Here is a 57,265-nt window from a genome sequence, read left to right as displayed (position 1 = left end):
CATCATCGCCAACACCTTCACCATGCTGGTCGCCCAGCGCACCAAGGAGCTCGCGCTGCTGCGGGCGATCGGCGCGAGCCGCAAGCAGGTGACCCGCTCGGTGCTGATCGAGGCGCTGCTGATCGGCACCGTCTCGGCGGCGGCCGGCCTGCTGGCCGGGGTCGGGATCGGCGCCGGGATGCAGTCGCTGATCGGCTCGCTGGACGAGAACATGCCGAGCGGCGCGCTGGTGATCAAGCCGATGACCGTCGTGGTGACCCTCGTGGTGGGCGTCCTGGTGACGGTCCTGTCCGCCCTGCTGCCGGCCGTGCGGGCCGCCCGGATCGCGCCGGTGGCGGCGATGAGCAGCGGCGACCAGCCGACCAGTCAGAAGAGCCTGGTGGTCCGCAACAGCATCGGTTCGGTGCTCGCCGGCGGCGGCCTGGCGCTGATCGCCTACGGCGCCTCCACCGGCAACGACAGCGGCCGGATGCCGGTCGGCGCGGGTGCCTTCCTGGCCCTGATCGGCGTGTTCGTGCTGCTTCCGCTGCTCTCGCGCCCGGTGGTCGCCCTGGTCGGCCCGCTGCTGCGGGGGCTGGGCGGCACTCCCGGCAAGCTCGCCCAGCAGAACGCGGTGCGCAACCCGCGCCGCACCGCGGCCACCGCCGCCGCGCTCACCATCGGACTGACCCTGGTCACCGGTCTGACCGTGATCGGCACCTCGGTCGGGGACACCATCGACCGGGCCGTCACCAAGTCGATGAAGGCCGACTACCTCGTCTCGGCCGCCAACCGGATGGGCCTCTCCGAGCAGGTGCCCGCCCAGATCGCCAAGGCCCCCGGGGTCGCCGCCTCCTCGCCGATGACCTCCACCGACTGGAAGCTCAACGGCACCTACAAGGAGATCACCGGCCTCGACCCGGCCGTCCTGGAGCAGGTCGTCGACATCAAGCTGAGCAGCGGTTCCACCGCCGGCCTCGGCCAGGGCCGGCTGCTGGTGGACCAGGACGTCGCCACCACGTTCAACGTCACCACCGGCTCGACGATGGCGGTCTCCTACCCGGACGGCTCCACCGGTCAGCTCACCGTCGGCGGCGTGTACGAGAAGGGCGGCATGCTCGGCCCGGTCCTGCTGGCCAACAGCGAGATCGCCAAGCACGAGCCGAAGCCGTACGTCCCCCAGGTCCTGGTCAAGGGCAAGGACGGCGCCACCGCCGGGCTCAAGCAGTCGATCAAGGACGCCACGGGCGCCAACCCGGTGATCGAGGTCAAGTCCAAGCAGGACGTCCGGGACCAGTTCAGCCAGGTCATCACCTTCGCGCTGAACCTGATGTACGGCCTGCTGGGCATGGCGGTCCTGATCGCCGTCCTGGGCGTGATCAACACGCTGGCCATGTCGGTCTTCGAGCGCAAGCGCGAGATCGGGATGCTGCGGGCGATCGGCCTGGACCGGAGCGGCATCAAGCGGATGGTCCGGCTGGAGTCGGTGGTGATCTCGCTCTTCGGCGCCGGGATCGGCCTGCTGCTCGGCTGCTTCATCGCCTGGGCGATCAACGGGACGCTCAAGTCCAGCCTGAGCGGGCTGACCACTGTCCTGCCGTACGGCCAGCTGGCGCTCTTCCTGGGCCTGGCCGGGCTGGTCGGCCTGGTGGCCGCGATCTGGCCGGCCCGCCGGGCCGCCAAGCTGGACATCCTGTCGAGCATCAAGACCGACTGACGCCCCGTCGGCCGGCTCCGCCCGCCCCCGGTCGCACCCGCGGCCGGGGGCGGGCGCACGCACCGCGGGGGCACGGCAGGAGCCCCTGCCGGAGGGTTCTCGGCAGGGGCTCCACTACTGCTGTACTCCGCCCGGTCGCACGGCCGGCTGAGCACCACGGAGGTCGTGGTCCGGCGACACTGCCGGGCGGAGGGCCTCCGACTCATACCCCGGCGCTCCCACACCGGGGTCCAGTCGCTTACTTGCTGGCGAGCTCCTTGTCGGCGGCCGGCTTGGCGGCCTCGACGGGCTTGGTGGGCGGCGTGACCTCCTGGATCGGAAGCTGCGGCTTCTCCATCTGGGAGAGGCCGACCGCCTCGCGCTTGAGGAACATCGCGAGGGTCCAGTCGGTGAAGACGCGGACCTTGCGGTTGAAGGTCGGGACCATCGCGCCGTGGTACAGGCGGTGGAACCACCAGGCCGGACGGCCCTTCAACTTGTACTTGCCGAAGAGGATCGCCACGCCCTTGTGCAGGCCGAGACCGGCGACCGCACCCAGGTTCTTGTGCTTGTACTCCTTCTGCGGGAAGCCCCGCATGCCGGAGATCACGTTGTCACCGAGGACGACGGCCTGGCGGCAGGCGTGCTGGGCGTTCGGCGGGCACCAGGCGCCCTCGCCGGCGGCGAGGTCCGGGACCTGGGCGTTGTCGCCGGCGGACCAGACGTAGTCGAAGCCCTGGACCTGGAGGGTCGGCGCGGTGTCGACGTGGCCGCGCGGGCCCAGCGGCAGGCCGAAGTTGGCCAGCACCGGGTTCGGCTTCACGCCGGCCGTCCACACGATGGTGGCGGCGTCCATCTCCATGCCGTTCTTCAGCACGACGTGGCCGTCGACGCAGGAGTCCATCGAGGTCTCGATGTAGACCTCGATGTCGCGCTCCTCGAGCTTCTCCTTGGTCCACAGACCGAGGTCCGGGCCCATCTCGGGGAGGATGCGGTTGGCCGCCTCGACGACGACGAAGCGCATGTCGTCGCGGCTGACGGTCTTGTACAGCTTGGCCGCGTCGCGGGCCATGTCCTCGACCTCGGCGACCGTCTCGATGCCGGCGAAGCCGCCGCCGATGACGACGAAGGTCAGGGCCTTGCGGCGGACCTCCTCGTCCGAGGTGGACTCGGCCTTGTCGAGCTGGGCCATGACGTGGTTGCGGAGGCCGATGGCCTCCTCGACCGTCTTCATGCCGATGCCGTTCTCCGCCAGACCCGGGATCGGGAAGGTGCGGGAGACCGAGCCGGTCGCGACGACCAGGTACTCGAAGGGCAGCTCGTAGCTGTCGCCGGCCGCCGGCTGGATGGTCGCGACCTTGCGGGCGTGGTCGATGCCGGTGACGGACCCGGTCAGCACCTCCGCCTGCTTGAGGGTCTTGCGCAGCGGCGCGACGAGGTTGCGGGGCGCGACGTTGCCGCCGGCCGCCTCGGGGAGGAAGGGCAGGTACGTCATGTACGACCGCGGGTCGACGACCGTGACGGTCGCTTCGCCGTAGCGCATCTTCTTGAGGATGCGCATCGCGGCATACAGGCCGACGTAACCACCGCCGACAATGAGGATGCGAGGACGCTCCGTGGTGCTCATATCCGAAAGTATCCAGCACCGTCCGGAGCAGCCTTCGTGAGCCCGGTCACAAGCTCATGGACACCCCGTGCTACACTGCGCGCCCACAAAATCCGGCCCGACGCACCGGCTCACGGGCCCCGGGAGCCCCTCGCGAGCGTGCGCCGGAGCACGACCCGGCTGAGCAGCAACGATCCGTACAGCGCCCGGGTTCCCGCTCGTGATTTCGATTTTCAAACCCTGAACGAGGCCTGACCTGCGATCCAAGGGGCCGTACGACCGAAGGGCCTTCGGTCTCACAATTCGGGCGTAGCGGGCCACGGGGTGCGACGAAAGACTGGATCGCCATGTGAAGAAATTCACGAAGGTTCTCGCACGCACCCGGGCGCGCCCCGGCCCCGGCACCCCGAAAGGGGCGCCGGGGCCGGTGGGGTAAGGCCTGCGGACGGTCAGGAGGCCGTACTCCAGGCGATGCCGTCCAGGATGTCGTGCTCGCTCACGACCACCTCGGCGGCGCCGGTGCGGTCCATGATCTCCAGCAGTTCCAGCGCGCCCGCCGCGATCACGTCCACCCGGCCCGGGTGCATCGACGGGATGGCCGCGCGCTCGGCGTGGGTGGCGGCCAGCAGCTCGCGGGCGATCTCGGCGACCCGCTCGCGGCTGATCCGGGAGTGGTGGATCCGCTCCGACTGGTAGGCGGGCAGGTCCTGGGCGATCGCGGACACCGTGGTGACCGTCCCGGCCAGGCCCACCAGGGTGGCCGCACCGGTCAGCGGGACGACCTCCTCGGCCTTGTCCAGCTCGGCCCGCACGTGCGCCCGGGCCTGCGCGATCTGCTCCGGCGAGGGCAGCTCGGCGCCGTCGAAGTGCCGCTCGGTCAGCCGCACGCAGCCGATGTCCACCGAGCGCGCCGCCTGGACCTGCGCCCCGCCGAGCACGAACTCGGTGGAGCCGCCGCCCAGGTCGAAGACCAGGTAGGGGGCGGGGAAGGGCCCGCCGGCCAGCTCCTTGGTGGCGCCGACGAAGGACAGGTGCGCCTCCTCCTCGCCGCTCACCACCTCCGGCTCGACGCCCAGGATGTCGCGCACGCCCTTGACGTACTCGTCGCTGTTCTCGGCGTCCCGGGAGGCGCTGGTGGCGACGAAGCGGGTGCGCTCCGGGCCGACGCCGAAGCCCGCGATGACTTCCCGGTACTCGCGGCAGGCGGCGAAGGTGCGCTCCAGCGCGTCCGGGTGCAGCCGGCCGGTGCGGTCCACGCCCTGGCCCAGCCGGTTGATGATCATGCGGCGGTCGAGGTCGGTGATCTCGCCCGTCTCCGGGTCCAGGTCGGCGACCAGCAGCCGGATCGAGTTGGTGCCGCAGTCGATCGCGGCCACGCGGGTCGTGCTCACTCGGACTCCTGCTCCGCCGTCGCGTCCTGCCCCGCCGTGCCGTCCTCGGCTGCGAGCTTCTTCGCGGCCCGCTCGGCGGTCTTCTGCTGCTTGGCCGCGATCACGGCCTCGTGGTCCTGGTCCTTGGCACGGTTGCGCAGCACCCGGTCACCGGCCGCCTCGACCTCCGCCGGGGAGACGCACGGGCCCTTGGCCCACCAGTCCTCCAGCATGCCGATCGCCTCGTCGCCGAGCGGGTTGACGCCCTCTCCGGCCGCCAGCGAGTGGCCGACCAGCACGTGCAGGCACTTCACCCGGTCCGGCATGCCGCCGGCGCTCGGGAAGCCCTCCAGCACCTCGATCGCGTCGCGCCGGGCGATGTAGTCCTCGTGCGCCTTCTGGTAGGCGGCGGCCAGCTCCGGGTCCTCGGCGAGCCGAGCCGTCTGGTCCTTCATCACGCCCTCCGCCTCCAGGGTGCCGATCAGCGAGGCGGCCTTGGGGCAGGTCAGGTAGTACAGCGTCGGGAACGGCGTGCCGTCCGGCAGCCGGGGGGCCGTCTCCACGACGTCGGGGTTGCCGCAGGGGCAGCGGTGCGCCACACCGCGCAGGCCGCGCGGCACCCGGCCGAGCTGGGCGGCGATGGCCGCGACGTCGGCGTCGGAGACGGCGGGGTGGTTCTCAGTGGTCATGGGGGGTGGGGTCTCCAACGGAGGACGGGGGGAGCGGACGGGGTGCGGCGGGGGCCAGCGCGACGGTGTCGGCGGCGTCCACCGAGTCCCAGATGCTGGTGTACCAGGGCTTGTCGGCCTTCGCCGGGCCGGCGGCCGCGTCGGCGGCGGTGGCCGAACCGGCCGGCGCGGAGGGCCGGGCGGCCGGACCGGCCGGGTCCACCGCGATGTACGGGGTCTCCCCCGGCACCGCGTAGTGCAGCCGGGCGCGGGCCTGCGCCTTGACGTACTCCGGGTCCTGCCAGCGCGCCTTGTCCCGGCGCAGCTGGTCGACCTGCTGGCGCGCGTGGTCGGCCTTCGCCCGCTGGGCGGAGATCTCGGCGCGCTGGGAGATGAACTGCCGCGTGGGGTAGGCCAGGATCGCCACCAGCGAGCAGAGCACCAGGACGAGGACGGTCGCCCGGCTCGTGAACCGAGGCCGGGCCGCCAAGCCCGGGATCCTCCAGCCAGCCATCTCCCGTATCCCCTCCTGGTCGCGACGGTGCCCCGCCGTCCACCCTACGGGGTGAGCGGCGGGGCACCGGTCAGGCGTGCGCTACCGGGGGCCTCGGGCCCCCGGGATCAGGGCCGGACGCCGCCCGGCCCGGGCGCGCTCAGCCCTCGTGCTTGAACCGCGGGAAGGCGCCGCGGCCGGCGTACTCGGCGGCGTCGTCGAGGATCTCCTCGATGCGCAGCAGCTGGTTGTACTTGGCGACGCGCTCGGAGCGGGCCGGGGCACCGGTCTTGATCTGGCCGCAGTTGGTGGCGACGGCCAGGTCGGCGATGGTGACGTCCTCGGTCTCGCCGGAGCGGTGCGACATCATGCAGCGGTAGCCGTTGCGCTGGGCCAGCTCGACGGCGTCCAGGGTCTCGGTCAGCGAGCCGATCTGGTTCACCTTCACCAGCAGCGCGTTGGCGGTGCCGGTCTCGATGCCCTTGGCCAGGCGGGCCGGGTTGGTGACGAACAGGTCGTCGCCGACCAGCTGGACCTTGTCGCCCAGCTTGACGGTCATGGCCTTCCAGCCGTCCCAGTCCGACTCGTCCAGCGGGTCCTCGATGGAGACCAGCGGGTAGGAGGCGACCAGCTCGGCGTAGTACTCGATGAGCTCGGCGGCCGACAGGGCCTTGCCCTCGAACTGGTAGGCGCCGTCCTGGAAGAACTCGGAGGCGGCGACGTCCAGGGCCAGCGCGATGTCGCGGCCGGGCACGTAGCCGGCCTTCTGGATGGCCTCGGTGATGAGGTCCAGGGCCTCGCGGTTGCTGTCCAGGTTCGGCGCGAAGCCGCCCTCGTCGCCGAGGCCGGTGGACAGGCCGCGCTCCTTCAGCACGCCCTTGAGGGTGTGGTAGACCTCGACGCCCCAGCGGACGGCCTCGGAGAAGGACTCCGCGCCGATCGGAGCGATCATGAACTCCTGGATGTCGACGTTGGAGTCCGCGTGCGAGCCGCCGTTGAGGATGTTCATCATCGGGACCGGCAGGACGTGGGCGTTCGGGCCGCCCAGGTAGCGGAACAGCGGCAGGTCGCTGGCCTCGGAGGCGGCGTGCGCGACGGCCAGCGAGACGCCCAGGATGGCGTTGGCGCCGAGCGAGGACTTGTCCGGGGTGGCGTCCAGGTCGAGCATGGCCTGGTCGATCAGGCGCTGCTCGGTGGCGTCGTAGCCGACCAGCTCGGGGCCGATCTGCTCGATGACGGCCAGGACGGCCTTCTCCACGCCCTTGCCGAAGTAGCGGTTCTTGTCGCCGTCGCGCAGTTCGAGCGCCTCGAAGGCGCCGGTCGAGGCACCCGACGGAACAGCGGCACGACCCGTGCTGCCGTCGTCGAGGCCGACCTCGACCTCGACCGTGGGGTTGCCGCGGGAGTCGAGGATTTCACGGGCTACGACGACATCGATGGACGGCACGAAGCATCTCCTTGCGGAAGCAGGGTCCGGCTGCGGGTGGTGCTGTCGGCCGGACGATTGCGGAGTCGTTACGACCAGAGCCTAACCGCCCGGGCTCCCGGGGCCACGTCGGCCCGGGCTGCGTCTCACCGTGTGGCCCGGCTACCCACCGGTAGTTCACCTGCTCGTCCCGGTGCGTCCCACCGGTGCGTCCCACCGGGGCGTCCCACCGGGGCGGGCGAACGCGGACGTAGGGGGCCGCCGGGCGCGGCCCCCTACGTGTCCAGCGTGTCGTTCGCCGTGGAACGGTCCGGCTCAGCCCAGGTGCAGGACCTGGCCGGGCACGATCATGTCCGGGTTGCCGCCGACCGTGGTGCGGTTGCCGTCGTAGAGCGCCTGCCAGCCGCCGGACACGCCCTGGGCGGTGGCGATGCCCGACAGGGTGTCACCGTCCCGGACGGTGTAGTCGTGGCCGGTCGTGGCGGCCGGGGCCTGGGCGGCCCGCGGGGCGGCGTGCTTGGGGGCGTACTGCTGCGCCGACGGGGCGGCGGGCTGCTCGGCCTGCTTCGGCGCGGCGTGCTTCGGCGCGTACTGCTGGACCGGCTTCGGCTGGGCGGGCTTGGCGGCGGCCTTGGGGGCCTGCTGCTTGGGCGCCTGCTGCTTCTGGGCCTGCTGCTTCTGCGGCTTGGCGTCCGAGGAGGTGTCCACCTCGGCCGGGGCGCCGCCCTTGCTCAGGCCCGCCTTCTGGGAGCAGACCGGCCAGGCGCCGGGGCCCTGCGAGGCGAGGACCTTCTCGGCGACGGCGATCTGCTGCCCCTTGCTGGCCTGGTTGGCCTGCGCCGCGTACGCGGTGCCGCCGTACGCCTTCCAGGTGCTGGGGGTGAACTGGAGGCCGCCGGAGAAGCCGTTGCCGGTGTTGATGCTCCAGTTGCCGCCGCTCTCGCACTGGGCGACGGAGTCCCAGACGGAGGCCGGGGCGGCGGAGGCGCCGGTGGCGGAGAGGAGCGGCAGTGCGAGTCCGACGCCGGCCACACCGGCGACGGCGATGGCCTTCTCGGCCTGGGTGCGACGGCGATGACGGCCGGTTCCAACGAACAGCATGAAGGTCCCTCTCCGCACGCCTGCGAGGTGAGCTGTCGGGTTCGGACCGGGAGGTGGCCCGGCCGCCGTCTGCGGAATCGACTCCGCGCGGGCGGCTTCACCCCAAGCCGTGGAGGAACGGCAACAAACCTGGTTCCCCCGCCCCTGCCCAGGGTTCTGGTCGGTTTCCCGTGACGCGGCGGGCAGGATTCGGCGTCCGCGCACGAGGTCCGCAGCTGCGAACTCCACGGAGACTAGACAGATCCTCAGACGAATCACAAGCTCATATCACCGACATCACACAAGAATTACGGCCCGTGTTCGATCGCCTACCAACGGCGGGGCTTTGTCCGGTTTGATGGCTGTTCACACCACCCTCGGTGGCCGGTTCCGGATGCTTCGTCAGCGTGTCGTGGCCTCAGGACGACTGTGCGGCGACCGGGGCTCCGGACTGAATTCGACCGGAAGTTCGCGCAATCCACGCATGATCAGGCCACCCCGCCAGCGCAGATTCTCCGGGCTTTCGGCCAGTCGCAGATCCGGCAGCCGGGAAAGCAGCGTGGCCAGCGCGGACCGCCCCTCCAGCCGGGCCAGCGGAGCTCCGATGCAGTAGTGGATGCCGTGCCCGAACCCCAGGTGCGGGTTGTCGCTCCGGGCCAGGTCGAGGGTGTTCTCGTCGGAGAACCTGGCCGGATCGCGGTCCGCCGCCGCCAGCACCACCAGCACCGGATCCCCGACCGGGATCTCCACCCCGCCGATGGTCAGCGCACTGGTCGCGAACCGCCAGGTCGCCAGCTCCACCGGCCCGTCGTAGCGCAGGAGTTCCTCGATCCCGGTCTCCAGCAGCGCGGTCTCGCCGCGGGCCACCGACTCCTGCAGCAGGGCCCGCTGCCCGGGATTGCGCAGCAGCGCGTACGTCCCGTTGCCGATCAGGTTCACCGTCGTCTCGAACCCGGCGAAGAGGAGGATGAAGGCCATCGCGGCGGCCTCGTTCTCGGTCAGGTGCTCGCCGTGGTCGCTCGCCCGGATCAGGCCGGAGATCAGGTCGTCCCCGAGGTCCGCCCGCTTGCGGTGGATCAGCTCCAGCAGGTATGCGCGGATCTGCTTCACCGCCCGCCCCACGCCGCCGCGTTGGCCACCGCCGTGGCCCGGCTTCGTGTGTCGCAGCATCATTCCGGCCCAGTCCCGGAAGTCGTCCTGGTCCTCGGAGGGAACGCCGAGCATGTCGCAGATCGCGTAGATGGGGAGCGGGAACGCGAACTCGTGGATCAGGTCCGCCGAACCGCGCTGCGCGAAGCCGTCGATCAGCCGGTCGGTGAGCTGCTGCACCCGCGGCTCGAACTCCGCCACCCGGCGCGGCGTGAACGCCTTCGACACCAGGCGGCGCAGCCGGGTGTGGTCCGGCGGGTCGATGTTCAGCAGGTGGGTCATCAGGTCCGCCTGCCGCTCCCCCGGGATGCCCACCCGGCCGGTGCGGTGCGCCTGCCCGCTGTGGTGCGCCGGGTTCTTCGAGAGCCGGCCGTCCGCGAGCGCCTGCCGGGCGTCCGCGTAGCGCGTCACCAGCCAGGCCTCCACCCCGCTCGGCAGCGTGGTGCGGTGCACCGGGGCGTGCTCGCGCAGCCAGGCGTAGGCGGGGTACGGGTCGGCGGCGAACTCCCAGGTGAAGAGCTGCGGGTCGGGCTGGGCGGCGGGCTGGGCGCCCTCGGGCTGAGCTGGCATGGGTCGACCGTAACCGCTGGACCGGAGGGGCCCGGACCACCGGCGCACGCGCCCCCGCGGCCGGCCGGAGGCCACCGCCGCGCGAACCGTCCGTGACCGGTGCGCGAGCGGAACGCCGACACTCCGTGGACGGCCCGTGGACGGTGCGTGGACGGGCCTTGGCCAGCTCTTGGCCGGGCGGCAGGCGTGAGCCTGGTCACCTGAGGGGTAATCCCTGTTGCGGAGGGTCAGGACCTGCCTACGATCCTCCGAAGTACGCGCGGGCGCCGGTGCGGTGTCGCCCGCAGGGAGGAGCTGGACCAATGACGGTCAGCGGAGCAGTCGTCGTCATCGCGGTACTCGCGGGCGGTTCGGGGGCCGACCTCGCCCGCCGGTTCACCGCGGCCGGCACCGCCGGGATGCTGATCGCCGACACCCACGTCGGCATCGCCGAGGACCTCGCCTCCGAACTCGACCGGCCGGGCTGCCCCGTGGTCGGCGTCTCCGGCGACATCCGCCGGCCCAGCGACGTCGCCGCGCTGGTCGACACCGCCGAGAAGCACTTCGGTCCGATCGACCTCTTCTGCGTGGCGGGGCCGAGGGGCGAGCGGATCGTCTCCCTCGCCGACCTGCCCGCCCACCTCGACCTGGAGCGCCTCGCCGAACTGGTCGTCCTGATCGGCGAGGCGATCGGCGAGCTCGTCCCGCCGCAGCGGTGCGCCACCGAGCGCACGGCGACGGCGGCCTGAGCCGCCCCGCCACCGGGGTCTACTCCGGCCGGAGCCCCTCGGCCGCGCGCACCGCGTCCCGGTAGCCGCGCGCGGCCGAGCGCAGCGCCGCGTCCACGTCCACCCCGGCGTCGTGCGCCCGCTGCGCCACCGCCAGCAGCAGCCGGCCCGCCGCCTCGGCGGTCAGCTCCCGCGGCAGCTCGTACGGCTCGTCCGGCACCCCCGCGAAGCCCGCCCGGCGCACCCGGGACACCAGCTTCGCCGCGTACGCCAGCGCCGGCAGCCCGGCCGGCACACCGTCCAGGACGGACTCCCGGTCCGCCTTCTCGGCCGCCTTCAACTGCTCCCAGTTCGCCTCCGCCTCGTCGGCGCCCGCCACCTCGACGTCCCCGAACACGTGCGGGTGCCGGTACAGCAGCTTCTCGACCATGTCCCCGGCCACGTCGTCGATCGTGAACGGATCGGTCGGGTGCTCCTGCGCGACCCGGGCGTGGAAGAACACCTGGAACAGCACGTCGCCCAGCTCCTCGCGCAGCGCGTCCCGGTCCCCCTCCTCGATCGCCTCGACCAGCTCGTAGGCCTCCTCGACCAGGTACTTCACCAGGCTCTCGTGGGTCTGCTCGGCGTCCCACGGGCAGCCGCCCGGCGAGCGCAGCCGGTCCATCACCGAGGCGAGGTCCAGCAGCCGCGCCCCCGGCAGGTCGTACGAGCCGGGCAGCACCTCGATCTCCGGCACCTCCCCGGCGTGCTCCACCGCGAGCCGGGCCAGCGCGTCCGTCAGCCCCGGGTCCCCGTCCGGGCCGCCCAGCCACACCGTCGCCCCCGCCCCGGCCGGCTGCCCGGTCAGCAGCCGCGCCAGCGCCGGCGCCGACCCGGCCGGCGCCACCTCCACCGCCACCCCGGCCTGCCGCACGGCCGGCACCTGCGGGTGCCCCTCGTCCCCCACCAGCACCCGCCCGGCCGACCGCAGCGCCTCCCAGGCCGGCCACGCCAGCAGGCCGGGGGCCACCCGGTGGGTGGTGGTCAGCAGGATCAACTTCGCGCCCGGAGCGTCCGTCGGCACAGCATTCGTCGTCACCCCTCGAACCTACCCGCCGCGGGCACCCCGGGCCCGGCCGGTGGCCGACAGCCGAACGGCGGCCCCGGGCCGGGCCCGGAACCGCCGTGAACCGCTGTGAACCGCCGTGGCCGGCCGCCGACCTGAACGCCGCCGGCCGCCGGGGGCTACTTCTTCGTCCCCGCCAGGTCGTCGAACATGGCCGACAGGAACTCGGTGCACCAGCCGAGCAGTTCGCGCCCGACCAGCGGCTTGCCGCCGATCCGGCCGGTGCTCGGCCGGGGCACCAGGAGCTGCTGGGCCGCCGCCTTGACCTGGCTGCGCGGGTAGAGCCGGTTCAGCCGCAGCTGCTGGGACTCCCGCAGCTCCACCGGGCCGAAGCGGACGTTGGAGCCCTGGAGGGTGATGTCCGAGATCCCGCAGCGGCGGGCGTACAGCCGCAGGCCGGCGACCATCAGCAGGTTCTCGACCGGCTCGGGCAGCTTCCCGTAGCGGTCCGCCAGCTCGTCCCGGACCTGCTGGATGTCCGCCTCCGAGTTGACCGCCGCGATCGAGCGGTAGGCCTGCAGCCGCAGCCGCTCACCGGGGGCGTAGTCGTGCGGCACGTGGGCGTCGACCGGCAGCTCGATCTTCACCTCCAGCGGCTCCTCCTCCGGCTCGCCGCCGTTCGCCAGCGACTCGCGGAACTCGGCCACCGCCTCGCCGACCATCCGCATGTAGAGGTCGAAACCGACGCCCGCGATGTGCCCGGACTGCTCGCCGCCGAGCAGGTTGCCGGCGCCGCGGATCTCCAGGTCCTTCATGGCGACGTACATGCCGGCGCCCATCTCGGTGTGCTGGGCGATGGTGGCCAGCCGCTCGTGGGCCGTCTCGGTGAGCGGCTTCTCCGGCGGGTACAGCATGTACGCGTAGCCGCGCTCGCGCCCGCGCCCGACCCGGCCGCGCAGCTGGTGCAGCTGCGACAGGCCGAAGGTGTCGCCGCGCTCGACGATCAGGGTGTTGGCGTTGGAGATGTCGATGCCGGACTCCACGATCGTGGTCGACACCAGGACGTCGAACTCCTTCTCCCAGAAGTCGACGACGACCTTCTCCAGCTGGTTCTCCCCCATCTGCCCGTGCGCGGTGGCGATCCGCGCCTCGGGGACGAGGTCCTTGAGCCGGGCGGCCGCCTTGTCGATCGACTCGACCCGGTTGTGGATGTAGAACACCTGGCCCTCGCGCAGGAGTTCACGCCGGATCGCGGCCGAGATCTGCTTCTCGTCGTACGGCCCGACGAAGGTCAGCACCGGGTGCCGCTCCTCCGGCGGGGTGGTGATGGTGGACATCTCGCGGATGCCGGTGACGGCCATCTCCAGGGTGCGCGGGATCGGCGTCGCGGACATGGTGAGCACGTCCACGTTGGCGCGCAGCTTCTTCAACTGCTCCTTGTGCTCGACGCCGAAGCGCTGCTCCTCGTCGACGATGACCAGACCGAGGTCCTTGAACCTGGTCTCCGAGGAGAACAGCCGGTGGGTGCCGATGACGACGTCCACCGAGCCCTCGAACAGCCCCTCCAGGACGGCCTTGGCCTCGCTGTCGGTCTGGAAGCGGGACAGCGCCTTCACGGTGACCGGGAAGTTGGCGTACCGCTCGGCGAAGGTGGAGAAGTGCTGCTGCACCAGCAGGGTGGTCGGGACCAGCACGGCGACCTGCTTGCCGTCCTGCACCGCCTTGAACGCGGCCCGCACCGCGATCTCGGTCTTGCCGTAGCCGACGTCGCCGCAGATCAGCCGGTCCATCGGGACGGACTTCTCCATGTCCGACTTGACCTCGGCGATGGTGGTCAGCTGGTCCGGCGTCTCCGCGTACGGGAAGGCGTCCTCCAGCTCGCGCTGCCACGGGGTGTCCGGGCCGAAGGTGTGGCCGGGGGCGGCCATCCGGGCCGAGTACAGCTTGATCAGGTCGGCGGCGATCTCCTTGACCGCCTTCTTGGCCCGCTGCTTGGTCTTGGCCCAGTCCGCGCCGCCGAGCCGGTGCAGCGTCGGGGCCTCGCCGCCGACGTACTTGGTGACCTGGTCGAGCTGGTCGGTCGGCACGAACAGCCGGTCGCCGGGGTGGCCGCGCTTGGCGGGGGCGTACTCCAGCACCAGGTACTCGCGGGTGGCGCCCTGGACGGTGCGCTGCACCATCTCGACGTACCGGCCGACGCCGTGCGCCTCGTGCACCACGTAGTCGCCGGCCGCCAGGGCCAGCGGGTCGATCGCGTTGCGGCGCCGGGACGGCATCCGGCGCATGTCCTTGGTGGAGGACTTCTGGCCGGACAGGTCGGTCTCGGTGATGACGGTGAGCTTGAGCCGCTCGTCCACGAAGCCGTGCTCGATGGAGCCGCAGGAGACGTACACGACGTCCCGGGTGGGCGCCTCGGCGAGGTCGGCGACCAGCCGGGCCGGGATGCCCTCGTTGCCGAGCACCTCGGCCAGCCGGGAGGCCGGGCCGTGGCCCTCGGTCACCATGACGACCCGCCAGTCGGCGGCCAGCCGCTCCTTGGCGTCGGCGATCGCCCGGGCGGTGTCGCCCCGGTAGGCCTCGACAGCGTGCATGCCGAGGGTCAGGGTGTTGACGTCGAACTCCAGGATGCCGTCGACCGTCGACTCGCTGGTCGCGAACGGGCTGACGGACCACCAGGGCAGGCCGATCTCGTCGGCGTGCTCGCGCACCTCGGCGAGCGAGCGCAGCGAGGCCGCGGAGACGTCGATGGCCTCCAGGTCGATCGGCCGGTCGCCGCCGGCGGCCGCCGCGACCCAGGAGGCCTGGAGGAACTCCTGGCTGGTGGCCACCAGGTCGGCCGCCCTGGTCCGGACCCGCTCCGGGTCGCAGACCACCGTGACCGAGCCGAGCGGCAGCACGTCGAGCAGCAGCTCCATGTCGTCCACCAGCACGGGTGCCAGCGACTCCATGCCCTCGACCGCGATGCCCTCCGCGATCCTGTCCAGGATCTCCGCCAACCCGGGCTGCTGGGCCGACAGTTCGGCGGCCCGGGCACGCACCTGGTCGGTCAGCAGCAGCTCCCGGCAGGGCGGCGCCCACAGGCCGTGCTCGGCGATCTCCAGCGAGCGCTGGTCGGCGACCTTGAAGTAGCGGATCTCCTCGACCTCGTCGCCCCAGAACTCCACCCGCAGCGGGTGCTCCTCGGTCGGCGGGAAGACGTCCAGGATGCCGCCGCGGACGGCGAACTCGCCGCGCTTCTCGACCAGTTCGACCCGCGCGTAGGCGGCCGCGGCGAGCCCGCGGGCGATCTCCTCCAGGTCGTGCGTCTCCCCGCGCCGGACGGCCACCGGCTCCAGCTCGGCCAGCCCCTTCACCTGCGGCTGGAGCACCGAGCGGACCGGGGCGACGATCACCTGCACCGGACCGGCCGCCGGGTCGTCCGCCCGCGGGTGCACGATCCGGCGCAGCACGGCCAGCCGGCGGCCGACGGTGTCCGAGCGGGGCGACAGCCGCTCGTGCGGCAGGGTCTCCCAGGCGGGGTACTCGGCGACCGCGTCGGCGGGCAGCAGCGAGCGCAGCGAGGCGGCCAGGTCCTCGGCCTCCCGCCCGGTCGCGGTGACGGCCAGCACCGGACGGCCCCGCTCGCCGGCCGCCCGGCCGGCCAGCGCGCGGGCCAGCGCGGCGACGGCGAACGGCCGGGCCGCGGGCGGTCCGACCAGGTCCAGGTGCCGGCGGCCGCCGGCCGCGGCTCCGATGGCGGTGGCCGCCTCGATCGCCTCGGCGAGCGCCGCGTCCCGCGCGACGACATCGAGCAGTCCGGTCAGACTCATCTGGGGTCTCTTCTTCGTGCCGTGGCTGGTGCTGCCTCCGGGCGGCGAACGGCCCACCGGGGCAACGCGAACGGCCCGGCACGCCGAGCGGCCGGGGGTCTCCAGCCTACGCCGCGGCACGGACGGGCACGCGGCGTACGAGCCCGGCGGGGCCGCGCCGCCCGGGCGACCGGCCGCGCGGGGGTGATCCGGCGGCTGCGAGGGCCCGCCTTCCAGCTCCTGTCAGGGACACGACCGCAGGCGAACCACTGGACGGAACACCGGGCCGACCGGTGGACGAACCGCTCGGGCGCCGGCCCCGACCGGGCTCCGCCATCCGCCACGAACTGGACATACTCCTGTCACTGGCCGTCCATGGAGATCGCGCACCATGGTGAATGTGCCCGCCGCACCCAACCGTGGGGGATGGCTGTGGCGGCACTGTCGCACCCCCGATGGGGGTCGGAGGTGCGAGGCCGGGCGACCCTGGGTGGGGGCGCCCGCCCAAGCGCCGGGAACCGTGGCGCCCTTTCCTGGAGGGCGCCACGGGTCTCGGCCTCTTCGCGTTCCGCCCGCCGGCTCCGGCCGCTCCGGCCCTACCAGCGGGACAGGTTGATGTCGTACATCATCACCTGGCGGCCCTGGTTGGCGTTGAAGTCGTAGCGCTCCCAGGTGAAGACGGTCCAGGAGCCGAGTCCGCCGCCCAGATAGGTGATGACCTTGTTGTTGCCCGCGTCGATCCGGTCGACGTTGTAGACCCGCAGGGACATCCAGCCGTCGTTCGCGAAGCAGAGCTGCCCGCTGTAGCCGTAGTTCCAGACCTTCGCGAAATCGTCCCGGTTCCCGCAGTCGACCCGTTCCACGGCCCGCGCCGCGGTCGTCGGCAGCAGGGTCGCGGCGGCGGCCGTGAGAACCACCAGAACGCCGACGCGACGGGCCTTGCCAATTCCGTTCCGAACGGTAGAGCGGGGATCGGTGCGGCGAATCATGTAACCCCTCCCTCGACAACGGCTCCGTCGACAACGGCCGGGTTCCCGAGATTTGCACGGCGGGCCCGCAGCGCACAGGTGTTTTCCAGCCAAGCCGGGCTCCGCCCGGCGACCGGGGAACGTACCCGGACGAAATGAGCTATGGTCCCAACACGCCTGCCGCGCTTGAGGATCGGAGCAGAAGCTTGGCACCTCCCGCCCGATTCGGACGATTCACCGCCGTCACCCTCACGGCCACCCTTTCGGTATTGTCCGCGGGCTGTTCGAGCGACTCCGGAAAGGCCTCCGACGATTTCGCGCCGACCCCGCCGGTACTCGGTTCCACAGCCGCTCCGGAATCCGGCCGGGGCGGATTGACCGGACTTCCGCTTTCCGCTTATCAGGCCGACGACCGGTCCGCGGTCAAGGAGATCCAGGCCCGGAACGCGCTGATCGTCTCGTGCATGCACCGGGCCGGCTTCGCCGCGTTCACCGGGGACGGGCTGCAGGCCGCACAGCCACCGGACAACGCGACCGCGCTGCCGGCCGGCGCCTGGGGCTACCTCGGCGCGGAGGCCGCCGCCACCCTGGGCTTCCACCCGCCCCGGCGGACGGCCCCCCGGCCGGACCCCGCCCCGGCCGGTTCCGGCGAGGCCTACGACGGCGCCCGGGTGGACTGCGACCGGCAGGCCGCCGAACGGATCGGCTCGCCGCCGGCGGCGGGCAGCCGACTGGTCGACCGGCTGTTCCAGGAGTCGACGACGGCCACCGCCCGGGACGCCCGGGTGGTGGCGGCCACCGGGCAGTGGACCGCCTGCATGACGGCCGCCGGATTCCGGACCACCACCCCCGAGGAGCTGGCGCACGGGTACTCGACCTCGCCGGAGCCCACCGCGGCCGAGCTGGCCGCCGCCCGCGCCGACGCGGACTGCACCGCCCGCTCCGGCCTGGCCGGCCTCTGGTTCGCCGTGCTGGCCGGCTACCAGCGGCAGCTGATCGACCACAACGCACAGGCCCTGACCGCCCAGCAGGAGGCGGTCAGGGCCCAGGACGCGAAGCTCGCCCGGCTGATCGCGGGCGAGGGCGGCTGAGGACTACTTGCGGCGGTAGGACACCGTGTTGGGGGGTGCGTAACCGGCGCCGTCGTCCACAATGATGATCTTCGGAATGACCCGGGTCTCCTCGGCGCCCGCGGCACCCGCCACACCGTTCACGCCCTCCGCCGCGTCCACGTCGGCCACGGGCCCGGGCGGCGTGGCGGGCTTCGGCGGCACCGCGGCCGGGACGACCGGACCGGTCACCACCGGGTCGACGGCGCCCCCGGCCTCGGCAGGCTTGGCCTCGGCGGGCTTGGCTTCGACGGTCCTGGCATCGGCGGTCCTGGCCGCCACGGCGCCGCCGACCACCGGCTGCCGCAGCAGCGCCGTCGCACCGGGCCGGGCACCGCTGGGCCGGGAACCGCCGGGAGCGTCGGCGGGGGCAGCCGGTGGGGCACCGGCGGGAGCGCCGGCCGGCCCGTCGGCCGGGGTCGCGGCGCTGCGCAGGTCCGGCAGCGGGATCTCCCCGGTGTCCGCCTCCGAGTCGACCGGAGCCGTGTCCGCCACCTTGTCCGCCACCGCGTCCACGACCGCGGCCACCGGTTCGGCCGCGGCAGCCGCGGCGGCCCCGGCGGCGGCCGCGGCCAGCCGCTCGGGCTCGATCTGCCCGACCGCCGCGCCGGTGAGCGAGGCCAGCGTCGCCTTGATGTGGTCCAGGTGCTGCTGCACCGTCTCCAGCCGGGCGTCGAAGGCCTGCTGCTCGCGCTCGCTCTCCGCGTTGATCTTCTCGGCCTCCCGGCGGGCCTTCTCGACCAGCTGGTCGGCCTTGGCCTGGGCGTCGGTCTCCAGCTGCTTGATCCGGTTCAGCACCGTCTCCCGGTGCTGCTCGGCCTCCTTGACCCGGCGCTCGGCCGTCGCGGAGACCTCGGCGTCCTCGGCGTCGGCCTTGGCCTGGGCCTCGGCGAACGTCTCGTCGGCCTTGCGGCGCCTGGTGGCCAGCTCGGCCTCGGCGTGCTCGCTGGCCTCGGCGGCGGCCACCCGGACCTTGGCGGCGTAGGCGGTGGCGCCGTCCCGGGCGGCGCGGCTCTCCCGGTCGGCGTCGGCGCGGATGCCCTCGGCCTCGGCGCGGGTGCGCTCGTCGGTGCGGCGGGCGGCGGCGTCGGCCTCGGAGCGGGTGGTGGTGGCGTACTCCTTGGCGGCCTTGTCGGCCTCCTGGCCGGCCTCGTAGACCTCGTCCCGCAGGTCCTCGGCGAAGCGCTCGGCCTTCTCCTTGACGGCGCGGGCCTCGTTCCGGGCCATCTCGGCCAGGCCGGCGGCCTGCTCGCTGAGCACTTCGTAGTCCGGCTCCGGGGCCTCCTCGGCGGCCTGGCAGATGTCGTCGAGCCTGGTCTCCATCTGCCGGATCCCGGCTCCCAGGACGCTCAGCCGCTCCCAGGCCTCGTCACGTTGTGCGGTCAGGGCGACCAGCGCCCGGTCGACCTGCTCGGGCGCGTAGCCGCGCCGGGCCTGGGTGAAGCCGTACTGGGGGACGGCGTCGCTCATGGGCTCTTCCCCTCGTTTCGCGGGCTGCGGAGCCCATGATCGGACGGACTGGACGGATCCGGAACCGGTTGGGACACCGGGGCCGAATCCGGTCGTCGTGCGGACCGGAATGTGTCGAGGACGGGACGATAAGACCCATCCTCTTGACCTATTTTGCGCAGATCCGGACGAAACCCCAACGAGGCACAGCTGCCGGGGCATGCCGAAGGGGTCGTTCCGGACACCGGAACGACCCCTCCCACCTGCGAGGATCCGCGACGGTCCGCTACAGCAGGCCGTCCCAGAACTGCTCCAGCAGTACGGCCCACCAAGTGTCCGCGGTCTGCAGGGCCGCCGGGTCGATCGCGGCGAGCTGGGCCTGGAAGTCGGTCGTCCAGCGACCGGCCTGCTCCGGCGTCAGCCCGTACCGCAGCCGCCACATCCGGCCCAGCAGGGCCAGCGCGCGGACGAACTCCGGTACACCGGTGTTGACGAAGCGCGGTGGCTGGCCGGTTCCGTCGACGTCCACGGCGACCACGTTCGCGGTGCCGTACTGGACGCACAGCTGACGGCCGTAGTCGTTGCCGAGCACCAGGTAGCCGCCGAAGTCCGGGCCCTGCTGCAGGCCGCGCTCGGCGGCCAGCTCGGCCAGCGTCGGGATCGGCCGGCCCTCCTGCGCCTGGGCCCAGAAGAACGGCCCGAAGTCGCGCGGTAGCCCGGCCCACGTCAGCGTCTGCGACACCGGCTCCGGCACGCCCTGGCGGGAGACGGCGCGCTGCTCGTAGCGGAACAGGTTCTGGCCGAAGGCCGTCCCCAGCTCCTGGGCGAGCTGCTGGGGCGGCGCCGGCGGCAGCGCCTGGACCGTCCCCGGCGCGGGCAGCGGAACCCGGAACGGGCGGACCCGCTGGGCACCGGAGGCCAGCTGGTGCAGCTCGTCCAGGTGGTCCAGCAGCTCGGCCATCCCGGCCTGCCGGGAGGCGTGGTCGCGGCCGTACGGGGCGGTGTGGGTCAGCCGCACGTTCGGCCAGGAGGCCGCGATCATGCGGTTGCAGTAGCCGCCGGGCAGATCACACGATTCCAGCTCGGTGTAGAGCTCCAGCACCTGCTCCGGCGGCACGTTCAGCCGCCGCAGGTCCTGGAGGATCTTCCACTCCGGGTGCGGGGTGCCCGGCTCGCTGCGGTGCAGCAGCTTCTGCTCCGAGCCGTCCGGGCCCCGGTAGCTGAGCGCCGCGAAGTAGCCCGGGCCCACCGCGGGCACCCCGGGCGGCACCGGCGCGCCCGGCGGCGGGCCGGTGACCGGGGTCGGCGGGACGACGCCGGGCGCGGCACCCGCGTTCGGGTAGCCGTACCCCGCCGCGGGCGCGGCCGGAGCCGCCGGGCCGCCGGGCGGCGGCGGGACGGCCGGGCCGCCGGACGGCGGGGTGCCCGGGTCCGCCGGGCCGCCGAGCAGCGCGGGGTCGATCGCGCTCGCCAGCTGGGTCGCCTCGTACGCCACACCGGCGGCGACCGGGGCGGGCCCGCCCTGCGGCGCGGGAGCCGGGGCGTCACCGGAGCGCAGGCCCGCCGGCGGCGGGGGCGGCGGGACCGAACCGCCCGACCGGCCGCCCGCAGCGGCGGCGGGCGTGCCCGACCCCGGGGTCTGCCGCAGCCCGGCGGGCGGGGGCGGCGGCGGGGCGGAGCCGGGGTTGCGGCCCAGCCCGCCCGAGCCGGAGGCACCGGACGGTCCGCCCGGAGCGCCGCGCAGCGCGGCCGGCGGGGGCGGCGGCGGGGCCGAACCCGGGCCGCGGCCGAGACCGCCGCCCTGGGCCGGCGGGGCCGCGGGCGGGGCGGCCGGGCCGGGGGCGCCGGGCAGGCCGGCCAGCCCGCCGGGCGAGGCCAGCATGGTGGGCGCCTGCTCCACCGGGGCGGCGGGCGGGGTCGCCGGGGCGCCGGGCAGGCCCATCAGGCCCGGCAGGGCGTCCGGCGGCGCGAGCAGCGTCGGCGCCGGCTCGGCGGCCGGGGCGGGCACCGGGGCCGGAACCGGAGCGGGCGGGGCGACGGGCGGCGCGGCCGGGGCCTGGGCCGGGGCGACCGGCGCCTGGGCACCGACTGGCGGCAGGCCGTGGCCGCCGCCCGGGGGCATCAGCATCGTCGCGGCCTCGGCCCCGGCCGGGGCGGGCGCCTCGGGCAGGTCCGAACCGGAGGTGCGCAGACCCTCCGGCATCAGCACGGTCGCCGCCTCGGCCGCGACCGGCGCGACCGGCGCGGGCGGCGGCGTCGAGGCGCTCGGCGGCAGCGGGGCGGCGAACGGGTCCTCGCCGGGCGGCGGCGCGAGCATGGTCGGCGCGTCCCCGGCGGGCCGCGCGGAGACCGGCGGCTCGGTCAGCACGGCGGGCGCGGGCGGTACGGGCGTGACCGGTACGGGCGTGACCGGTACGGGCGTGACCGGTACGGGCGCGGGCGGCAGCGATGCGGGCGGCACGTCGGCAGGCGCGGGCGCGACAGCCGGGGCCGGAGCCGGAGCCGCGGCACCCCCCAGCTTCTCGGCCTCCGCCGCGATCGCCGCCGCCCCCGCCTCCTGCAGCCACTGCGGCGGGCTGAGCAGGAAGGAGGTCGCCTCCACCGGCCCCGGTGCGGGCTTCGCCGCCCCGGCCGGGTTGGCCGCGACCGGCCGCCCGTACACCTCCTCGAACTGCCGGACCACCTCGTTGACGGGCAGCGCGGGCCACAGCGTGCTGGCGCCCGAGTCGCGGGCGATCACCAGCCGCGCCCCGCCCGCACCCGCCCCGCCGTCGGCACCGGCGGCGGGCCCGCCCGCCGTGTCCGCGGGCGAGACCGCCCAGCAGACGAAGCCGAGGTCGAACTCCCGGACCCGCACCTCGCGCTGCTGCCCGTGCGGCACCCCGCCGTTGACCCACTCCTCGGCGAGCTCCTGCGCCTGCGCGTACGTCACCACGCCCGGTTCACCCCTGTCCCCGTCGTCCCCACTCGTTCCCTCAACGCCGTTCCCGCGCTCACGTCAGTCCACCGGGACGGCCCGGGCGAACCCGCCGTCCACCATCAGCTCCGCGACCGTCTCCAGCTCCGGCGGGCTGCCGGCCAGCCGCAGCAGGAAGGCGTCGAAGTCGTCCCCGCAGGGCAGCAGCAGTCGGGCGCAGCGCTCCTCGGGGGCCTCCGGCCCACCAGAGTCCCGGGCGTCGTCGTACAGGTGGAACCAGACCGAGCCGATCCGGTCGCCGCGCACCTTGAGCGCGATCAGGCCGCCCTGCGCGTAGGCGATGCCCAGGTAGTCCTTGGTGAGGTGGTCGCGCAGGCACTTGTTGGCGTAGACGACGTCCTCGGTGCCGTACTCCTCGGTGAGGGTGAGGAACGGCTGGTCGAGCAGCATGCCGAGCTCGGTGTCCAGCGCGACGCCGACCGGGCCGCGGCCGCCGCCGAGCTTGAGGAAGGTGCGGTAGGCGCCGGGCAACTGGTAGCCGAGGCGCTCCTCGGCGCGCTGCACCAGGTCCTCGGGGACGCCGATCGGGTCGCCGCCGTCCTTGGCCAGCGAGAAGTGGACGGGCCGGCGCTCCTGCAGCGGGCGGGTGCCCCGGCGGGTGTGGTCGGCGGGCGAGGTGGCCAGGCCGCCGTGGTGCCGCAGCAGGGACTTGACCTCGACCGGGACGAGCTCCATCCGGCGCCAGCCGGGCGCGGCCCGGCCGACCGCGTGGTGCCAGGTCCAGCCGGGCGGGGTGGCCACCGCGGTCTCCAGGTCGGCCCAGAGCGGGTGGCCCTGGGTGAACAGGGCGGCGTTGGCCGAGACGTAGTCGGTCAGCCGCAGTTCGTCCACGCCGAAGCCCTGCGGCGGGTCGGCGACCTCGGCCGCCGCGGCGGCGTACGGACCGAAGTCCGGGTAGCCGGCCTCGTCCACCCGGACCCCGGCCGGGTGCCGCTCGGCACGGACCGGGTCCGGGAACTGCACCACCTGACCTGCGTACGCCGCGTTCGGTGCGGCGGTGACGCCGGGCCGACCTGTCGTCATCTGGGAGCCCCCACTGGCTGCTGCAAAATGCTCGGTGCGCTTGCTGGCCCCCAGCCTATTGGGTCACCCGCCCGGCCGACCCCTCGCACCCAGGGCCCGCCGCAACACCTCCACGTCCCCTACCTGCTGTGCCTGTGTGACTTGTCGCGGGCGCCGTGGTCGCCGATCAGCCGTGCGGCGGCGGCGAGTTCGTCGTCGTCGGTGAGCACCGCCCCGGCGTCACCGTTGCCACCGGGGCCCTCCCGGGGCTCGCCGCCGGAACCGTACCGGGCAGGGTCCTGACCGAGGGGCGGTTTCGGTAAATCAGCGGACAAGTCATGACGACGGTGTGCGGGTACGGCCGGTGGGCGGTCAGGATGCGGGTGGGACGGGTGCCCGACCGGCCGGTGGCCGTACGGGTGTTCGGTCCGCCCCGCACCCCGGTTGTGCGGTTGTCGGTGCCGAATGACAGGCTTGCCCAGGGACCGACCGGAACCAACGGGAACCGGACCGCCAGGAACGAGGAGGAGGACACCGCATGACCACCGGTGAGCCGGCGGGCCCGCCCGTGCTGCGCCACCACCGCGACAGCCTGCTGCCCGCCGTCGCCGCCGCGCTGTCGCCCAAGGGCGGCGAGGTGCACACCCTGGCGGGCGACAAGGACGACCGGCGCCCGGTCCTGCACCCGCTGGTCGGCGAGTTCCTGGACACCCTGCCGGTCGAGGCCCGCGAACGGTTCACCGGCCGCTGCCCGGAGGCCGTCCTGCTCTCCCAGTACCTGACCACGGTCGACGGGAAGCGCTCCAAGCGCGCCGCCCGCAAGCCGATGAGCCTGCACGAAGCCCGCAAGGCACTCAAGGGCTCCCGGATGACGACGCTCCGGATCCGCGAGGAGGGCGACCCGGCACACGGCACCCACGCCCCGCCGTGCCGCTCCTGCGCACCGATGCTGGAGCACTTCACGGTGCAGAGCGTCGCCGTCGGGCCGCCGGCGCGCTGAGCGTCCGCACGCCGGACGCCCACGCCCGCCCGCCTCCCGTACGCCTCTCGTACGCCCCCTGTCCCCGAGCCCCGGAGCACGCCCTGAACCCGCCCAGCCCGCCCCCGCCCCCGCCGGCCACCCTCGCCCCGGGCACCCCGCCCCCGGCCGGACCCACCGGGCGGACCCGCCCGCGCTTCCCCGCCGACGTCGCCGCCGAACTCAAGGCGGCCGGCTGGCACCCCGGTCGCTGGCAGATCCAGCAGGCCGAGGAGTGGGCCGACGCCCTGGTCGGGCACGGCGGTCCCGGCGGCGTCCCGCACGCGGTGTTCCCGGCGGCCGTCGAGGCCTGGGCCGAGTTCGGCGGCCTCGCCTTCGACCTCTCCGGCCCCGGCCGCCAGTTGGCCCGCACCCCGTTCCTGATCGACCCGATGTGCGGACTGCACCAGCCGCGCACCCTGTTCGACCTCGGCCGGGCCCTGGGCAGCCGGCTCGCCCCGCTCGGCGAGGAGGCCTACGGGCAGGCGCTGCTGGCCGTCGACGAGGAGGCCCGGGTCTACAGCCTGGACCACACCGGCGAGTGGTTCCTCGGCCACGGCATCGACCAGGCGATCAGCACCCTGGTCCTGGGCACCGCCCCGGAACGGCTGCGCACCGCCGAGGAGTACGGCCACGCGTACGGCCAGGGCCCGTCCACACCGGGCTGAGGCGTGCCCCGTGGATCAGGCCGGACCCGCGGCGCCCGGCCGGCCGAGCCGGTCCCCGCGGACGGCCAGCCGGGACGGCAGCACCGCCTCGACCCGGAAGCCGCCGTCCGCCTCCGGCCCGGAGGAGAAGGTGCCGCCCAGCGCGATCACCCGCTCCCGCATCCCGACCAGCCCGTTGCCCCCGCTGGGCAGCTGCGCCGCCCCCCGCTCCCCGCCCGGGCAGGCGTTCACCACGCTCACCCGCACCCCGTTCGGCGCGTACGCCAGCAGCACCGACACCTGCGCCCCGCCCGCGTGCTTGTGGGCGTTGGTCAGCCCCTCCTGGACGACCCGGTAGGCGGTCTGCTCGGCCTCGCCGGTGAACTCCTGCCGGCTGCCGCTGACGGTCAGCGTCACGGCCATCCCGGCCGCCCGGGACTGGTCGACCAGCCGGGGCAGCACGGCCAACGAGTCCGGCTCCTGGGGCCGTTCGTCGTCCATCCGCAGCACGCCGAGGATCTCGCGCAGCTCGTTCAGCGCCTGCCGGCCCACCTCGCCCATCAGCCTGGCGCTCTGCGCGGCCTTCTCCGGGTCCTTGACGGCTATTCGCTCCAGCGCCCCGGAATGCACCACCATCAGCGAGACCCGGTGGGCGACCACGTCGTGCATCTCCCGGGCGATCCGGGTGCGCTCCTCCAACCGGGCCCGGCGGGCGCGCTCCTGGGCCTGCTCGGCGAGCAGGTCCAGTTCGGTCTCCAGGCCGTGCGCACGGTCCTTGAGCGACTCGATCAGCCGCCGCCGCGCCCCCACGTACAGTCCGGTCACCACCGGGGCGACGGTCAGTCCGACCGCGACCAGCAGCGACAGCACGACCAGGCCCCACAGCGGCGTCCGCTCCGCCGCCACCGAGTCGTCCGGGGTCATCAACTGGAGCGCCATCACGGCGCCGGCCTCGGCGAAGGCCAGCCCGGACAGCGCCACCACCCGGCGGCGCCGGGAGGGCCACTCCCAGGTCTCCGCCAGCGTGTACAGCGACACCACCAGCAGCAGCACGCCCAGCATCCCGGGCAGCACCAGCAGGGTCGCCACCACCGGCACGGCCGGCCACCGCCGGCGCACCACCAGCGAACCGCCGGCCAGCGTGCCGAGCAGGGCGATCCCGACCATGCCGAGGACGCTCACGTGCATCCGGGCGGAGAGGAAGGCGATCGTGCTGGCCGAGCACTCGACCGCGGCGAGCAGCGCCAGCCCGACGTCGAGGAGGGCGCTGCGCCGCCGCTTCCACCACCAGAACGACCGGACCGGCACGCGCTCCCCAGGCGACTTGCTCATGCGTGACAGGTTAAGCGGCAACCCCCGCCCTTCCCCACCCGGATTGCCCGGCACACCCCCGACCCCCCTCAAGTGGTCCAGACCACAGGTGGTTTTCGGCAGCCCTGTCCGCCATCCGGCCACCTCGCGGACAGCGACCGCCCCGACACCTATGCTGGTCGCGTCGGACAGCGCGGTCCGCACGCGTCACACCCGCCACACTGCGCGTGAACCTGTGACGATGAGCCGTTGCCGAACCCCACCACCAGAGGGAGCCAGCCGTGACCGCTCCGGTCCCCACCCCGGCGGACAGCCCCACCGTCCTCGCCGCCGGCGCAGCCGAGGACAACTCGGCCCTGCGCGCGGACATCCGCCGCCTCGGCGACCTGCTCGGCGAGACGCTGGTCCGCCAGGAGGGCCCCCAGCTGCTGGGCCTGGTCGAACAGGTCCGTCTGCTCAGCCGCACCGACGGCGAGGCCACCGCCGAACTCCTCTCCGACATCGACCTGGACACGGCCGCCAAGCTGGTCCGGGCCTTCTCCACCTACTTCCACCTCGCCAACGTCACCGAGCAGGTGCACCGCGGCCGGGAGTTCGCCACCCGCCGCGCCCGCGAGGGCTCACTGCTGGCCCAGACCGCCGACCAGCTCGCCGAGGCCGACCCCAAGCACCTCCAGGACACCCTGGCCCACCTCGCGGTCCGCCCGGTCTTCACCGCCCACCCCACCGAGGCCGCCCGCCGCAGCGTGCTCAACAAGCTGCGCCGGATCGGCGAACTCCTCGACCGGATCCACCGCGAGGAGCTCAGCAACGGCCTGGCCGCCGCCGACCCGGCGCGCACCAGCAGCGCCAAGCGCTCCGCCGACCGCCGCCTCGCCGAGGTCATCGACCTGCTCTGGCAGACCGACGAACTGCGCATCGCCCGCCCCGAGCCCACCGACGAGGCCCGCAACGCCGTCTACTACCTGGACGAGCTCTACCGCGAGGCCGTCCCCGAGGTGCTGGAGGAACTGCACGAGGAGCTCGCCCGGGTCGGCCTCAACCTGCCCGACGGCGTACGCCCGCTGACCTTCGGCACCTGGATCGGCGGCGACCGCGACGGCAACCCCAACGTCACCCCGCAGGTCACCTGGGACGTCCTCAACCTCCAGCACGAGTACGGCATCCAGGACGCCCTCGCCGCGATCGACGACCTGCGCAACACCCTCTCCACCTCCGAGCGGCTGGCCGGCGCCTCGGTCGAACTGCTCGCCTCGCTCAACACCGACCTGCACCGGCTCCCCGAACTCAGCCCCCGCTACAAGCGGATGAACGCCGAGGAGCCCTACCGCCTCAAGGCCACCTGCATCCGGCTCAAGCTGGAGAACACCCGCGAGCGGCTGGCCGGCGGCACCCCGCACGTCGAGGGCCGCGACTACGTCGGCACCCGCGAACTCGTCGCCGACCTGCGGCTGATCCAGGAATCGCTGCGCGCCCACCGCGGCGAGCTGATCGCCGACGGCCGGCTGGCCCGCGCCATCCGCACCGTCGAGGCCTTCGGCCTCCAGCTCGCCACCATGGACGTCCGCGAGCACGCCGAGGCCCACCACCACGCCCTCGGCCAGCTCTTCGACCGGCTCGGCGAGGAGGCCTGGCGCTACGCCGACATGCCCCGCGAGTACCGGCAGAAGCTGCTCGCCAAGGAGCTCCGCTCGCGCCGCCCGCTGGCCCCCACCCCGGCCCCGCTGGACGAGGCCGGCACCAAGACCCTCGGCGTCTTCAACACCATCCGCCAGGGCTTCGAGCGCTTCGGCGACGAGATCGTCGAGAGCTACATCATCTCGATGTGCCAGGGCGCCGACGACGTCTTCGCCGCCACCGTGCTGGCCCGCGAGGCCGGCCTGATCGACCTGCACGCCGGGATCGCCAAGATCGGCATCGTGCCGCTGCTGGAGACCACCGACGAACTCCAGCAGGCCGACCGCATCCTCGACGAGATGCTCTCCGACCCCTCCTACCGGCTGCTCGTCTCGCTGCGCGGCGACATCCAGGAGGTCATGCTCGGCTACTCCGACTCCTCCAAGTTCGGCGGCATCACCACCTCCCAGTGGGAGATCCACCGCGCCCAGCGCCGACTGCGCGACGTCGCCCACCGCTACGGCATCCGGCTGCGCCTCTTCCACGGCCGCGGCGGCACCGTCGGCCGCGGCGGCGGCCCCTCCCACGAGGCCATCCTGGCCCAGCCCTGGGGCACCCTGGAGGGCGAGATCAAGGTCACCGAGCAGGGCGAGGTCATCTCCGACAAGTACCTGCTCCCCTCCCTCGCCCGGGAGAACCTGGAGCTGACCATCTCCGCCACCCTCGCCGCCTCCGCGCTGCACACCGCCCCGCGCCAGGCCCCCGAGGAACTGGCCCGCTGGGACGCCGCGATGGACCGGGTCTCCGAGGCCGCCCACACCTCCTACCGCGCCCTGGTCGACCAGGAGGACCTGCCGAAGTACTTCTTCGCCTCCACCCCGGTCGACCAGCTCGCCTCGCTGCACCTGGGCTCCCGCCCGTCCCGCCGCCCCGACTCCGGCGCCGGCCTGGACGGCCTGCGGGCCATCCCGTGGGTGTTCGGCTGGACCCAGTCCCGCCAGGTCGTCCCCGGCTGGTACGGCGTCGGCTCCGGCCTCGCCGCCGCCCGCGCGGCCGGCCTCGGCGACGTGCTGGACGAGATGCACGGCCAGTGGCACTTCTTCCGCAACTTCCTGTCCAACGTCGCCATGACGCTGGCCAAGACCGACCTGCGGATCGCCCGCCACTACGTCGAGCAGCTGGTGCCCGGCGATCTGCGGCACGTCTTCGACCAGATCGTCGCCGAGCACGACCTCACCCTGCGCGAGGTGCTGCGGCTCACCGGCGAGAACGAACTGCTCGAGCACAACCCGGTGTTGAAGCAGACCTTCACCGTCCGGGACGCCTACCTCGACCCGATCTCCTACCTCCAGGTCGCGCTGCTGCGCCGCCAGCGCGAGGAGGTCGCGACCGGCCGCCCGGAGGACCCGCTGCGCGCCCGCGCGCTGCTGCTCACCGTGAACGGCATCGCGGCCGGCCTGCGCAACACCGGCTGACGACCGGCCCAACGACGCGGGGCCGGTGTCCACTTCCCGTGGACACCGGCCCCGACAGAACCTTCCGTACGCCTACTCCGCGGGCTCGCCCGCGCGCCGGCGCTTGAGCCACAGGGCCGCCCCGCCCGCCACGACCACCAGGCCGCCGCCGACCGCCAGCAGCCCCGCGTCGGGGCCGACCGACTCGCCCAGCAGCGGAGCGAACTGCGCCGCCGCGGGCTCAGGCGTGATCGCCGGATCGGGCTCGGCCACCGGATCGGCGTGCGCCACCGCGCCGCTGGACAGCAGCATCCCGGCCGCCCCCAGGGCACCGGCGGTGCCGACCCGTCGTCCGAACTGCTTGAGCCGGACCACCCGGAGCCGCCGGAGTCGGCGGACCGGACGCAATCTGCGCATCGAGAACTCCCCAGGACCCGTTCGCGTACCGGGCCGACGCTATCCGATCCCGCACAGGGTTCTCACACGGATTCAGGTTTGCCGGGCAAGCGTTGTACGACTGTTGTGTACCCGGCACACCGTGCGCATGACGTCACGTCAGACGCCGCCCGTTTCAGGAGTTGTACGTGCCCTGCGCCCGCTCCAGCCCCTCGGACAGCAGCGCCTCCACCGCGTCGGCCGAGCGGTCCACGAACCACTCCAGCTCCTTGCGCTCGGTCGAGGAGAAGTCCTTCAGCACGAAGTCGGCGACCTCCATCCGGCCCGGCGGCCGGCCGATCCCGCAGCGCACCCGGTGGTAGTCCGGGCCCAGCGACTTGGTGATCGACTTCAGCCCGTTGTGGCCGTTGTCCCCGCCGCCCAGCTTGAGCCGCAGCGCCGCGTAGTCGATGTCCAGCTCGTCGTGGACGGCGATCAGCGCCGAGGCGGGCACCTTGTAGAAGTCCCGCAGCGCCGTCACCGGCCCGCCGGAGAGGTTCATGAAGGACATCGGCTTGGCGAGCACCACCCGCTTGCCCGCCAATCGCCCCTCGGCCACCTGGGCCCGGCTCTTGTGCGCCTTGAACCTGGCGCCCATCCGCTGCGCCAGCAGGTCGACCACCATGAAACCGATGTTGTGCCGGTTCCGGGCGTACTGCTCGCCCGGGTTGCCCAGCCCCACCACGAGCCAGGGCCCGTCGTACTCCTCCGCCATGTTTCCCTTCTCCCTCGCGCTCGACTCCGCGCTCGACTCCACGCCCGACGCCGCGCTCGACGCCGTCATCCCGATCATCCCGGACGCACCGCTGCCCCGGCCGCTCCAGGGGAGCGACCGGGGCAGCGGTCGAAAGCTACGGGGTACCGGAGGCTCAGGCCTCGGTGCCCTCGGCCTCGGCGGCCTCAGCGTCGGCGTCGGCCTGCGAGGCCTGGGCGCCGATGACCTGCAGCACGACGGCGTCGGCGTCGACGGCCAGGGTGACGCCGGCCGGCAGGGCGATGTCCTTGGCGTGGATGGAGGCGCCGGCCTCCAGGCCCTCGACCGAGACGGTGACGGACTCGGGCAGGTGGGTGGCCTCGGCCTCGACCGGCAGCGCGTTGAGGACGTGCTCCAGCAGGTTGCCGCCCGGGGCCAGCTCGCCCTCGGTGTGGACCGGGATCTCGACGGTGACCTTCTCGCCACGCTTGACCAGCAGCAGGTCGACGTGCTCGATGGTGCGCTTGATGGCCTCGCGCTGGACGGCCTTCGGCAGGACGTACTCGTCCTTGCCCTCGATCGGAACGACCAGCAGGGCGTTCGGGGTCTTGAGGGCCATCATCAGGTCGTGGCCGGGCAGGTTCAGGTGAACCGGGGCGTGGCCGTGGCCGTAGACGACACCGGGGACGAAGCCGGCGCGGCGGGCGCGACGGGCGGCACCCTTGCCGAACTCGGAACGGGTCTCAGCGGCAATGCGGATCTCGGACACGACTGCACTCCTCGTGAAGAATGGCGCGGGGGTGCAGGCAACGCGAAAAACCGCCGGGACCACACCCTCAGTACGTTCGGGGGTCACTCGGCGGCAACGACTTCTGCCGGCGGACGGAATCCGTTACGGCAGCGCGTCGATCACGGAGTCGGTGTCCGTCGAGCGGGCACACGACATCCCTCGCCGAGCAGTTTCACGAGTCTAACCGCACCGGCCCGCTGCGACGAAATCGGGCCCCCGGCCGGCGGCCCCCGCCGAACCGGCGGCGGCCCCGGACCGGGGTGGTCCGGGGCCGCCTGCGCGGGGCTTCGTCAGTGCACGCCCTCGAAGAGGCTGGTGACCGAGCCCTCCTCGAAGACCTCGCGGATCGCGGCGGCGATCGACGGGGCGATGGACAGCGTGGTGATCTTGTCCAGCTGGAGCTCGGCCGGGGTGGGCAGCGTGTTGGTGAACACGAACTCGCTGACCCGGGAGTTCTTGAGCCGGTCCGCGGCCGGGCCGGAGAGCACGCCGTGGGTGGCGGCCACCAGGACGTCCGCGGCGCCGTTCTCGAACAGCGCGTCGGCGGCGGCGCAGATGGTGCCGGCGGTGTCGATCATGTCGTCGACCAGGACGCAGACCCGGCCGTCGACGTCACCGACCACGTCGGCCGACAGGATGGTGTTGGCCTGGGTGATGTCGCGGCGCTTGTGGATGATCGCCAGCGGGGCGTCCAGCCGGTCGCACCACTGGTCGGCCACCTTGACCCGGCCGGCGTCCGGCGAGACGACGGTCAGCTTGGAGCGGTCCACCTTCTCGCCGATGTAGTCGGCCAGCAGCGGCAGCGCGAACAGGTGGTCCACCGGGCCGTCGAAGAAGCCCTGGATCTGCGCGGTGTGCAGGTCGACGGCCATCAGGCGGTCGGCACCGGCCTGGCGGAGCAGGTCGGCGACCAGACGGGCCGAGATGGGCTCGCGGCCGAGGTGCTTCTTGTCCTGGCGGGCGTACCCGTAGAACGGCAGGATCGCGGTGATGCTCTTGGCGGAGGCCCGCTTGAGAGCATCGATCATGATCAGCTGTTCCATGATCCACTGGTTGATGGGAGCCGTGTGGCTCTGCATCACGAAGCAGTCCGCGCCACGCGCCGACTCCAGGAAGCGGACGTAGATCTCGCCGTTGGCGAAGTCCAGGGCCTTGGTCGGGACCAGCTCGGTCCCCAGCGCCTCGGCAACCTCCCTCGCCAGCTCCGGGTGGGCACGGCCGGAGAAGAGCTTGAGCTTCTTCTCACCCGACGTCGTGATCCCGCTCACTGCACCGTCTCCTCGTGTTGCGGACGCTGAACCCCGCTCCCGAGGAGGGCAGGCGCAGCCCGCACTCACGAGGGGATCGGGGAATGTCGGTACGCCTGGACACGGGCGGTAAGCCCAGTGGCGCACGTATGTCCCCCAGGTTACGCGCCCGCGCAGAAACCGTCCGCCCCGGGGACCGGCCGACCGGTCCCCGGTGGGCGCGTCAGACCTCGGCCGCGCCGTCGGTCGCGGCCCGCGCGGCCTGCGCGGACACCGTGCCCGGGCGCTTGCGCTCCACCCAGCCCTCGATGTTGCGCTGCTGCGCGCGGTTCACGCCGAGTGCGCCGGGCGGAACGTCGGTGGTGATCACCGAGCCCGCGCCGGTGTAAGCGCCGTCACCGACGGTCACCGGGGCGATGAACATGTTGTCCGAGCCGGTGCGGCAGTGCGCCCCGATGACGGTGCGGTGCTTCTTCACCCCGTCGTAGTTCACGGTGACCGAGGCCGCGCCGACGTTGGTGCCCTCGCCGATCGTGGCGTCGCCGATGTAGGAGAGGTGCGGCACCTTGGCGCCCTCGCCCAGCTCGGAGTTCTTGACCTCGACGTAGGTGCCGACCTTCGCCTTGCGGGCCAGCTTCGCCCCCGGCCGCAGGTAGGCGTACGGGCCGGTGGAGGCGAGCTCGCCGATCTCGGCACGGTCGGCCGTGGTGTTGCTCACACGGGCGCCGGCGCCGACCAGGGTGTCCCGGAGGGTGGAGTTCGGGCCCACCTCGCAGTCCTCGCCCAGGTGGGTCGCGCCCTGCAGCTGGGTGTTCGGCAGCACCACGGCGTCCGGCTCGTACGTCACCTGGACGTCCATCCAGGTGCTGGCCGGGTCGACCACGGTGACGCCCGCGCGCATCGCCCGCTCCAGCAGGCGGTCGTTCAGCAGCCGGCGGGCCTGCGCGAGCTGGACCCGGTCGTTGATGCCCAGGATGTCCCGGTGGTCCTCGGCGACCACGGCGCCGACCCGGTGCCCGGCCTCGCGCAGGATCTCCAGGGTGTCGGTCAGGTACTCCTCGCCCTGCGAGTTGTCGGTGGTCAGCTCGGCCAGCGCCTCGGTGAGCAGCTTGGCGTCGAAGGCGAACACGCCCGAGTTGATCTCGGCGATGGCGCGCTGGGTGTCGCTGGCGTCCCGCTCCTCGACGATCGCGGCGACGGTGCCGTCCTCGTCGCGCAGGATCCGGCCGTAGCCGAAGGGCTCGGGGACGACGGCGGTCAGCACGGTGACGCCGTTCTGCTGGGCCTCGTGCGAGCGGGCCAGCCGGCGCAGGGTGTCCCCGGTGAGCAGCGGCGAGTCCCCGGCGGTGACGATCACGGTGCCGTCCAGCGTCACGCCGTCGGCGGCCAGCGACTCCAGCGCGGTGCGGACCGCGTGGCCGGTGCCGTTCTGCTCCTCCTGCACGACCGGGCGCACGGTCGGGTAGTGCGTCGCCAGGTGCTCCTCGACCTGCTCGCGCTGGTGGCCGACCACCACGACGAGCTGCCCCGGCGTCAGTTCCCCGGCCGCCGAAACCGCGTGACCCACCAGCGAGCGCCCGCACACCTCGTGCAGCACCTTGGGCACCTTGTTCGACTTCATCCGGGTCCCACCACCGGCGGCGAGCACGACAACGGCGGCAAGCGAATTGGCACCCATGCGGGGAGGCTCCTCATTAGGTTCAAAGAGAGGGCAGAGCAGGCCAGAACGCGGTCCGCACATGTGCTCTGGCAGTTCGAGGATAGTGCGGGGCGGCGAGCCGAAACGCCAGACGCCCGGCCCGCGCATGCCCGCCCGCGGCCGTACTCAGTGCTCCCGGAGGAGGATTCGAACCCCCATAAGCTGGACCAAAACCAGCTGTCCTGCCCTTAGACGATCCGGGACCGGAGCTCCGCCGCCGGAGGCCCGGCGGCGCGCTGGGCCAAGACTACGGGGTAGCGCGCCTCACATCTACCACCAATACCGACCCTCCTGGCCCGTCCGATCCGGGCACGGGAGGGGTTCCGGGTTCATCCATCCAGTCGGGTGAATTCACTCAAGCGCCGCGCGGGGGTGTGTTCCCCTGGACACGGAGCGCAACCTACGATGCCGTAGGTTACGCCAACGTAGGTCCGCTCTGTCCCGTTCCGGGACGCCGCGAAGGGACGCCCATGACCATCCAGGCCGACGAGGCGCACGCGGGGGCCACCGCCCTCCCCGACCCCTCCCCCGATCCCTCCGCCGACGCCGCGACCCGGCTGTCCGCCACCCGCGGCGGCGAGAAGCAGGGGGCCGCCGAGCGGATCGCGCTCGGCCTCTTCATCCTCGTGCCGTTCGCCGCGCTGGTCGCCGCCGTACCGGTGGCCTGGGGCCGGGGGCTCGGCTGGACCGACGTGGCGGTCACCGTCGCCATGTACTTCCTCACCTGTCACGGCATCACCGTCGGCTACCACCGCTACTTCACCCACGGCTCCTTCAAGGCCCCCCGCCCGATGCGGCTGGCCCTCGCCGTCGTCGGCAGCCTCGCCGTCGAGGGACCGCTGGTGCGCTGGGTGGCCGACCACCGCAAGCACCACCGGTTCAGCGACAAGGACGGCGACCCGCACTCGCCGTGGCGCTACGGGGAGAGCGTCCCGGCCCTGGTCAAGGGCCTGTGGTGGGCCCACATGGGCTGGATGTTCGACGAGGAGCAGACCCCGCAGCTCAAGTACGCCCCGGACCTGGTCGGCGACCCGGCGCTGCGGCGGATCTCCCGGCTGTTCTGGCTCTGGACCACCATCTCGCTGCTGCTGCCCGCACTGGTCGGCGGTCTGGTGAGCCTGTCCTGGGAGGGCGCGCTGTCCGCCTTCTTCTGGGGCTCGCTGGTGCGGGTCGCCCTGCTGCACCACGTCACCTGGTCGATCAACTCGATCTGCCACGCCATCGGCCGGCGCCCGTTCCGCTCCCGGGACCGCTCCGGCAACGTCTGGTGGCTCGCGGTGCTCTCCTGCGGGGAGTCCTGGCACAACCTGCACCACGCCGACCCGACCTCGGCCCGGCACGGCGTCCTGCGCGGACAGATCGACTCCTCGGCCCGGCTGATCCGCTGGTTCGAGCTGGCCGGCTGGGTCCGGGACGTCCGCTGGCCGGACGCGGAGCGGATCGCCGCCCGCCGCGCCGCATGAGGCGGCGCTTCCAGCATGATGTAGGGGTGAACGGGAGCAGCGCAGACAGCACAGGCGGTCACCACAGCACGCGGACGGACCCGGCGCCCGGAACGGCGCCGGCCCGTCCGCGGGCCGCTGCGGCGCCGGGCGCGGCCCCCGACGGCGGTGCCGAACGGACCGCGGACGGCGCCGCCGACCGGTCCGCCGCCGCCCCGGCCCCGCGCCGCCGGGGCGGCCGGGTCCGGATGACCGGCAAGCAGCGCCGGGAACAGCTGCTGGAGATCGGCCGGACGGTCTTCGCGGAGCGCGGCTACGACGGCACCTCGGTGGAGGAGATCGCCGAGCGCGCCGGGGTGTCGAAGCCCGTGGTGTACGAGCACTTCGGGGGCAAGGAAGGGCTCTACGCGGTGGTGGTGGACCGCGAGATGCAGCTGCTGCTGGACATGGTGACCGGGGCGCTGACCGGCGGGCACTCGCGCGAGCTGCTGGAACAGGCGGCCTTCGCGCTGATGGACTACATCGACACCTCGACGGACGGCTTCCGGATCCTGGTCCGGGACTCCCCGGTGGCCCAGTCGACCGGCACCTTCGCCTCGCTGATCAGCGACATCGCGACCCAGGTCGAGGACATCCTGGGCCTGGAGTTCAAGTCCCGGGGCTTCGACGCCCGGCTGGCCCCGATGTACTCGCAGATGCTGGTCGGGATGGTCGCGCTGACCGGCCAGTGGTGGCTGGAGGTCCGCAAGCCGGACAAGGCCACGGTGGCGGCGCACCTGGTGAACCTGGCCTGGCACGGGCTGGAGGGCCTGGAGCGGCACCCGAGGCTGGTCGGCGACCGCCTGACCTGACCGTCCGCCCGTCCGTCCGTCCGTACGTCCGTCCTCGTGCCGGGCGACGGGCTACCGCCTGACCCCGACCGCGAAGATCCGCCGGAACGGGAAGACCGTCCCGTGCGGCCCGGCCGGGTAGGCCTCCCGCAGCAGCCGCCCGTACTCGGCGAGGAAGGCGGCCCGGTCGGCCGGGTCGGCGAGTCGGCCGAGGACGGGCCGCAGCGCGGTCCCCTTGACCCACTCCAGCACCGGGTCCGGCCCGGGCAGCAGGGTGCTGTAGGTGGTCTCCCAGACGTCGGCGGCGCAGCCGGCCCCGGCGAGGACGTCCAGGTACCGCCCGGGCGGGTGGACACCGCCCCGGACGGCGTCGCCGCCGAGGGCGTCGCGCCAGCGGGCGCTGCGGCGCAGTTCGGCGAGCAGGGTGTGGCTGGGGGCCTCGAAGTTGCCGGGCACCTGGACGGCGACCACCCCGCCGGGCCCCAGGGCGTCCGCCCAGCGCGCCAGCACCGCCAGGTGGCCGTCCACCCACTGGAGGGTCGCGTTCGAGGCGATCAGGTCGGGCGCGGCCGGGGCCGGGTCGTAGTCGCGGGCGTCGGCGAGCAGGTAGTCGGCCGTGGGCTCGCCGTCGGTGCGGGCGGCCTCCAGCATCGGGGCGGAGCTGTCGAGGCCGGTGAGCCGGGCCTTCGGCCAGCGTTCGCGCAGGACGGCGGTGGAGTTGCCGGGGCCGCAGCCGATGTCGAGGACCGTCGGGGCGGGCTCGTTCGGCAGGGCGGGGACGCGGGCGAGCAGATCGCGCAGCGGGCGGGTGCGTTCGTCGGCGAAGCGCAGGTACTGCGCCGGGTCCCAGACGGGGCTGGTCATGGTTCACCTCGCAGGTATCTCGACATCAAGATATCGCCGAAAGCCTCGCTGGCACATTTCTCGATGTCAAGAGACTTCACATCGACACATCCACCGATACACTGATCGTCATGGAGGACGAGGTCGACAGGCTGGTCGCGGCGTGGCGCCGGGAGCGCCCCGACCTCGACGTGGAGCCGCTGGAGGTGCTCAGCCGGGTCAGCCGGCTCGCCCGCCACCTCGACCGCGCCCGCCGCACCGCCTTCGCCGAGCACGGGCTGGAGCCCTGGGAGTTCGACGTCCTGACCGCCCTGCGGCGGGCCGGCTCCCCGTACCAGCTCTCCCCCGGCCAGCTGCTCACCCAGACCCTGGTCACCTCCGGCACCATGACCAACCGGATCGACCGCCTCACCGGCAAGGGCCTGGTCAAGCGCCTGCCCGACCCCGACGACCGGCGCGGCGTGCTCGTCCGGCTCACCGACGACGGCCGCGACCGCGCCGACCAGGCCCTGGCCGGTCTGCTCGCCCACGAGCGCGAACTGCTGGCCCAGCTCAGCTCCGGCCAGCAGGGCGAACTCGCCGGCCTGCTGCGGCTGCTGGTCGCCCCGTTCGACAACATCCCGGGCTGACGACCACCGCTCCGGCGTACGGCTACGACGCTCCGCTACGGCGTGGAGGCGATCGACGGCGGCGCGGCCGGCTCCGCCGGACTGACCCCGGCCCGGCGGGCCACCGCGACGGCGGCCAGCGTGGAGTGCACCCCCAACTTCCCCAGCACGTTCTGCATGTGGGTGCGGACGGTGTGCGGCGACAGGTACAGCCGCTCCGCCACCGCCTGCCGGCCCAGGCCCGCCACCATGCAGCGCAGGATCTGCTTCTCCCGCGGGGTCAGGGTGTCCACCAGGCGCTCGCTCTCGGTGCGGTCCCGCCGGGCCGTCGTGAGCTCGCGAATCACCCCGGTGAGCAGCGCCGGCGGCAGGTGGGTCTCGTCCCGCAGCACCCCCCGGACCACCGCGAGCAACCGGGCCAGCGAACTCTCCTTCGCCACCCAGCCGGTGGCACCCGCGTGCAGCGCCCGGGCGGCGCGGTGCGGGTCGTCCGCGGTGGCCAGCACCACCCCGCGCAGCCCCGGATGCGCCCGGCGGAGCCGGCCCAGCAGGGTGATGCCGTCCGGCGGCGGGGCCGTGGGCCGCAGCGGCTCGGCGCGGAGCCGGTCCGGGGGGCGGGCGGCGGCGGTCGCCGGGGTGGGCGGGGCGAGCGGGGCGGCACCCGGCCTGCGGGCGGCGGGCACCCCCGGGGCCGGGCGTCGCCGGGCCTCCTCGGCCGCCGCCTCCGGGCCGGGCCGGGCCCGGGCCGCCGGGCCACCCGCTTCCACCCCCAGGTCGGCGTCGATCAGCGCCACGTCGTAGGCCCGCCCCTCGGCCGCGGCCCGCTCCAGCGCCCGCTCGGCGGCGGCCGCGCTACCGGCCGCGCCCACCTCCACGTCGGGCTCGGCGGCGAGCGCCGCGGCCAGTGCCTCGGCGAAGATCCGATGGTCGTCGACCACCAGGACCCGGATCCGCCCCATCGTCACTACCCCCTGCTCAGCGCGCCCGAGCCCGGGGACGGGGGTCGGTCCGGCGTCCGCGTTCCGGACCCGCCGTTCCGCCCGCCCACCGGTGGCCGGTGAAGCCGAAAGGACGCCGGCCCCCACCGGTACCGCACTCAGCGTACGGGCCGGGAAACGCCCCCGTGGCGGTTCGGTGAAGTTTCGTCAGGTGGTGCGCGAGGGGCCGGACTTGACCGGGCGGACGGCCCCCGGGGGCCCGCTCGCGGTGGAGCGCGTCCCGGGAGCCGTCCCGTTCCGGCACGGCCGGCGGGGCCGTGCCGGACTGCTCGCCGGTCTGCTCGCCGACCTACTCGCCGGTCTGCTCCAGGGTGAACTTCCAGGCGTCGGCGACGATGTCGTCCAGGTTGGGGCGGCGCGGCGTCCAGCCCAGCTCCTGGTGGGCCCGCTCGGCCGAGGCCACCAGCACGGCCGGGTCGCCCGCGCGGCGGCCGACGACCTGCACCGGGATCTCCCGGCCGGTGACGCGCTTGACCGACTCGATCACCTCGCGCACCGAGAAGCCGCTGCCGTTGCCCAGGTTGCAGATCAGGTGCTCGCCCGGCTTGGCGGCGTCCAGCGCCAGCAGGTGCGCGTCGGCCAGGTCCGCGACGTGGATGTAGTCGCGGATGCAGGTGCCGTCCGGGGTCGGGTAGTCGTCGCCGAACACCGCGATGTGCGGGCGCCGGCCGAGCGCGGCCTGGAAGACCAGCGGGATCAGGTGCGACTCGGGGTCGTGCCGCTCGCCGTAGGCGCCGTACGCGCCGGCCACGTTGAAGTAGCGCAGCGAGACGGCGGCCAGGCCGTGCGCGACGGCCTCGCTGGTGATCATGTGGTCCATGGCGAGCTTGCTGGCGCCGTAGGTGTTGGTCGGCGAGGTCCGGGCGGTCTCGGCGATCGGCACGACCTCCGGCTCGCCGTACACAGCCGCGGTCGAGGAGAACACCAGCTTGCGCACGCCGGCGGCGCGCATCGCGGTGATCAGCTCCAGCGAGCCCGCCACGTTGTTGCGCCAGTACTTCTCCGGGTCCACGACCGACTCGCCGACCTGCGAGGAGGCGGCGAAGTGCAGCACGCCGTCGAAGGAGCCGTCCAGCACCCGGCCGGCCTCCTGGATCCGGCCCTCGACGAACTCGGCACCGGCCGGGACGCCCTCGCGGAAGCCGGTGGAGAGGTCGTCCAGGACGGTCACCTGGTGACCCGCCTCCAGCAGGTGCGCGGCCACCACGCTGCCGACGTAGCCGGCGCCACCCGTGACCAGGTACTTACTCATGATGAGACCTCCAGCGGGCGATGGTCCGCGCGGTCGGCGGCGCCATCGACGGAATGCGTACGACTGCGCTCAATTGTCCCTGCCCGCCGGGGTGCTCCGGACCACCGGGGCGGTCGCTCCCCGGCATTCTCACCCACTCCTCAGCCGACCTCCACGGCGCTGCCGCGCCGCCGCCCCGCGGGCACCCCGGGGCCCGCTCAGCCGTCGGCGGTCCGCCGGCCGTCGGCCATCCGCTCCAGCAGGCCGGTGCGCGCGGCCACCGCCGCCGCCTCCAGCCGGGTGCGCGCCCCCAGCTTCATCAGCACCCGCTGCACGTGGGTACGGGCGGTGCTCGCGGCGATCCGCATCCCGGCCGCGATCGCCGCGGTGTCCTCGCCGTCCGCGATCCGGGCCAGCACCTGCACCTCACGGCGGGTCAGCAGCCGCAGCAGCCGGACCGCCTCGTCGTCCGGCTCGGCCACCGGGCGCAGCAACTGGTCGAAGGCCCCGCGCAGGACGTCCACCGTCACCGCGGCCTCGCCCGCCCGGGCCCGCCCGATCGCCCGCTCGACCACCTCGATCCGCTCGTCGCTGGGCACGTACCCCGCCGCCCCGGCCGCGAACGCGCAGGCCACACCCCGGAGTTCACCCACCGGCCCGAGCACGATCACGGCCACCTCGGGCCGCTCCCGGCGGATCCGGCGCAGCCCGTCGAAAGCCCCCGGCTCACCCGGCGCGGACACCCCCAGCAGACACACCTCGGGCCGCCGCCCGGCCACCAGATCGGCCGCCACACCGGCCGGCGAGCCGACCGCGAGCACCCGGTGGCCGCGCAGTTGCAGCGCGGTGGCCAGCGCTTCGGCCAGCAGCCGGTGGTCGTCGACCACCACGAGTCGAACACCCATGACGCCCTCCCGGTCGGGGTCCGGCTCGCGCCCGCACCCCGTGGGCGGGCGGCCGATGACGCACCATCACAACGCATTCCGTACCCGACCCGCTAGGCCACCGAGGATCGCGGGACCAGCGGCGCAACGGGGCGGAGCCCGGTGCACAGAACGCGAAAGACCCCCGCCGCGAGGCGAGGGTCTTTCAGTGGAGCCCCCATGCGGAATCGAACCGCAGACCTTCTCCTTACCATGGAGACGCTCTACCGACTGAGCTATAGGGGCTTGGCCTTGCGTTTCCGCCTGGCCGGTCGAACAAGGAAGACATTACACGGCCGTCGGCCCGGAAGGGAAATCGGCTCCACCCCGGGCCCCGTGGGCCGTCAGCCCCCGACGTGCGCCGCGTCGAACTCCTCGCGGGCCGCGAGCATCTGCCCCGCGCGGCGCTCCGTCCACTGCCCGAGCGGGGCGACCAGCGCGGCCAGCTCGCGACCGAGCGGCAGCAGGTCGTAGACCACCCGCGGCGGCGTCTCCGGGAAGACCGTGCGGAGCACCAGCCCGCTGCGCTCCAGACTCCGCAGCGACTGGGTGAGCATCTTGCGGCTGACCCCGCCGACGCCGCGCTGGAGCTCGGAGAAGCGCTGCGGCCCACAGGCGGACAGGCTCATCAGGATCAGCATCGACCACTTGTCGGCGAGCTCGGCGAACAGCTCGCGGCTGGGGCAGAGCTGGGCGAAGACGTCCAGCTCCGGCTCCGGCTCCCGGCCTTCGCCTTCCGGCTGCCGCCCGCCGCCTTCCGTCTTCCGCCCGACCCCGGCGTCCTCCGCCCGTCGCTCGACCTCGACCCGGGCCGCTTCCTCCGTCGTCATAGGCCCAGGGTAGACCTGCGGTCTCCGATCCGCACCTGGTCTCTGATGGAGACCTGGTCTATATTGGAGACCGTTCGACGGAGCGGGCCCGCCCCGCTCCGTCCGCCTTGCCCTCCCCCGCTCACGCCGTCCCGTCCCCAGGAGTGCCCGCATGACCGCCATCCGCCCGACCGTCGCCCTCGCCTACCACTCCGGCTACGGCCACACCGCCGTGATCGCCGAGGCCGTCGCCCGAGGCGCCGCCGCAGCGGGCGCCGAGGTCGTCACGATCGCCGTCGACACCATCACCGAGGAGCAGTGGGCCCAGCTGGACGCCGCCGACGCGATCGTCTTCGGCTCCCCCACCTACATGGGCACCGCCTCCGGCGCCTTCCACGTCTTCGCCGAGGCCAGCAGCAAGCGCTGGTTCACCGACGCCTGGAAGGACAAGCTCGCGGCCGGCTTCACCAACTCCGCCTCCAAGAGCGGCGACAAGGCCGGCACCCTCGGCTTCTTCCAGACCCTCGCCGCCCAGCACGGCATGAACTGGGTCAACCTCGGCCTCAAGCCCGGCTGGAACGCCACCACCGCCTCCGAGGACGACCTCAACCGCCTCGGCTTCTTCACCGGCGCCGCCGCCTCCTCCCCCTCCGACGCCGGCCCCGAGGCCGTCCACAAGGCCGACATCGCCACCGCCGAGCACCTGGGCGAGCGCGTCGCCCGGCACACCGCCGTCGTGCTGGCCGGCCGCGCCGCCCTGGCCGGCTGAGACCCGACCGACTGCCGGGCCCTGGCCGACCGAGGCCGCGCCGCCTCACCGCCGCACGGCTACGCCGCCGGATCCGCCCCCAACACGGGCGCCCGGCGGCGTCCGCCGTCCACCGCCGCCAACTCCGCACCCGTGGTGTCCGGCAGCAACCACAGGCAGCCCAGCGCCACCAGCCCCAGCACCCCCAGGTACCAGCCGACCGGCTGCGCCGTCCCGTACACCCTGGTCAGCCGCGTCGCCACCAACGGCGTCAGCGCCCCGCCGACCACCCCGCCCAGGTTGTACGTCAACGCGGCACCCGTGTAGCGCACCCGGGTCGGGAACAGCTCCGGCAGGAACGCCGCCACCGGGCCCATCAGGCACCCCAGCACCACCATCGCCCCGGCCAACGCCAGGAACATCAACGGCCGGCGCACCGTCTCCAGCAGCGGGAACAGCACCAGCGACCAGCCCGCCGCCAGGCCCGCCGCCCAGCGCAGCGTCCGCCGCCGCCCCCACCGGTCACTGTGCGCCGCACTCAGCCACACCGTCACGGCCCCGCCCACCGCACCGACCAGCAGCATCGCCAGCACCACCGTGCTCGCCACCCCGAGGCCGGACGTCGCGTACGCCAGCGCGTACGTGGTGGTCAGGTAGAACAACGCGTACCCGAGCGTGATCGCCCCACCCCCCGCCAGCACCGGCCGCCAGTGCTCCCGCAGCACCTCCACCACCGGCGGACGGTCCCGCCGCTCGTCCGCCCGGAACAACGGCGTCTCCGCCAGCCGCAGCCGCACGAACAGCCCCACCGCCACCAGCACCAACGAGGCCAGGAACGGCACCCGCCAGCCCCACGCCCGGAACGACCCCTCGTCCAGGGTGAGTTGGAGCACCAGGAACGCCCCGTTCGCCAACACGAACCCGCCCGACGGCCCCAACTGCAGGAACCCGCCGTACCGCCCGCGCCGCCCGGCCGGCGCGTTCTCCGCGATCAGCAGCGCCGCCCCGCCCCACTCCCCGCCCAACCCGACGCCCTGGCACACCCGCAGCACCACCAGCAGCGCCGGCGACCACCACCCCCACACCGCGAACCCCGGCAACAACCCCACCGCCACCGTCGCCAGGCCCATCAGCAACAGCGACACCACCAACGTCGCCTTCCGCCCCACCCGGTCCCCGAAGTGCCCGAACACCACCGCCCCCAACGGCCGGGCCAGGAACGCCACCGCGTACACCGAGAACGCCGCCAACAACGCCCCGGCCCCACCCAACCCGGGAAAGAACACCGGCCCGAACACCAGGGCCGCCGCCGTCCCGTACAGGAAGAAGTCGTAGAACTCGATCGCCGTCCCGATCAACGCCGCAGCCGCGGCCCGCCTCAACTGCCCGGCCCGCCGGGCACCCTCCGCATCCATACCACCACCCTCGCCACCCCCACCCCACCCCCGCCAGCACCCACCCGAGTGACCCCGGCGCACACCCCGCCCCCCAGCGCCCACCAAAAAGCCCGGGCGCCGCCACCGCGACACCCGGGCCCACCTGCCCCAACCCGCCTACTGCGCGTACGGGTTACCCCCCGGAGGCCCCGGCGGCACGGCAGCCCGCCGCCGACGCACCACCGCGAACACCACACCCGCCACCACCAGAAGACCGGCCACCACCCCACCCACGACCGGCAGCGCACCACCCGACCCGGACGACGCCCCAGCCTCCGGCTGCGCAGTCGGCGCACCGGCCGCAGCCCCGGCCGGACTCGGCACCGACGACGCGGACACGGACGCACTCGCCGACGGCGAAGGGGCAGCCGAAGGCGTCACCGCATCAGCCGGAAGCGGCGACACATCCGCCGGTCCGGGGTCGCCCGGGTCCGTCAACGCGATCCGCGGCCGGACCGCACCCCAACCGGCATCGTTCGTCCGGGCGTTCCCGCCATTCGGCCTGCCCGCGGTATTGATGAGCACCCGCAGAATCTGGTTCGGTGACCAATCCGGATGGATCGACCAGATCAGCGCCGCTGAGGCAGACGCCAGAGCGGTCGCATCCGACGTTCCATGCCCGGTGCAATATCCAGATGGAGCCGTGCAGGCTGCGATGGTGTCCGCACCAGGAGCTACCAGAGCCACCTGCGGCCCCGTCTCGGATTCGTCGGTCACATCCCCGTTCCGACCGAAGGCTCCGACGCCCACGACGTTCGGCAGTCCTCCCGGATAGTCAACCGGGTTCCCGGACTTCGCCTCGTTCCCCACCGCAGCGAGGACCAGGGCCCCCTTCGCCCTGGCGGACACGAGGATTCGATTCAGCTTGGCGACATCGTCGCTGGACGTCGTGACCGAGTTCGTCCCTTGAGAAATACTGATGACCTTGGCGCCGTTGGCGACGGCATAGTCGACCGCCTGCCCGATCTGGTCCAGGAAGTCAGCCGAAAGCACCGACCCCTCGGATCCCGTATTGATCTTCAAGGGCAGGATCTTGACTCCGGGTGCCAATCCATAAGCACCCTTCCCGCCATTCGCCTTCCCCGTTCCCGCAATCAGCCCGGCCATCTGCGTGCCGTGCCCATTGGCATCGGCACCAACTCCGCCCTTGCTGCCGCTGAAGTCCTTTCCTGACAAGAACTGCCCGGAAAGGTCAGGGTGATCCAGCTTGAACCCACCGTCGATCACTGCGACCGTGACGCCCTGCCCTGTGGAGACCTTCCACATGTCCGACGCCTTCATGACATCCAGATGCCACTGATCATCACGAACCGCACCATTGACGGCAGCCGATGCTGCAACAGGGGAAACGGCGACACCAGCGGCTACGAGCATCGCCACGAACAGCCGTCCAGGCACCCGCCGGATCATTCGACTCATCACAACTCCTCGTCGACTTCCCCGCCTGCCGAAGCGGGGCCTGAACAAGACTGCCCGGCCACTGGGGAAGCCCAGTGGCCGGGCAGTCGTTGCCGTCCTACTCAATCACGTCCGGATTGCTGTGCGGCGTACCGCTGGTCCACGTCTCTTCGTCCTCGTGGAGGTAGTCCGCGCGGTTGCGGCGGTCGCGGTCCTTCTTGCCGCCGTGGCCGCCCGTACCCGGGGCCATCATGCCGTTCTGCCCGGACCGTGCACCGCCCTCGGCAGCCTCCGCCGCCGCGCGGTTGCGCAGGCCCGTGCCACCAGGGGTGAACTCCCCGCTGGCGGCAGGGCCCTTGCGGCCACCGACCGTGCCGCCCGGGGTCGAGGTCAGGCCCCGGCCGCGCGCACCACCGGCACCGCCGACGACGCCGTGGCCGCCGCCCATGCCCGGGTGCATGCCACCCATTCCGCCACCCATGGCCGAACCGCCGACCCGGCCACCGCCCGGCGCACCCTCACGACCGAAGACCGTTCCGCTCGGGAGTCCCGGGGTACCGGCCTTGCCGGGGACCGAACCGCCGCTGAACGGGCCGGTACGGAGGGGAACCGAGCCGCCGCCCTTGCCGGGGATGCCGCCGATGCCCTTGGTCGGAACGGACCCGCCACCGATGCCCGCCGGGAAGCCGGAGATGGGGCCGCTGCCCGGCGTGCCGGGCAGCCCGCCCCGGCCGTCGGGACCGCCGGGGTAGCCGGGAGTTCCACCCGGACCGCTCGGCAGCACCGGGCCGCCCCCGGGACCGACCGGAGTGGTCTGGTCCGGCAGGGTCGGGATGCTGTCGAGGCCGGTGCCGGGACGGGTGACCGGGTCCGACGGGTGGGACGGCGGGGTCGGGGTGCCCGGGTCCTGCGGCGGGGGCGGCAGCTGCCCGCCGCCGTAGGGCGGAGTCGGGCCGGGGTGGGTCGGGTTGGACGGATCCTGCCAGCTCGTCGCCGGGTCACGGGGCTTCATGGTGGCACCGCCATAGTCGCCGCCAGGCGGGCTGTAGCTCCCGCCGTAGCTGCCGGTGCGGGGGCTTCGGACCGAGCCCCCGTAGCTGCTTCCCGAGCTACCGTTCCCCCCGTACTCCGAAGCGGAGCCCTTGTCCTTCCCCGTGGCAGGCGTTCCCGGCAGCACCACGTTGTCGTCGATCCCGTTCAACGTCGTCGTCGCCGCGGTGTAAGCCTGTGCCAGCTTCTCCATCTGGAGAATGGCTTCCTGCTTCTCCTTCTCGATGGTCGCCGCGGCCTGGGCAGCCCGGTCCTTGCTCACCCAGTTCGGGTTGAGGGAGAACATGAAGTCGTCGACCGACTTGCCGTTCAGGTTCACGTTCGACGGCATGTAGAGCGTCTGCGCCTTGGCCTTGGCCAGCAGGTCGATCTCCGTCTGCGGAGGCTTGGGCACGGCGGACTGGGCGGTGCTGAGCGCCTCTCCGGCCTGGACCATGGCGTTGCCGGCGGTCGTGGAATGCTGGGCGATGATCGCTGCGGACTTGTAGAGGTTCCCCACCCAGGTCTTGAAGCCCTCGGCCGCCGGCCCCTCCCAGCTGACATTGCCGAGGTGCCCCTGCAACGCCTGGCTGAGGTCCGTCAGGACGCGGCCTGCGTCCTGGAGCTGGTTCGCCCGCTTTAGTACGTCGGCGGGCTTCCCGCCGTCGACCATCCCCTTGAGTACGGCGTGGTCGATGTTGCTGAACTCCGTCGGTCCTGACATGGTCTGTTCCCCGTCTCCCCGTAAATCTCTCCAGGCGCCGCTTTCAGGCCGTCACGTTGGACTTCGTCCCTGTAGGCGGCAGGTTGATGCCTGCCCCCGCCGCGATCGCCTTCTGGGCGTCCGTCGTGTGGCCCTCGTTGGTCGTGTACTGGCTGTGCGTGTCCGCGACCGCAGCCTTCATCGCCTCGATCTGCGCCGCGAAGTCCTTGTGGAGCTTGACCAGCTGGTCGTGGACCTTGTCGTAGGCGCCGTGCAGGGCCACGGCCTCGGGGAACTTCGCAGCGTCTGCGGCGTTGACGAAGCTGCCCGCGGAGACCTTCTGCTCCTGGAGCTTGTACGGCGCGGCCGCCGATCCCTCCATCGCCTTGAGCAGCGCATCGACCTTGTTGGCGAAGTTCGTGAGCGTCTGCAGCTCGATCTGGACGTCCTGCTTGCCGAAGGCCGCGACCAGGTCGCCTGCGCTGACGTTGGTCTGCACGGTGCTGACCACGGGGGCAATCTTGATCCCGTGCCCCCACGGCAGCGGGATCGTCGGCCCGTCCAGCATGAACGGCGTCGCGTCCGGTGCCCCAGGTGTCCCCGGTGTCCCCGGTGCCGGCGTCGTTCCCGCGCTCGGCGTGGTCGTCGGCTCTCCCACAGCAATCCACCTCTCCCCCGTACGGCCCGCGCGTCCCGGGCGTGTCCCGGGCCCCGTCGCGCCGCAACGCACCGTCAACTTCCAAGACGTACCGTCCTGGTCGGTTCGGCCGCCCGCCCTGGGGGCGGCCCCCGCCTCTGTCATGGTAGCCACCGCCTCTGTCGGCCCGGCAGGGCCCTTGGTCGGCGCGGGCGCGATCGGTACGAACTTGACACGTACAGCCCGGGGTCGGGCCGCTGGGTAGACTGCCCCGGTACGCCCCATCTGCCGTGCAATGTCGCTCAGCAGCGAGCCGTGGCCGCAGAACGGACGTGTGACGACATGCCTGAGCAGAGGACGCCCTGGTGGGCCCGGGCGGTGCGGCCGGAGCGGCCGCCGCTGCCGGTGGTGTTGATGGTGCGGGCCGCGGTGGGGATGGCGGTGCCGCTGGTGCTGGGGTTGTGGGCGCACCGGCTGGACCTGGGGGTGTTCGCCGGGCTGGGGGCGATGCACGCGACGATGAACGACCGGGTCGAGCCCACGGGGCTGCGGACGGCGCGGATCGGCTCGGCGGTGGCGGCTTCGGCGGCGGGGATGCTGATCGGTACGGCCTTGCAGCACGTCCACGCGGGTGTGGTGGTGCTCGGTGCCGGGCTGACGCTGACGGCGTTCGTGTCGGGTGCGTTGAGTGCGACGGGTCCGCGCGGGTCGGCGGCGGGGATGCTGCTGCTGGTGTCGGCGGCGTTGGGCAGCGGGATGCCGTTGCCGGGGCCGTGGTGGGCGGCGGCGCCGATGATGCTGGCGGGTGCGGCGTTCGTGGTGCTGCTGGGTCTGCCCGGTCGTGCGGCCGACCCGCGCGTCCGGGCGCTGGCGGCGGCGTACGAGGCGCTCGGCCGGACGCTCGGCGATCTGGGGACGGCGCGGGGCGCGGGTTCCCGCCGGGTGTTGACGGCCCGCCTGAACCAGGTGCAGGACCTGTTCCCCGGGCGCGGCCGGACGGCCCTGCGCCCGGTGTACGAGGCGGCGCTGGCGGCGACCGAGGCGGCGACAGGCCTGTTGTGGGCGTGGCGGCCGGTGCCGGCGGAGGTGGCGGCGGTGCCCGGGCAGCTGGCGGCCGCGGTGCGGCGGGGCGGCGGCGAGGTGGTGGTGCCGCGGTGGGGGCCGGACACCCCGGCGCGGCAGGCCCTGGATATGGCGCTGCGGGCCGCGGCGGACGCGGTCGCGGGCCGGCCGGCCCGGATCGACGCGGCTCCCGCGCCGCCGCCCGACCCGTGGCGGCTCCGGGGGCGGCTGTGGTCCGCCGCTTCGGCGCGGTACGGGCTGCGGGTGGCGCTGTGCATCGCGGTGGGTTCGGCAGTGACGGCCAACTACCCGCTGAGCAAGAGCTACTGGGTGCCGATGACGATCGCGTTCGTGGTGAAGCCGGATCTGGGTTCGGTGTTCCTGCGGGCGGTGAGCCGGGCGGTCGGCACGGTGCTGGGTGTGGTGGTGACGGCGGCGCTGCTGGCGTCGACCACCGAGGAGTGGGTGCTGACGGCGGTGGCGGCGCTGTGCGTGGCGCTGCTGCCGTACGCGACGGCGGCGCACTACGGGCTGACCACCGTGGCGATGACGCCGATGGCGCTGGTGCTGCTCCAACTCGGCGGGCAGAGCAGCGCGGCCGAGTTCTGGCCGCGGGTGCTGGACACGGTCCTGGCGAGCGCGATCGTGCTGCTCTTCGGCTACCTGCTGTGGCCGGAGCGCCCGCGGCACCGGATCGAGCCGCGGCTGGTGACCGCGACGACCGCCCTGCGCGCCTACCTGGACGCGGTCACGGAGCACCGGACCGGAGAGGTGTGGCTGCGCCGTACGGCCTACCGGTCGTTGGCGGACGCCCGGCAGGAGGTGCGGCAGGGGCTGGCCGAGCCGCCGCCCACGGGCCGGCTGGCCGAGCAGTGGCTGCCGGCCACGGCGGCGCTGGAGCGGCTGGGCGGGGCGGTGGCGGCGTTCGCCGCGCAGATCCGGTACGGGGGCCGGGTGCCGGATCCGGGGGAGACCGAGCGGGTCCGGCGGGCCCTGGACGAGCTGACGGCCGCCGCCCGGGAGCACCGTCCGCCGGTCGGTCCGGCGGCCCGGCCGGACGCACCGCACGACCCGGCGCTCAGTGCGCTGGGCCGTGCGGCGGACGAGCTGGAGCTCCTGCTCGAGCAGCGGTAGTGACGAGCTGGAGTTCCTGCTCGAGCAGCGGTGGTGACGAGTGGGAACTCCTGCTCGAGCAGCGGTAGTCGAGAAGGCGGGCGGTCAGACCTGCTCGGCCAGCTCCAGCCAGGTCAGCTCCAGCTCCTCCTTCTCCTCCCGGACGGTGCGCAGCTGCCCGTCCAGTTCGGCGACCTTGGAGAAGTCGGCGGCGTGCTCGGCGAGTTGGGCGTGCAGCTTGGACTCCTTCTGGTCCAGCTTGGAGATCTGGCGCTCGATCCTCTGCATCTCCTTCTTGGCCGCCCGGAGGTCCCCGCCGGAGAGCCCGGCGGCGGGGTCGGCGGCCGGGGCCGCGGCGACGGGGGCGGCCTGCGCCGCGGCGGCGGCCATCCGGGCCCGCCGCTCCAGGTACTCGTCGACGCCGCCCGGCAGCATCCGCATCTTCTGGTCGCCGAGCAGCGCGTGGACGACGTCGGTGGTCCGCTCGATGAAGAACCGGTCGTGGCTGATGACGACCATCGAGCCGGGCCAGCCGTCGAGCAGGTCCTCCAGCTGGTTGAGGGTCTCGATGTCCAGGTCGTTGGTCGGCTCGTCGAGGAACAGCACGTTGGGCTCGTCCATCAGCAGCCGCAGCAGCTGGAGCCGGCGGCGCTCGCCGCCGGAGAGGTCGCCGACCGGCGTCCACTGCTTGTCCTTGCCGAAGCCGAACTGCTCGCACAGCTGGCCGGCGCTCATCTCCCGGCCCTTGCCGAGGTCGACCCGGGAGCGGACCTGCTCGACGGCCTGCAGCACCCGGGTCGTCGGCTCCAGTTCGGCGACCTCCTGGGACAGGTAGGCCAGCCGCACGGTCTTGCCGACCTTGATCACGCCGGAGGTGGGCTGGACGTCGCCCTCGCTGGCGTAGGCGTCGCGCATGGCGCGCAGCAGCGAGGTCTTGCCGGCGCCGTTGACGCCGAGCAGGCCGATCCGGTCACCGGGGCCGAGCTGCCAGGTGAGGTTCTCCAGCAGCAGCTTGGGGCCGGCCTTGACGGTGACGCCTTCCAGGTCGAAGACGGTGCGGCCGAGCCGGGCGTTGGCGAACTTCATCAGCTCGCTCTTGTCCCGGGGGTCCGGCACGTCGGCGATCAGGGCGTTGGCCGCCTCGATCCGGTAGCGCGGCTTGGAGGTGCGGGCGGGGGCGCCGCGGCGCAGCCAGGCCAGCTCCTTGCGGGCGAGGTTCTGGCGCTTCTGCTCCTCGACGGCCTCGATCCGGGAGCGCTCGGCGCGGGAGAAGACGTAGTCGGAGTAGCCGCCCTCGTACTCGTGCACCTCGCCGTGCTGGACGTCCCACATCCGGGTGCAGACCTGGTCGAGGAACCAGCGGTCGTGGGTGACGCAGACCAGCGCGGAGCGGCGCTTCTGCAGGTGCTGGGCGAGCCAGTTGATGCCCTCGACGTCGAGGTGGTTGGTGGGCTCGTCGAGGATGATCAGCTCGGGGGAGCCGAGCAGCAGCTTGGCGAGGGCGATCCGGCGGCGCTCGCCGCCGGAGAGCGGGCCGATGACGGTGTCGAGGCCGTCGGCGAAGCCGGGCAGGTCGAGGCCGCCGAAGAGGCCTTCGATGATGTCGCGGATCCGGGCGTCGCCGAGCCACTCGTGGTCGGCGCGGTCGGCGATGACCTCGTGCCGGATGGTGGCCTTCGGGTCGAGCGAGTCGTGCTGGGTGAGGACGGCCGGTTCGAGGTTGCCGTTCCAGGTGATCCGGCCGCCGTCGGGCTCCTCCAGCTTGGCGAGCATCCGGATCAGGGTGGTCTTGCCGTCGCCGTTGCGGCCGACGACGCCGATCCGGTCGCCGTCGCTCACGCCCAGGCTGACCGCGTCCAGCAGGGTGCGGGTGCCGTAGACCTTCGTGACGGACTCGATGGTGGCGAGGTTGACGGCCACGTGTGCTGCGCTCCTGGGTTCGGCGGTCGGGGGCGGGCCCAGCCCGCCCCTCTCTCGGGGACGACCCGATCACCCCAGCCTAATGGGCGGGCCGCGACGCCCTCACCGCGTCGAGCGCCCCCACCACGCCGCCCGAGCGACGCCCCCGGCACGCCGGACACGGCGCCCTCACCACGCCGGACGCGGCACCCCCACCCCGTCAGACGACCGACGCCCCCGGCACCGGCCCGTACGTGGCGTGCGCGGCCCGGCAGGTGCCGGAGGCCAGCAGCGCCCGGGCGACGGTGGCCGCCGCCTCGGCGTCCTTGGCCAGGAAGGCGCAGGTCGGTCCGGAGCCGGAGACCAGGGCGCCGAGCGCACCGGCCTCGGTGCCGGCCCGCAGGGTGGCGGCCAGCGCGGGGCGCAGGGAGAGCGCGGCGGCCTGGAGGTCGTTGGTGAGCGCGCCGGCCAGGGCGACGGCGTCGCCGTCGGCGAGGGCGGCGAGCAGGGCCCGGTCGGCGTCGGGGGTGGGCACCTGGAGGTCGCTGGAGCCGGTGCCGGCCTCCTCGCGGAGCCGGTCGCACTCGCGGAAGACCGCGGGGGTGGACAGGCCGCCGTCGGCGACCGCGAAGACCCAGTGGAAGGTGCCGTCGACCGGCAGCGGTTCCAGGATCTCGCCCCGGCCGCGGCCCAGCGCGACGCCGCCGAGCAGGGCGAAGGGCACGTCGGAGCCCAGTTCGGCGGCGAGGTCCAGCAGCACCGGGAGCGGGGTGTCGAGCTGCCACAGCGCGTCGCAGGCGACCAGCGCGGCGGCGCCGTCGGCGCTGCCGCCGGCCATGCCGCCGGCGACCGGGATGGCCTTGGCGATGTGCAGGTGGACGCCCGGGTCGGCGATCCCGTGGTGGGCGGCGAGCAGCCGGGCGGCGCGGGCGGCGAGGTTGCTGTCGTCGAGCGGGACGGCCTCGGCGTCGGGGCCCGAGCAGGACAGCGTCACGCCGTCCGCCGGGGTGGCCGTGACCTCGTCACCGAGCGAGACCGCGAAGAAGACGTTGGCCAGGTCGTGGAAGCCGTCGGCGCGCAGTCCGCCGACCCCGAGCTGGGCGTTGACCTTGGCCGGTACCCGTACGGTGATCACTCGCCGTCCTCGGCAGACGTGGCAGACGTGCCCGGAGCCACCGGCGCGACGGGCTTGTGCTCGGCGATCGCGGCGAACTGCTCCACCGTCAGCATCTCGCCGCGCAGCTTGTGGTCGATCCCGGCGGCCGCGAGCGCCTGCTCGGCCCCGGCGGCGGAGCCGGCCCAGCCGGCCAGCGCGGCGCGCAGGGTCTTGCGGCGCTGGGCGAACGCGGCGTCGACCACCGCGAACACCTGCTCGCGGGTCGCGGTGGTCCTCGGCGGCTCGCGGCGGATCAGCGAGACCAGCCCGGAGTCGACGTTGGGGGCGGGCCAGAACACGTTCCGCCCGATCGCGCCGGCCCGCTTCACGTCGGCGTACCAGTTGGCCTTGACCGAGGGGACGCCGTAGACCTTGTTGCCGGGCTTGGCGGCGAGCCGGTCGGCGACCTCGCTCTGCACCATCACCAGGGTCCGCTCGATGCTGGGGAAGGTCGCCAGCATGTGCAGCAGGACGGGCACCGCCACGTTGTACGGCAGGTTGGCGACCAGCGCGGTGGGCGCCGGCCCGGGCAGCTCGGTGACCTCCATGGCGTCGCTGAGGACCAGCGCGAAGGCGTCCGCCTTGCGGGGCATCCGGCCCGCGACGGTGTCCGGCAGGTGCCGGGCGAGCACCGGGTCGATCTCGACCGCGGTGACGTGCCGGGCGACGTCCAGCAGCGCCAGCGTGAGGGAGCCGAGCCCTGGCCCGACCTCCACCACCGCGTCCTGCTCCGTCACCTCGGCGGCGCGGACGATCCGCCGCACGGTGTTGCCGTCGATGACGAAGTTCTGCCCGCGCTGCTTGGTCGGCTTCACGCCGAACGCGGCCGCCAGTTCGCGGATGTCGGCGGCGCCCAGCAGGTGGCTGTCAGGGGTGGGGTCGGTGCTGCTCACGCGCCAAGGATACGGGCGCGGGCGGCACTCAGAGTTCGACCACCGCGGCGAGGTCGATCTCCACGGGGTACGGGACCGAGGTACGGAGCACCCCTTCGTGCTGGGCGACGGGCAAGTAGACGCCCTTCTCCTCGTCCCGGTGGAACTCGTGGACGATAGGCAGGTTGTCGATGCCGCGCTCGACCCGCCAGTAGGCGGGGATCCCCTTCTCGGCGAACTGGCCGGGCTTGCCGAAGCGGTCCCTGGCCCGGGTCCCGGGCGACACCACCTCGACGGCCAGAACCACGGACTCGACCGGCAGACAGTCCAGCTCGAAGACGTCGAGACCGGTCTTGTCGAACACCACCACATCGGGCTTGGCCGTGTTGCTCTCGTCCAGCAGCATGCACCGCTCCGGCAGGACCGCACAGGGCTCGACGCGCGCAGCGAACAGCCCTCGCTCCAGCCCCGAACGCACCAGGTCATGCCAGAAGTTCGTCTGCCCCCGGACCACAATGACTCCGTCCACCAGATCCCACTCGAACGGCAGGTCGAAATCCTGAGCCTGCTCGTACGTCCAGCCCTGGGCTGGCGGAAGGAACCATTCGACGCGATCGTCCACGGGTTCGCTGATCGGCTCGGCGGTCATTGCCACCTCCCTCACTGCACTCATGCTAACCAGCCTAGGAAGAAGCCGGGAGTGCCGAATCGTTCCTTCGAAACCCGAGATCCGTTCGACCCGCTCAGTACCCGAAGGCCCGTGCCGTGTTCGCCGCGATCGCCGTCGACAGCTCGTCCTCGTGCAGCCCCAGGGTCGCCGCCATCGACCGCACCGTGACCGGGATGAGGTACGGCGCGTTCGGCCGCCCCCGGTACGGGTGCGGGGTGAGGAAGGGGGCGTCGGTCTCGACCAGGACCCGGTCGAGCGGGGTGGCGAGCAGGGCGTCGCGCAGCGGCTGGTTGGCCTTGAAGGTGACCGGGCCGGCGAAGGAGAGGTACCAGCCGTGCTCGGCGCAGACCTTCGCCATCTCGGCGTCGCCGGAGTAGCAGTGGAAGACGGTCCGCTCCGGGGCGCCCTCGGCCAGCAGGACGGCGATGACGTCCTCGTGGGCGTCGCGGTCGTGGATGACCAGGGCCTTGCCGTGCCGCTTGGCCATCTCGATGTGGCGGCGGAACGACTCCTTCTGGATCTCCACGCCCTCCGGCCCGGTGCGGAAGTAGTCCAGCCCGGTCTCGCCGACGGCGCGGACCTGCGGCAGCGCGGCCAGCGCGTCGATCTCGGCGAGCGCCTCCTCCAGCGCCGCCTGCCCGCCCGCGAGCCGCTGCTGCCCGGACCACCCGTCGGCGTCGCCGAGGAAGATCCGCGGCGCCTCGTTGGGGTGCAGGGCGACGGCCGCGTGCACCTGCTCGTACTGCGCCGCCAGCTCGGCGGCCCAGCGCGAGCCGGGCACGTCGCAGCCCACCTGGACGACCGTGGTGACCCCGACCGAGGCGGCCCGGGCGAGCCCCTCGGCCGGGGTGCCGGCCTGCATGTCGAGGTGGGTGTGCGAGTCGGCCACCGCCACGGCCAGGGGTTGCGGCAGCGGCGGCGGGGTCGACCGGTCGTCGTCCTTCCCGGCCATCAGGAGGCCGGCTTCTCTTCGAGGCGCGGGAACAGGATCTCGCCCTTGGTGACGGTGGCGCCGACAGGCAGCCGGCCCCAGTCACCGGTGGTGGCGATGCGCTGGTCGGCGAGCGCGCCGAGGCCCTCGGCGGCGCCCAGCGAGGCCCACAGCTTCTCGGCGGTGGACGGCATCACCGGGTTGAGCAGCACGGCGGTGCCGCGCAGCGCCTCGGCGGCGGTGTAGAGGATGGTGGCGAGGCGGGCCTGGCCCTCCTCGGACTCGTCCTTGGCGACCTTCCACGGCTCCTGGGTGGTGAGGTAGCCGTTGACCTGCTTGACGAACTCGAAGATCGCCGCGAGGCCGCCGGCGAAGTCCAGCTCCTCGCCGATCTTGGCGTCGGCGGCGGTGACGGCGGCGGCCAGCCCGTCCGCGACGGCCTGCTCGGCCTCGCCCGCGGCGGTGGCGGCCGGCAGCGCCCCGCCGAAGTACTTGCCGACCATCGCGGCGACCCGGGAGGCCAGGTTGCCGAAGTCGTTGGCGAGCTCGGAGGTGTAGCGGGCGGTGAAGTCCTCCCAGGAGAACGAGCCGTCCGTGCCGAACGGGATCGCCCGCAGGAAGTAGTAGCGGTACGCGTCGACGCCGAAGTGCGAGGTGAGGTCGGTGGGCGCGATACCGGTGAGGTTGGACTTGGACATCTTCTCGCCGCCGACCATCAGCCAGCCGTTGGCGACGACCCGCTTGGGCAGCGGCAGGCCCGCGGCCATCAGCATGGCCGGCCAGATCACCGCGTGGAAGCGCAGGATGTCCTTGCCGACCAGGTGGACGGAGGCCGGCCAGAGCTCGGCGAAGCGCTCCGGGTCGCTGCCGTAGCCGGCCGCGGTGATGTAGTTCTGCAGCGCGTCGACCCAGACGTAGAGGACGTGCTTCTCGTCCCAGGGCAGCGGCACGCCCCAGTTGAAGGTGGAGCGGGAGATCGAGAGGTCCTTGAGGTCCTGCTCGACGAAGCGCAGCACCTCGTTGCGGGCCGAGGCCGGCTGGATGAAGCCGGGGTTGGCGGCGTAGAACTCCAGCAGCCGCTCGGCGTAGGCGGAGAGGCGGAAGAAGTAGTTCTCCTCCTCCAGCCACTCGACCGGCTTCTTGTGGACGGAGCAGAGCTTCTCGTCCTCGGTGGCGCCGTCGAGCAGCTCGGCGGGGAGCTTGAACTCCTCGCAGCCGACGCAGTAGGGGCCGGAGTAGCCGCCCTTGTAGATCTCGCCCTTGTCGAACAGGTCCTGGACGAACTCCTGCACCCGGGCGGTGTGCCGCTCCTCGGTGGTGCGGATGAAGTCGTCGTTGGCGATCTCCAGGTGCTGCCAGAGCGGCTTCCAGGCCTCCTCGACCAGCTTGTCGCACCACTCCTGCGGGCTGACGCCGTTGGCCTCGGCGGTCCGCATGATCTTCTGACCGTGCTCGTCGGTGCCGGTCAGGTACCACACCTTCTCGCCGCGCTGGCGGTGCCAGCGGGTGAGGACGTCGCCCGCCACGGTGGTGTACGCGTGGCCCAGGTGGGGACGGTCGTTGACGTAGTAGATCGGAGTGGAAACGTAGTACGCCGGGGCGCTCGTCCCGGTGGTGCTGTGGTCTGCAGTGGCCGCCATGGTCGGAAAGCTTAGTCGGGCCCGAACGCACCCCTCGACCGGATATCGCCCGGGCGTACCGCGGGGCCGCCCGCCGCACTGCTCGCGGCGGGCGGCCCCGGCCGCGCTCCCCCGGACCCGTCGGCCCGGTCGGCCCAGGACCCGTCGGCCCGGTCAGCCCAGGAGCCGCGACCAGAACCGGGCCCAGCGCCCCTGCGGCCGGGCGGGCCCGGAGGCCGGGGCCGGCCGGGCCGGCTCGGCGTGCGCCGGGTAGCCGGGGGCGTGCTGCCAGGCCTGGTCGGCCCCGGCCACCC

The 57,265-nt window shown here is 73.3% G+C and carries 45 protein-coding genes, 2 tRNA genes, 1 pseudogene and 1 riboswitch (2 of these 49 cut by a window edge); of the genes and pseudogenes, 11 read left to right on the top strand and 37 right to left on the bottom strand.

All coding sequences use genetic code 11. The features are described from left to right. Positions 1-1,696 carry the 3' portion of an ABC transporter permease gene (locus ACFV8H_RS08710; RefSeq protein ID WP_380397639.1) on the top strand. 860 nt of this gene lie to the left of the window's left edge, so the window shows 1,696 of its 2,556 coding nt (coding positions 861-2,556); its start codon lies beyond the left edge, outside the window; it ends in the stop codon at positions 1,694-1,696. Positions 1,697-1,934: 238 nt separating this feature from the next. Here ACFV8H_RS08710 and ACFV8H_RS08705 read toward each other — a convergent pair whose 3' ends face one another. The 7 genes and pseudogenes from ACFV8H_RS08705 to ACFV8H_RS08675 form a co-directional block, all read right to left on the bottom strand. After that, positions 1,935-3,302 (bottom strand): NAD(P)/FAD-dependent oxidoreductase, encoded by a 1,368-nt coding sequence (locus tag ACFV8H_RS08705; RefSeq protein ID WP_350509113.1) that lies wholly within the window; start codon positions 3,300-3,302, stop codon positions 1,935-1,937. Positions 3,303-3,730: 428 nt separating this feature from the next. Continuing rightward, a complete protein-coding gene (locus ACFV8H_RS08700) occupies positions 3,731-4,672 on the bottom strand; it encodes an exopolyphosphatase (protein WP_380397637.1) in 942 nt (313 codons plus the stop codon). Positions 4,673-4,821: 149 nt separating this feature from the next. Further along, positions 4,822-5,358 (bottom strand): annotated as a pseudogene (locus tag ACFV8H_RS08695) (DUF501 domain-containing protein); the annotation flags it as partial. Then, positions 5,330-5,809: a septum formation initiator family protein gene (locus ACFV8H_RS08690; RefSeq protein ID WP_380397635.1), complete on the bottom strand. Its 480-nt coding sequence runs from the start codon at positions 5,807-5,809 to the stop codon at positions 5,330-5,332. The pseudogene ACFV8H_RS08695 and the gene ACFV8H_RS08690, both read right to left, overlap by 29 nt. Before the next feature lie 163 nt (positions 5,810-5,972). Then, positions 5,973-7,259 carry a phosphopyruvate hydratase gene (gene eno / locus ACFV8H_RS08685; RefSeq protein ID WP_375884514.1) on the bottom strand — a complete coding sequence of 429 codons (1,287 nt, stop codon included), beginning with the start codon at positions 7,257-7,259 and terminating at the stop codon, positions 5,973-5,975. Between the two features lie 294 nt (positions 7,260-7,553). Beyond that, on the bottom strand, positions 7,554-8,339 hold the full coding sequence (locus ACFV8H_RS08680) for a transglycosylase family protein (RefSeq protein ID WP_380397633.1): 786 nt from the start codon (positions 8,337-8,339) through the stop codon (positions 7,554-7,556). 1 nt (position 8,340) lies between these two features. Then, a riboswitch (cyclic di-AMP (ydaO/yuaA leader) is annotated at positions 8,341-8,511 on the bottom strand. 209 nt (positions 8,512-8,720) lie between these two features. Further along, positions 8,721-10,037: a cytochrome P450 gene (locus ACFV8H_RS08675; protein WP_380397631.1), complete on the bottom strand. Its 1,317-nt coding sequence runs from the start codon at positions 10,035-10,037 to the stop codon at positions 8,721-8,723. A 302-nt stretch (positions 10,038-10,339) separates the two neighbouring features. Between ACFV8H_RS08675 and ACFV8H_RS08670 the strand changes: the two genes are divergently transcribed. Continuing rightward, complete coding sequence (locus ACFV8H_RS08670; RefSeq protein WP_375884505.1) at positions 10,340-10,765, top strand: SDR family NAD(P)-dependent oxidoreductase; 426 nt, start codon at positions 10,340-10,342, stop codon at positions 10,763-10,765. Positions 10,766-10,784: 19 nt separating this feature from the next. On the opposite strand, the gene ACFV8H_RS08665 is transcribed toward ACFV8H_RS08670, so the two are convergent. From ACFV8H_RS08665 to ACFV8H_RS08655, 3 genes are all read right to left on the bottom strand, one after another. After that, entirely contained in the window at positions 10,785-11,822 is a 1,038-nt protein-coding gene (locus ACFV8H_RS08665) for a MazG family protein (RefSeq protein WP_380397629.1), read from the bottom strand. Between the two features lie 146 nt (positions 11,823-11,968). After that, entirely contained in the window at positions 11,969-15,598 is a 3,630-nt protein-coding gene (gene mfd, locus ACFV8H_RS08660) for a transcription-repair coupling factor (protein ID WP_380397627.1), read from the bottom strand. A gap of 575 nt (positions 15,599-16,173) precedes the next feature. Next, a complete protein-coding gene (locus ACFV8H_RS08655; RefSeq protein WP_380397626.1) occupies positions 16,174-16,494 on the bottom strand; it encodes a beta/gamma crystallin domain-containing protein in 321 nt (106 codons plus the stop codon). A 425-nt stretch (positions 16,495-16,919) separates the two neighbouring features. On the opposite strand from ACFV8H_RS08655, the gene ACFV8H_RS08650 reads away from it, so the two are divergent. Continuing rightward, a complete protein-coding gene (locus tag ACFV8H_RS08650; RefSeq protein WP_380397624.1) occupies positions 16,920-17,636 on the top strand; it encodes a hypothetical protein in 717 nt (238 codons plus the stop codon). A gap of 3 nt (positions 17,637-17,639) precedes the next feature. Here ACFV8H_RS08650 and ACFV8H_RS08645 read toward each other — a convergent pair whose 3' ends face one another. From ACFV8H_RS08645 to ACFV8H_RS08635, 3 genes are all read right to left on the bottom strand, one after another. Then, positions 17,640-19,124 (bottom strand): hypothetical protein, encoded by a 1,485-nt coding sequence (locus tag ACFV8H_RS08645; protein ID WP_380397622.1) that lies wholly within the window; start codon positions 19,122-19,124, stop codon positions 17,640-17,642. Positions 19,125-19,389: 265 nt separating this feature from the next. Next, the gene (locus ACFV8H_RS08640; RefSeq protein ID WP_380397620.1) at positions 19,390-22,038 is read right to left on the bottom strand and encodes an SUKH-4 family immunity protein; all 2,649 of its coding nucleotides are present in this window, start codon (positions 22,036-22,038) and stop codon (positions 19,390-19,392) included. A gap of 63 nt (positions 22,039-22,101) precedes the next feature. Then, on the bottom strand, positions 22,102-23,103 hold the full coding sequence (locus ACFV8H_RS08635) for an SMI1/KNR4 family protein (RefSeq protein WP_375892692.1): 1,002 nt from the start codon (positions 23,101-23,103) through the stop codon (positions 22,102-22,104). A 517-nt stretch (positions 23,104-23,620) separates the two neighbouring features. On the opposite strand from ACFV8H_RS08635, the gene ACFV8H_RS08630 reads away from it, so the two are divergent. After that, on the top strand, positions 23,621-24,082 hold the full coding sequence (locus tag ACFV8H_RS08630) for a YwqJ-related putative deaminase (protein ID WP_380397618.1): 462 nt from the start codon (positions 23,621-23,623) through the stop codon (positions 24,080-24,082). An 83-nt stretch (positions 24,083-24,165) separates the two neighbouring features. Continuing rightward, positions 24,166-24,768, top strand: coding sequence for an SUKH-3 domain-containing protein (locus ACFV8H_RS08625; protein ID WP_380397649.1), 603 nt, complete (start codon positions 24,166-24,168; stop codon positions 24,766-24,768). A gap of 15 nt (positions 24,769-24,783) precedes the next feature. Here ACFV8H_RS08625 and ACFV8H_RS08620 read toward each other — a convergent pair whose 3' ends face one another. Further along, positions 24,784-26,079: a sensor histidine kinase gene (locus ACFV8H_RS08620; protein ID WP_380397616.1), complete on the bottom strand. Its 1,296-nt coding sequence runs from the start codon at positions 26,077-26,079 to the stop codon at positions 24,784-24,786. 260 nt (positions 26,080-26,339) lie between these two features. Between ACFV8H_RS08620 and ppc the strand changes: the two genes are divergently transcribed. Continuing rightward, positions 26,340-29,150, top strand: a complete 2,811-nt coding sequence (gene ppc, locus ACFV8H_RS08615) for a phosphoenolpyruvate carboxylase (protein ID WP_380397615.1) — start codon at positions 26,340-26,342, stop codon at positions 29,148-29,150. A 72-nt stretch (positions 29,151-29,222) separates the two neighbouring features. On the opposite strand, the gene ACFV8H_RS08610 is transcribed toward ppc, so the two are convergent. The 6 genes from ACFV8H_RS08610 to ACFV8H_RS08585 all read right to left on the bottom strand — a co-directional run bounded on the left by ACFV8H_RS08610 (position 29,223) and on the right by ACFV8H_RS08585 (position 34,197). Next, entirely contained in the window at positions 29,223-29,546 is a 324-nt protein-coding gene (locus ACFV8H_RS08610; RefSeq protein ID WP_375892699.1) for a hypothetical protein, read from the bottom strand. A gap of 154 nt (positions 29,547-29,700) precedes the next feature. Next, positions 29,701-30,279: an aminoacyl-tRNA hydrolase gene (pth, locus tag ACFV8H_RS08605; protein ID WP_375892700.1), complete on the bottom strand. Its 579-nt coding sequence runs from the start codon at positions 30,277-30,279 to the stop codon at positions 29,701-29,703. Positions 30,280-30,433: 154 nt separating this feature from the next. Then, positions 30,434-31,027, bottom strand: a complete 594-nt coding sequence (locus ACFV8H_RS08600) for a 50S ribosomal protein L25/general stress protein Ctc (RefSeq protein ID WP_375892701.1) — start codon at positions 31,025-31,027, stop codon at positions 30,434-30,436. 311 nt (positions 31,028-31,338) lie between these two features. Continuing rightward, entirely contained in the window at positions 31,339-32,316 is a 978-nt protein-coding gene (locus ACFV8H_RS08595) for a ribose-phosphate diphosphokinase (RefSeq protein ID WP_375892703.1), read from the bottom strand. 202 nt (positions 32,317-32,518) lie between these two features. Then, the gene (gene glmU / locus ACFV8H_RS08590) at positions 32,519-33,973 is read right to left on the bottom strand and encodes a bifunctional UDP-N-acetylglucosamine diphosphorylase/glucosamine-1-phosphate N-acetyltransferase GlmU (protein ID WP_380397612.1); all 1,455 of its coding nucleotides are present in this window, start codon (positions 33,971-33,973) and stop codon (positions 32,519-32,521) included. A gap of 153 nt (positions 33,974-34,126) precedes the next feature. Beyond that, a tRNA-Gln gene (locus tag ACFV8H_RS08585) sits at positions 34,127-34,197 on the bottom strand. A gap of 267 nt (positions 34,198-34,464) precedes the next feature. Here ACFV8H_RS08585 and ACFV8H_RS08580 point away from each other — a divergent pair. Both ACFV8H_RS08580 and ACFV8H_RS08575 read left to right on the top strand, forming a co-directional pair. Then, a complete protein-coding gene (locus tag ACFV8H_RS08580; RefSeq protein WP_375892707.1) occupies positions 34,465-35,457 on the top strand; it encodes an acyl-CoA desaturase in 993 nt (330 codons plus the stop codon). Positions 35,458-35,684: 227 nt separating this feature from the next. Continuing rightward, positions 35,685-36,287 (top strand): TetR/AcrR family transcriptional regulator, encoded by a 603-nt coding sequence (locus ACFV8H_RS08575; RefSeq protein ID WP_375892821.1) that lies wholly within the window; start codon positions 35,685-35,687, stop codon positions 36,285-36,287. Positions 36,288-36,338: 51 nt separating this feature from the next. Here ACFV8H_RS08575 and ACFV8H_RS08570 read toward each other — a convergent pair whose 3' ends face one another. After that, complete coding sequence (locus ACFV8H_RS08570; protein WP_380397609.1) at positions 36,339-37,130, bottom strand: methyltransferase domain-containing protein; 792 nt, start codon at positions 37,128-37,130, stop codon at positions 36,339-36,341. A 110-nt stretch (positions 37,131-37,240) separates the two neighbouring features. Between ACFV8H_RS08570 and ACFV8H_RS08565 the strand changes: the two genes are divergently transcribed. Then, positions 37,241-37,738, top strand: coding sequence for a MarR family transcriptional regulator (locus ACFV8H_RS08565; protein ID WP_360231165.1), 498 nt, complete (start codon positions 37,241-37,243; stop codon positions 37,736-37,738). A gap of 35 nt (positions 37,739-37,773) precedes the next feature. On the opposite strand, the gene ACFV8H_RS08560 is transcribed toward ACFV8H_RS08565, so the two are convergent. The 5 genes from ACFV8H_RS08560 to ACFV8H_RS08540 all read right to left on the bottom strand — a co-directional run bounded on the left by ACFV8H_RS08560 (position 37,774) and on the right by ACFV8H_RS08540 (position 41,699). Then, positions 37,774-38,676: a LuxR C-terminal-related transcriptional regulator gene (locus ACFV8H_RS08560; RefSeq protein ID WP_380397607.1), complete on the bottom strand. Its 903-nt coding sequence runs from the start codon at positions 38,674-38,676 to the stop codon at positions 37,774-37,776. Positions 38,677-39,004: 328 nt separating this feature from the next. Further along, entirely contained in the window at positions 39,005-39,967 is a 963-nt protein-coding gene (gene galE / locus ACFV8H_RS08555; protein ID WP_375892711.1) for a UDP-glucose 4-epimerase GalE, read from the bottom strand. Positions 39,968-40,164: 197 nt separating this feature from the next. Beyond that, a complete protein-coding gene (locus ACFV8H_RS08550) occupies positions 40,165-40,851 on the bottom strand; it encodes a LuxR C-terminal-related transcriptional regulator (RefSeq protein ID WP_380397605.1) in 687 nt (228 codons plus the stop codon). A gap of 188 nt (positions 40,852-41,039) precedes the next feature. Further along, a tRNA-Thr gene (locus ACFV8H_RS08545) sits at positions 41,040-41,115 on the bottom strand. A gap of 98 nt (positions 41,116-41,213) precedes the next feature. Beyond that, positions 41,214-41,699, bottom strand: coding sequence for a winged helix-turn-helix transcriptional regulator (locus tag ACFV8H_RS08540; protein ID WP_380397603.1), 486 nt, complete (start codon positions 41,697-41,699; stop codon positions 41,214-41,216). A gap of 151 nt (positions 41,700-41,850) precedes the next feature. Between ACFV8H_RS08540 and ACFV8H_RS08535 the strand changes: the two genes are divergently transcribed. Next, positions 41,851-42,447: a flavodoxin family protein gene (locus ACFV8H_RS08535; protein ID WP_380397601.1), complete on the top strand. Its 597-nt coding sequence runs from the start codon at positions 41,851-41,853 to the stop codon at positions 42,445-42,447. Between the two features lie 59 nt (positions 42,448-42,506). Here the strand turns inward: ACFV8H_RS08535 and ACFV8H_RS08530 are convergent, their stop codons facing one another. The 4 genes from ACFV8H_RS08530 to ACFV8H_RS08515 form a co-directional block, all read right to left on the bottom strand. After that, complete coding sequence (locus ACFV8H_RS08530) at positions 42,507-43,841, bottom strand: MFS transporter (protein WP_380397599.1); 1,335 nt, start codon at positions 43,839-43,841, stop codon at positions 42,507-42,509. Positions 43,842-43,979: 138 nt separating this feature from the next. Further along, entirely contained in the window at positions 43,980-45,281 is a 1,302-nt protein-coding gene (locus ACFV8H_RS08525; RefSeq protein ID WP_380397597.1) for a S8 family serine peptidase, read from the bottom strand. A gap of 97 nt (positions 45,282-45,378) precedes the next feature. Then, the gene (locus ACFV8H_RS08520) at positions 45,379-47,013 is read right to left on the bottom strand and encodes a WXG100 family type VII secretion target (RefSeq protein ID WP_380397596.1); all 1,635 of its coding nucleotides are present in this window, start codon (positions 47,011-47,013) and stop codon (positions 45,379-45,381) included. A 43-nt stretch (positions 47,014-47,056) separates the two neighbouring features. Continuing rightward, positions 47,057-47,503 carry a hypothetical protein gene (locus ACFV8H_RS08515; RefSeq protein ID WP_380397594.1) on the bottom strand — a complete coding sequence of 149 codons (447 nt, stop codon included), beginning with the start codon at positions 47,501-47,503 and terminating at the stop codon, positions 47,057-47,059. Positions 47,504-47,971: 468 nt separating this feature from the next. On the opposite strand from ACFV8H_RS08515, the gene ACFV8H_RS08510 reads away from it, so the two are divergent. After that, positions 47,972-49,825, top strand: a complete 1,854-nt coding sequence (locus tag ACFV8H_RS08510; RefSeq protein WP_380397592.1) for an FUSC family protein — start codon at positions 47,972-47,974, stop codon at positions 49,823-49,825. An 84-nt stretch (positions 49,826-49,909) separates the two neighbouring features. Here ACFV8H_RS08510 and ACFV8H_RS08505 read toward each other — a convergent pair whose 3' ends face one another. The 7 genes from ACFV8H_RS08505 to ACFV8H_RS08475 all read right to left on the bottom strand — a co-directional run. Further along, complete coding sequence (locus tag ACFV8H_RS08505; protein WP_380397591.1) at positions 49,910-51,724, bottom strand: ABC-F family ATP-binding cassette domain-containing protein; 1,815 nt, start codon at positions 51,722-51,724, stop codon at positions 49,910-49,912. Between the two features lie 199 nt (positions 51,725-51,923). Continuing rightward, positions 51,924-52,838, bottom strand: coding sequence for a 4-(cytidine 5'-diphospho)-2-C-methyl-D-erythritol kinase (locus tag ACFV8H_RS08500; RefSeq protein WP_380397589.1), 915 nt, complete (start codon positions 52,836-52,838; stop codon positions 51,924-51,926). Next, positions 52,835-53,752, bottom strand: coding sequence for a 16S rRNA (adenine(1518)-N(6)/adenine(1519)-N(6))-dimethyltransferase RsmA (rsmA, locus tag ACFV8H_RS08495; protein WP_375892728.1), 918 nt, complete (start codon positions 53,750-53,752; stop codon positions 52,835-52,837). Before rsmA ends, ACFV8H_RS08500 begins: the two co-directional genes overlap by 4 nt. Before the next feature lie 28 nt (positions 53,753-53,780). Next, positions 53,781-54,380, bottom strand: coding sequence for a Uma2 family endonuclease (locus ACFV8H_RS08490; RefSeq protein WP_380397588.1), 600 nt, complete (start codon positions 54,378-54,380; stop codon positions 53,781-53,783). Positions 54,381-54,474: 94 nt separating this feature from the next. Then, a complete protein-coding gene (locus tag ACFV8H_RS08485; RefSeq protein WP_380397586.1) occupies positions 54,475-55,353 on the bottom strand; it encodes a TatD family hydrolase in 879 nt (292 codons plus the stop codon). Then, entirely contained in the window at positions 55,353-56,972 is a 1,620-nt protein-coding gene (gene metG, locus ACFV8H_RS08480; RefSeq protein ID WP_380397584.1) for a methionine--tRNA ligase, read from the bottom strand. The genes ACFV8H_RS08485 and metG overlap by 1 nt, the downstream gene beginning before the upstream one ends. Before the next feature lie 153 nt (positions 56,973-57,125). Further along, positions 57,126-57,265, bottom strand: the end of a protein-coding gene (locus tag ACFV8H_RS08475; RefSeq protein ID WP_380397582.1) for a hypothetical protein. It continues 292 nt past the right edge of the window; 140 of the gene's 432 nt are visible here — the last part of the coding sequence; the start codon falls outside the window, past its right edge; the stop codon is at positions 57,126-57,128.

It is taken from the genome of Kitasatospora sp. NPDC059827 (assembly GCF_042731675.1).
GTDB lineage: Bacteria > Actinomycetota > Actinomycetes > Streptomycetales > Streptomycetaceae > Kitasatospora.
Note: the sequence above shows the minus strand (reverse complement) of the source record. Positions and strands in the feature narration are given on the sequence as shown.

Bases quoted from the DNA above. Each gene is read 5' to 3' on its own strand.
- ACFV8H_RS08645 (WP_380397622.1), bottom strand. From the start codon at position 19,124: ATGAGCGACGCCGTCCCCCAGTACGGCTTCACCCAGGCCCGGCGCGGC.
- mfd (WP_380397627.1), bottom strand. From the start codon at position 15,598: ATGAGTCTGACCGGACTGCTCGATGTCGTCGCGCGGGACGCGGCGCTC.
- ACFV8H_RS08610 (WP_375892699.1), bottom strand. From the start codon at position 29,546: ATGCGCAGATTGCGTCCGGTCCGCCGACTCCGGCGGCTCCGGGTGGTC.
- ACFV8H_RS08530 (WP_380397599.1), bottom strand. From the start codon at position 43,841: ATGGATGCGGAGGGTGCCCGGCGGGCCGGGCAGTTGAGGCGGGCCGCG.
- ACFV8H_RS08560 (WP_380397607.1), bottom strand. From the start codon at position 38,676: ATGGGGCGGATCCGGGTCCTGGTGGTCGACGACCATCGGATCTTCGCC.
- galE (WP_375892711.1), bottom strand. From the start codon at position 39,967: ATGAGTAAGTACCTGGTCACGGGTGGCGCCGGCTACGTCGGCAGCGTG.
- ACFV8H_RS08675 (WP_380397631.1), bottom strand. From the start codon at position 10,037: ATGCCAGCTCAGCCCGAGGGCGCCCAGCCCGCCGCCCAGCCCGACCCG.
- ACFV8H_RS08635 (WP_375892692.1), bottom strand. From the start codon at position 23,103: ATGACGACAGGTCGGCCCGGCGTCACCGCCGCACCGAACGCGGCGTAC.
- ACFV8H_RS08490 (WP_380397588.1), bottom strand. From the start codon at position 54,380: ATGACCGCCGAGCCGATCAGCGAACCCGTGGACGATCGCGTCGAATGG.
- ACFV8H_RS08570 (WP_380397609.1), bottom strand. From the start codon at position 37,130: ATGACCAGCCCCGTCTGGGACCCGGCGCAGTACCTGCGCTTCGCCGAC.
- ACFV8H_RS08565 (WP_360231165.1), top strand. From the start codon at position 37,241: ATGGAGGACGAGGTCGACAGGCTGGTCGCGGCGTGGCGCCGGGAGCGC.
- ACFV8H_RS08705 (WP_350509113.1), bottom strand. From the start codon at position 3,302: ATGAGCACCACGGAGCGTCCTCGCATCCTCATTGTCGGCGGTGGTTAC.
- ACFV8H_RS08670 (WP_375884505.1), top strand. From the start codon at position 10,340: ATGACGGTCAGCGGAGCAGTCGTCGTCATCGCGGTACTCGCGGGCGGT.
- ACFV8H_RS08485 (WP_380397586.1), bottom strand. From the start codon at position 55,353: ATGGCCGGGAAGGACGACGACCGGTCGACCCCGCCGCCGCTGCCGCAA.
- glmU (WP_380397612.1), bottom strand. From the start codon at position 33,973: ATGGGTGCCAATTCGCTTGCCGCCGTTGTCGTGCTCGCCGCCGGTGGT.
- ACFV8H_RS08525 (WP_380397597.1), bottom strand. From the start codon at position 45,281: ATGAGTCGAATGATCCGGCGGGTGCCTGGACGGCTGTTCGTGGCGATG.
- ACFV8H_RS08680 (WP_380397633.1), bottom strand. From the start codon at position 8,339: ATGCTGTTCGTTGGAACCGGCCGTCATCGCCGTCGCACCCAGGCCGAG.
- ACFV8H_RS08620 (WP_380397616.1), bottom strand. From the start codon at position 26,079: ATGAGCAAGTCGCCTGGGGAGCGCGTGCCGGTCCGGTCGTTCTGGTGG.
- ACFV8H_RS08630 (WP_380397618.1), top strand. From the start codon at position 23,621: ATGACCACCGGTGAGCCGGCGGGCCCGCCCGTGCTGCGCCACCACCGC.
- metG (WP_380397584.1), bottom strand. From the start codon at position 56,972: ATGGCGGCCACTGCAGACCACAGCACCACCGGGACGAGCGCCCCGGCG.
- ACFV8H_RS08520 (WP_380397596.1), bottom strand. From the start codon at position 47,013: ATGTCAGGACCGACGGAGTTCAGCAACATCGACCACGCCGTACTCAAG.
- pth (WP_375892700.1), bottom strand. From the start codon at position 30,279: ATGGCGGAGGAGTACGACGGGCCCTGGCTCGTGGTGGGGCTGGGCAAC.
- ACFV8H_RS08510 (WP_380397592.1), top strand. From the start codon at position 47,972: ATGCCTGAGCAGAGGACGCCCTGGTGGGCCCGGGCGGTGCGGCCGGAG.
- ACFV8H_RS08535 (WP_380397601.1), top strand. From the start codon at position 41,851: ATGACCGCCATCCGCCCGACCGTCGCCCTCGCCTACCACTCCGGCTAC.
- ACFV8H_RS08580 (WP_375892707.1), top strand. From the start codon at position 34,465: ATGACCATCCAGGCCGACGAGGCGCACGCGGGGGCCACCGCCCTCCCC.
- ACFV8H_RS08575 (WP_375892821.1), top strand. From the start codon at position 35,685: ATGACCGGCAAGCAGCGCCGGGAACAGCTGCTGGAGATCGGCCGGACG.
- ACFV8H_RS08550 (WP_380397605.1), bottom strand. From the start codon at position 40,851: ATGGGTGTTCGACTCGTGGTGGTCGACGACCACCGGCTGCTGGCCGAA.
- ACFV8H_RS08540 (WP_380397603.1), bottom strand. From the start codon at position 41,699: ATGACGACGGAGGAAGCGGCCCGGGTCGAGGTCGAGCGACGGGCGGAG.